This is a genomic window from Leucobacter sp. NPDC015123, from assembly GCF_043080205.1.
Taxonomy (GTDB): Bacteria; Actinomycetota; Actinomycetes; order Actinomycetales; family Microbacteriaceae; genus Leucobacter; species Leucobacter aridicollis_A.
In genome coordinates this window covers 1-56,775 of sequence record NZ_JBIBVH010000001.1, presented here as the reverse complement: position 1 = coordinate 56,775, position 56,775 = coordinate 1, and the positions used below count along the sequence as shown (strand labels likewise).

Annotated in this window: 51 protein-coding genes and 1 tRNA gene (1 of these 52 only partly in view); 37 read left to right on the top strand and 15 right to left on the bottom strand. The window is 64.8% G+C overall.

Annotated elements, in window-relative coordinates:
- Window positions 1-447 carry the 3' portion of an SRPBCC domain-containing protein gene (locus ACF07D_RS00260; RefSeq protein WP_391503468.1) on the top strand. Its footprint begins 15 nt before the window's first position, so only the last 447 of its 462 coding nucleotides appear in the window; its start codon lies off the left edge, out of view; it ends in the stop codon at window positions 445-447.
- 10 nt (window positions 448-457) lie between these two features.
- Here ACF07D_RS00260 and ACF07D_RS00255 read toward each other — a convergent pair whose 3' ends face one another.
- Both ACF07D_RS00255 and ACF07D_RS00250 read right to left on the bottom strand, forming a co-directional pair.
- Window positions 458-1,270 (bottom strand): ABC transporter permease subunit, encoded by an 813-nt coding sequence (locus ACF07D_RS00255; RefSeq protein WP_391503467.1) that lies wholly within the window; start codon window positions 1,268-1,270, stop codon window positions 458-460.
- The gene (locus ACF07D_RS00250; protein WP_391503466.1) at window positions 1,267-2,238 is read right to left on the bottom strand and encodes an ABC transporter ATP-binding protein; all 972 of its coding nucleotides are present in this window, start codon (window positions 2,236-2,238) and stop codon (window positions 1,267-1,269) included. The genes ACF07D_RS00255 and ACF07D_RS00250 overlap by 4 nt, the downstream gene beginning before the upstream one ends.
- A 394-nt stretch (window positions 2,239-2,632) precedes the next feature.
- On the opposite strand from ACF07D_RS00250, the gene ACF07D_RS00245 reads away from it, so the two are divergent.
- The 5 genes from ACF07D_RS00245 (at window position 2,633) to ACF07D_RS00225 (ending at window position 10,216) form a co-directional block, all read left to right on the top strand.
- On the top strand, window positions 2,633-2,767 hold the full coding sequence (locus ACF07D_RS00245) for a hypothetical protein (RefSeq protein WP_391503465.1): 135 nt from the start codon (window positions 2,633-2,635) through the stop codon (window positions 2,765-2,767).
- 24 nt (window positions 2,768-2,791) lie between these two features.
- A complete protein-coding gene (locus tag ACF07D_RS00240; RefSeq protein WP_391503464.1) occupies window positions 2,792-3,691 on the top strand; it encodes a hypothetical protein in 900 nt (299 codons plus the stop codon).
- A gap of 284 nt (window positions 3,692-3,975) precedes the next feature.
- Window positions 3,976-5,943 carry an N-6 DNA methylase gene (locus ACF07D_RS00235; protein WP_391503463.1) on the top strand — a complete coding sequence of 656 codons (1,968 nt, stop codon included), beginning with the start codon at window positions 3,976-3,978 and terminating at the stop codon, window positions 5,941-5,943.
- The gene (locus tag ACF07D_RS00230; protein ID WP_391503462.1) at window positions 5,940-7,148 is read left to right on the top strand and encodes a restriction endonuclease subunit S; all 1,209 of its coding nucleotides are present in this window, start codon (window positions 5,940-5,942) and stop codon (window positions 7,146-7,148) included. Before ACF07D_RS00235 ends, ACF07D_RS00230 begins: the two co-directional genes overlap by 4 nt.
- Window positions 7,149-7,150: 2 nt before the next feature.
- The gene (locus ACF07D_RS00225; protein WP_391503461.1) at window positions 7,151-10,216 is read left to right on the top strand and encodes a type I restriction endonuclease subunit R; all 3,066 of its coding nucleotides are present in this window, start codon (window positions 7,151-7,153) and stop codon (window positions 10,214-10,216) included.
- Between the two features lie 162 nt (window positions 10,217-10,378).
- Here ACF07D_RS00225 and ACF07D_RS00220 read toward each other — a convergent pair whose 3' ends face one another.
- Window positions 10,379-10,957 (bottom strand): MarR family winged helix-turn-helix transcriptional regulator, encoded by a 579-nt coding sequence (locus ACF07D_RS00220; RefSeq protein ID WP_391503460.1) that lies wholly within the window; start codon window positions 10,955-10,957, stop codon window positions 10,379-10,381.
- Between the two features lie 162 nt (window positions 10,958-11,119).
- On the opposite strand from ACF07D_RS00220, the gene ACF07D_RS00215 reads away from it, so the two are divergent.
- The 8 genes from ACF07D_RS00215 (at window position 11,120) to ACF07D_RS00180 (ending at window position 19,328) form a co-directional block, all read left to right on the top strand.
- On the top strand, window positions 11,120-12,055 hold the full coding sequence (locus tag ACF07D_RS00215; RefSeq protein WP_391503459.1) for a transporter substrate-binding domain-containing protein: 936 nt from the start codon (window positions 11,120-11,122) through the stop codon (window positions 12,053-12,055).
- Entirely contained in the window at window positions 12,055-12,963 is a 909-nt protein-coding gene (locus tag ACF07D_RS00210) for an amino acid ABC transporter permease (protein WP_391503458.1), read from the top strand. The genes ACF07D_RS00215 and ACF07D_RS00210 overlap by 1 nt, the downstream gene beginning before the upstream one ends.
- The gene (locus ACF07D_RS00205) at window positions 12,960-13,757 is read left to right on the top strand and encodes an amino acid ABC transporter ATP-binding protein (RefSeq protein ID WP_391503457.1); all 798 of its coding nucleotides are present in this window, start codon (window positions 12,960-12,962) and stop codon (window positions 13,755-13,757) included. Before ACF07D_RS00210 ends, ACF07D_RS00205 begins: the two co-directional genes overlap by 4 nt.
- Window positions 13,754-14,716 carry an aldo/keto reductase gene (locus ACF07D_RS00200; RefSeq protein ID WP_391503456.1) on the top strand — a complete coding sequence of 321 codons (963 nt, stop codon included), beginning with the start codon at window positions 13,754-13,756 and terminating at the stop codon, window positions 14,714-14,716. Before ACF07D_RS00205 ends, ACF07D_RS00200 begins: the two co-directional genes overlap by 4 nt.
- 219 nt (window positions 14,717-14,935) lie before the next feature.
- Entirely contained in the window at window positions 14,936-16,489 is a 1,554-nt protein-coding gene (locus ACF07D_RS00195; RefSeq protein ID WP_391503455.1) for an AMP-binding protein, read from the top strand.
- A gap of 196 nt (window positions 16,490-16,685) precedes the next feature.
- Entirely contained in the window at window positions 16,686-17,516 is an 831-nt protein-coding gene (locus ACF07D_RS00190; protein WP_391503454.1) for a LuxR C-terminal-related transcriptional regulator, read from the top strand.
- Between the two features lie 109 nt (window positions 17,517-17,625).
- Window positions 17,626-18,777 carry an acyl-CoA dehydrogenase family protein gene (locus ACF07D_RS00185; protein WP_255809534.1) on the top strand — a complete coding sequence of 384 codons (1,152 nt, stop codon included), beginning with the start codon at window positions 17,626-17,628 and terminating at the stop codon, window positions 18,775-18,777.
- 116 nt (window positions 18,778-18,893) lie between these two features.
- Window positions 18,894-19,328 (top strand): hypothetical protein, encoded by a 435-nt coding sequence (locus ACF07D_RS00180; RefSeq protein WP_391503453.1) that lies wholly within the window; start codon window positions 18,894-18,896, stop codon window positions 19,326-19,328.
- On the opposite strand, the gene ACF07D_RS00175 is transcribed toward ACF07D_RS00180, so the two are convergent.
- A complete protein-coding gene (locus ACF07D_RS00175; RefSeq protein ID WP_391503452.1) occupies window positions 19,325-19,957 on the bottom strand; it encodes an AMP-binding protein in 633 nt (210 codons plus the stop codon). The genes ACF07D_RS00180 and ACF07D_RS00175 overlap by 4 nt on opposite strands.
- Before the next feature lie 40 nt (window positions 19,958-19,997).
- On the opposite strand from ACF07D_RS00175, the gene ACF07D_RS00170 reads away from it, so the two are divergent.
- From ACF07D_RS00170 to ACF07D_RS00160, 3 genes are all read left to right on the top strand, one after another.
- Window positions 19,998-21,071 carry a DsbA family protein gene (locus ACF07D_RS00170; RefSeq protein WP_391503451.1) on the top strand — a complete coding sequence of 358 codons (1,074 nt, stop codon included), beginning with the start codon at window positions 19,998-20,000 and terminating at the stop codon, window positions 21,069-21,071.
- Window positions 21,072-21,225: 154 nt separating this feature from the next.
- On the top strand, window positions 21,226-21,927 hold the full coding sequence (locus ACF07D_RS00165; protein WP_391503450.1) for a TetR/AcrR family transcriptional regulator: 702 nt from the start codon (window positions 21,226-21,228) through the stop codon (window positions 21,925-21,927).
- Window positions 21,924-23,015, top strand: coding sequence for a zinc-binding dehydrogenase (locus ACF07D_RS00160; protein ID WP_391503449.1), 1,092 nt, complete (start codon window positions 21,924-21,926; stop codon window positions 23,013-23,015). The genes ACF07D_RS00165 and ACF07D_RS00160 overlap by 4 nt, the downstream gene beginning before the upstream one ends.
- A 107-nt stretch (window positions 23,016-23,122) precedes the next feature.
- On the opposite strand, the gene ACF07D_RS00155 is transcribed toward ACF07D_RS00160, so the two are convergent.
- The 5 genes from ACF07D_RS00155 to phnD are packed head-to-tail and all read right to left on the bottom strand — an operon-like array spanning window position 23,123 to window position 27,179.
- On the bottom strand, window positions 23,123-23,746 hold the full coding sequence (locus ACF07D_RS00155; protein WP_391503448.1) for a TetR/AcrR family transcriptional regulator: 624 nt from the start codon (window positions 23,744-23,746) through the stop codon (window positions 23,123-23,125).
- Window positions 23,743-24,501, bottom strand: coding sequence for a tyrosine-protein phosphatase (locus tag ACF07D_RS00150; RefSeq protein WP_391503447.1), 759 nt, complete (start codon window positions 24,499-24,501; stop codon window positions 23,743-23,745). The genes ACF07D_RS00155 and ACF07D_RS00150 overlap by 4 nt, the downstream gene beginning before the upstream one ends.
- Entirely contained in the window at window positions 24,498-25,337 is an 840-nt protein-coding gene (gene phnE, locus ACF07D_RS00145) for a phosphonate ABC transporter, permease protein PhnE (RefSeq protein WP_119283047.1), read from the bottom strand. The genes ACF07D_RS00150 and phnE overlap by 4 nt, the downstream gene beginning before the upstream one ends.
- On the bottom strand, window positions 25,318-26,172 hold the full coding sequence (gene phnC, locus ACF07D_RS00140) for a phosphonate ABC transporter ATP-binding protein (protein WP_119283048.1): 855 nt from the start codon (window positions 26,170-26,172) through the stop codon (window positions 25,318-25,320). The genes phnE and phnC overlap by 20 nt, the downstream gene beginning before the upstream one ends.
- Before the next feature lie 56 nt (window positions 26,173-26,228).
- Entirely contained in the window at window positions 26,229-27,179 is a 951-nt protein-coding gene (gene phnD / locus ACF07D_RS00135) for a phosphate/phosphite/phosphonate ABC transporter substrate-binding protein (protein ID WP_391503446.1), read from the bottom strand.
- 199 nt (window positions 27,180-27,378) lie between these two features.
- Between phnD and ACF07D_RS00130 the strand changes: the two genes are divergently transcribed.
- Together ACF07D_RS00130 and ACF07D_RS00125 are read left to right on the top strand one after the other, a co-directional pair.
- Window positions 27,379-27,618 (top strand): multiprotein-bridging factor 1 family protein, encoded by a 240-nt coding sequence (locus ACF07D_RS00130; protein WP_391503445.1) that lies wholly within the window; start codon window positions 27,379-27,381, stop codon window positions 27,616-27,618.
- On the top strand, window positions 27,618-28,841 hold the full coding sequence (locus ACF07D_RS00125; protein ID WP_391503444.1) for a type II toxin-antitoxin system HipA family toxin: 1,224 nt from the start codon (window positions 27,618-27,620) through the stop codon (window positions 28,839-28,841). Before ACF07D_RS00130 ends, ACF07D_RS00125 begins: the two co-directional genes overlap by 1 nt.
- Here ACF07D_RS00125 and ACF07D_RS00120 read toward each other — a convergent pair.
- From ACF07D_RS00120 to ACF07D_RS00110, 3 genes are read right to left on the bottom strand one after another with little or no spacing between them, the layout of a single operon-like run.
- A complete protein-coding gene (locus ACF07D_RS00120) occupies window positions 28,838-29,815 on the bottom strand; it encodes an acyl-CoA thioesterase (protein WP_391503443.1) in 978 nt (325 codons plus the stop codon). The two genes, ACF07D_RS00125 and ACF07D_RS00120, sit on opposite strands and share 4 nt — an antisense overlap.
- 34 nt (window positions 29,816-29,849) lie before the next feature.
- Window positions 29,850-31,649, bottom strand: coding sequence for an FAD-dependent oxidoreductase (locus ACF07D_RS00115; protein ID WP_391503442.1), 1,800 nt, complete (start codon window positions 31,647-31,649; stop codon window positions 29,850-29,852).
- A 38-nt stretch (window positions 31,650-31,687) separates the two neighbouring features.
- Window positions 31,688-32,332, bottom strand: coding sequence for a TetR/AcrR family transcriptional regulator (locus ACF07D_RS00110; protein ID WP_391503441.1), 645 nt, complete (start codon window positions 32,330-32,332; stop codon window positions 31,688-31,690).
- Between the two features lie 17 nt (window positions 32,333-32,349).
- On the opposite strand from ACF07D_RS00110, the gene ACF07D_RS00105 reads away from it, so the two are divergent.
- The 5 genes from ACF07D_RS00105 (at window position 32,350) to ACF07D_RS00085 (ending at window position 37,896) form a co-directional block, all read left to right on the top strand.
- Window positions 32,350-34,038 (top strand): FAD-binding oxidoreductase, encoded by a 1,689-nt coding sequence (locus ACF07D_RS00105; RefSeq protein WP_391503440.1) that lies wholly within the window; start codon window positions 32,350-32,352, stop codon window positions 34,036-34,038.
- A 31-nt stretch (window positions 34,039-34,069) separates the two neighbouring features.
- A complete protein-coding gene (locus ACF07D_RS00100) occupies window positions 34,070-34,933 on the top strand; it encodes an SDR family NAD(P)-dependent oxidoreductase (RefSeq protein ID WP_391503439.1) in 864 nt (287 codons plus the stop codon).
- A 105-nt stretch (window positions 34,934-35,038) separates the two neighbouring features.
- Entirely contained in the window at window positions 35,039-35,305 is a 267-nt protein-coding gene (locus ACF07D_RS00095; RefSeq protein ID WP_119283053.1) for a hypothetical protein, read from the top strand.
- A 50-nt stretch (window positions 35,306-35,355) separates the two neighbouring features.
- Window positions 35,356-36,138: a glycerophosphodiester phosphodiesterase family protein gene (locus tag ACF07D_RS00090; RefSeq protein WP_391503438.1), complete on the top strand. Its 783-nt coding sequence runs from the start codon at window positions 35,356-35,358 to the stop codon at window positions 36,136-36,138.
- Between the two features lie 357 nt (window positions 36,139-36,495).
- Window positions 36,496-37,896, top strand: a complete 1,401-nt coding sequence (locus ACF07D_RS00085) for a dipeptidase (RefSeq protein WP_391503437.1) — start codon at window positions 36,496-36,498, stop codon at window positions 37,894-37,896.
- 84 nt (window positions 37,897-37,980) lie between these two features.
- On the opposite strand, the gene mscL is transcribed toward ACF07D_RS00085, so the two are convergent.
- The gene (gene mscL, locus ACF07D_RS00080; RefSeq protein ID WP_391503436.1) at window positions 37,981-38,439 is read right to left on the bottom strand and encodes a large conductance mechanosensitive channel protein MscL; all 459 of its coding nucleotides are present in this window, start codon (window positions 38,437-38,439) and stop codon (window positions 37,981-37,983) included.
- Between the two features lie 142 nt (window positions 38,440-38,581).
- Here mscL and ACF07D_RS00075 point away from each other — a divergent pair, with 142 nt between their 5' ends.
- From ACF07D_RS00075 to rlmN, 8 genes are all read left to right on the top strand, one after another.
- Window positions 38,582-40,102: a GuaB1 family IMP dehydrogenase-related protein gene (locus ACF07D_RS00075; protein WP_391503435.1), complete on the top strand. Its 1,521-nt coding sequence runs from the start codon at window positions 38,582-38,584 to the stop codon at window positions 40,100-40,102.
- Window positions 40,103-40,162: 60 nt separating this feature from the next.
- Entirely contained in the window at window positions 40,163-41,590 is a 1,428-nt protein-coding gene (gene thrC, locus ACF07D_RS00070; protein ID WP_391503434.1) for a threonine synthase, read from the top strand.
- Window positions 41,591-41,628: 38 nt separating this feature from the next.
- The gene (locus ACF07D_RS00065; protein WP_119283066.1) at window positions 41,629-42,831 is read left to right on the top strand and encodes an AI-2E family transporter; all 1,203 of its coding nucleotides are present in this window, start codon (window positions 41,629-41,631) and stop codon (window positions 42,829-42,831) included.
- Between the two features lie 153 nt (window positions 42,832-42,984).
- Window positions 42,985-43,057, top strand: a tRNA-Glu gene (locus ACF07D_RS00060).
- Window positions 43,058-43,179: 122 nt separating this feature from the next.
- Entirely contained in the window at window positions 43,180-44,241 is a 1,062-nt protein-coding gene (locus ACF07D_RS00055) for a 3-isopropylmalate dehydrogenase (RefSeq protein WP_119283067.1), read from the top strand.
- 61 nt (window positions 44,242-44,302) lie between these two features.
- Complete coding sequence (locus ACF07D_RS00050; RefSeq protein ID WP_391503433.1) at window positions 44,303-45,406, top strand: branched-chain amino acid aminotransferase; 1,104 nt, start codon at window positions 44,303-44,305, stop codon at window positions 45,404-45,406.
- Window positions 45,407-45,416: 10 nt separating this feature from the next.
- On the top strand, window positions 45,417-46,205 hold the full coding sequence (locus ACF07D_RS00045; protein WP_119283069.1) for a fumarylacetoacetate hydrolase family protein: 789 nt from the start codon (window positions 45,417-45,419) through the stop codon (window positions 46,203-46,205).
- Window positions 46,206-46,410: 205 nt separating this feature from the next.
- Window positions 46,411-47,715, top strand: a complete 1,305-nt coding sequence (gene rlmN, locus ACF07D_RS00040) for a 23S rRNA (adenine(2503)-C(2))-methyltransferase RlmN (protein WP_119283070.1) — start codon at window positions 46,411-46,413, stop codon at window positions 47,713-47,715.
- 57 nt (window positions 47,716-47,772) lie between these two features.
- Here the strand turns inward: rlmN and ACF07D_RS00035 are convergent, their stop codons facing one another.
- The gene (locus ACF07D_RS00035) at window positions 47,773-48,840 is read right to left on the bottom strand and encodes an aminotransferase class V-fold PLP-dependent enzyme (protein WP_391503432.1); all 1,068 of its coding nucleotides are present in this window, start codon (window positions 48,838-48,840) and stop codon (window positions 47,773-47,775) included.
- A gap of 82 nt (window positions 48,841-48,922) precedes the next feature.
- Here ACF07D_RS00035 and ACF07D_RS00030 point away from each other — a divergent pair, with 82 nt between their 5' ends.
- The 5 genes from ACF07D_RS00030 (at window position 48,923) to ACF07D_RS00010 (ending at window position 54,698) form a co-directional block, all read left to right on the top strand.
- Window positions 48,923-49,897, top strand: a complete 975-nt coding sequence (locus tag ACF07D_RS00030; protein ID WP_391503431.1) for a LysR family transcriptional regulator — start codon at window positions 48,923-48,925, stop codon at window positions 49,895-49,897.
- 70 nt (window positions 49,898-49,967) lie between these two features.
- Window positions 49,968-51,269, top strand: a complete 1,302-nt coding sequence (locus ACF07D_RS00025; RefSeq protein ID WP_391503430.1) for an MFS transporter — start codon at window positions 49,968-49,970, stop codon at window positions 51,267-51,269.
- A 35-nt stretch (window positions 51,270-51,304) separates the two neighbouring features.
- Window positions 51,305-52,828: a glutamate--tRNA ligase gene (gene gltX, locus ACF07D_RS00020; protein WP_119283074.1), complete on the top strand. Its 1,524-nt coding sequence runs from the start codon at window positions 51,305-51,307 to the stop codon at window positions 52,826-52,828.
- A 66-nt stretch (window positions 52,829-52,894) separates the two neighbouring features.
- Window positions 52,895-53,899 (top strand): NAD(P)/FAD-dependent oxidoreductase, encoded by a 1,005-nt coding sequence (locus ACF07D_RS00015; RefSeq protein ID WP_391503429.1) that lies wholly within the window; start codon window positions 52,895-52,897, stop codon window positions 53,897-53,899.
- An 85-nt stretch (window positions 53,900-53,984) separates the two neighbouring features.
- Window positions 53,985-54,698: a queuosine precursor transporter gene (locus ACF07D_RS00010; protein WP_255809573.1), complete on the top strand. Its 714-nt coding sequence runs from the start codon at window positions 53,985-53,987 to the stop codon at window positions 54,696-54,698.
- A 355-nt stretch (window positions 54,699-55,053) separates the two neighbouring features.
- On the opposite strand, the gene tgt is transcribed toward ACF07D_RS00010, so the two are convergent.
- Entirely contained in the window at window positions 55,054-56,382 is a 1,329-nt protein-coding gene (gene tgt, locus ACF07D_RS00005) for a tRNA guanosine(34) transglycosylase Tgt (RefSeq protein WP_391503428.1), read from the bottom strand.
- Window positions 56,383-56,775 lie beyond the last annotated feature (393 nt).

The following is a 56,775-nucleotide window of genomic DNA, read 5'->3' as shown; positions in this document are numbered from 1 at the left end:
CGCGCAAACCTCCTCATTCACACTGGCAAAGATGCAGTGTTCTCGGCGCTCACCAGCAGCGACGCGCTAGCAGCCTGGCTTCCTCCCAGCGGAATGCGTGGCCGCCTTGAGCGGTTTGATATGCGTGAAGGGGGCTCCTTCAGGCTCGTTCTTACGTACGAGAATGCTGCCGATGCCCCAGGAAAATCGTCAGCCGACTCGGACGTGACGGAAGTGCGAATCACTCAACTCGATCCAGGGGAGCGGGTCGTCCAGGAAGTGGACTTCGAGTCAGAGGACCCTGCTTTTCAGGGCACGATGCAGATGGAATGGAAGGTCCTCCCGGTTGCGGAGGGGACCATCGTTGAAGTCATTGCACGCAACGTTCCCGCCGGAATTCGTGCGCGCGACCACGCTGCAGGGCTCACCTCCTCCCTGGCAAACCTCGCGGCTCTTCTCGAGCCGTAGCGCACCTGTGCTAGGTCAGCTTCGTGATAAGGCGTTCACGCTCGAAGGTCTTTGCCACCGCGAGGAACACTGCGACGTCGATCGCGGCGATCACGACCACGGCGATGAGCGCGATGGGTGCGTCGAACAGCATGAGGCCCGTCGCCTGTCCGATGACGAGTGCGAGCACGGGCAGCAGCACGAGCACCGAGATCCCTTGCGCCCCCTGCACCGTTGTCGATCGCCCCGACACCGCGACAATCAGAGTGATCGCAAGAAACGCGATGACTGGCACGAGCAAGAACACGACGATCAGCCACGTCGTGTTCGGGAAGAATGCGCGCCCGACGACGGGGTTGCCGAGCACGTTCGCGATGACAGTGTAGATGGCGAACGATCCCCAGGTGATGACCACAGCGGGAACGAGCGACGCGAGTACTTTGCCGAGCACGAGCTCGCGGTTCGTAATGGGCGTGTAGAGCAGGCCCTCGAGCGTGCGTCGTTCTTTCTCGCCGACGAAGCTCGAGCTTGCGACGACCGAAGCAACCATCACGGGAATCAAGAGAAACAGTGGCGCCATGAAGTAGGTGAGCGCGGCGTAGACGACAACCCCGCCGGTGTCGAGGTCGGGTGGGAGCACGCCCTCCGGGATGTTGTCGAGGAACGCGTCGAGGCCGTTGACGGACGCTGTCAGGATCGGGCTCCTGCCGAGCAGTGCAATCGCCGCGGGGAAGACTGCGGCGAACAGGATCGGCACCACAAGCAGCGGTGCGAGAGTCTGCTTGTTGCGGAGCACCTCGCTGAGGTCTTTGCGGGCGATCGTGAGGATCCTTTGGCGGTTCATCGTGCATCCTCCCGCTGTGTCTTGATGACGTCGAAGTACAGGTCGCCGAGCGTTGGGGTTTCGGGCACAACGGCGCGGATCGCAGCGCCACCTGCCGCGAGGGCTGCAACGGCGGCCTCGACGGCGTGATCGTCTGCGACGGTGAGTGCCAGCGAGCCGTCGGGCTCCGGGATCGCCGTGCCCGCGCGAACCGCGTCGCTCACGAGCGCCGCAGCGGCTGCCCCGCGGGGGCCCGAGTCCCCGAGCTGTACCGTGACTCTCTTGCCCGGCCAGCGGTCGTCGATCAGGTCGCCGATCGCGCCCTGCGCGACCATCTCACCGTGCATGAGGAAGCCCGCATCCTCGCACAGCTCCTCGAGCCCGTGGAGCTGGTGGGTGCAGATGACGAGGGTCGTCTTGAGTGACGCGATCATCTGCTTGAGGTAGTCGATAAGCTCGAGCGACGCCTCGGGGTCGAGGCCGGCGGTCGGCTCGTCGAGAAACAAGAGCTCGGGCTCGTGGATGATCGCGCGGCCGACAGCCACTTTTTGCCGCATGCCTTTGCTCAGGGTGCCGGCAAGCGAGTTCGCCCTGTCTGCGAGGCCCAACACTTCGAGGAGCTCGGTGATGCGGCCAGGCAGCTTCGCCTTCGGTACGCCGTACAGCTCGCCCCAGATCTTCAGGTTCTCGTGCACTGACAGCGTCTCGTAGAGGTTCGTGTCGGTCTGCACGCCAACGCGCTCTCGCAGTCTGTCGCCAGACGCCTGAGTGAGCGGCTCGCCGAACAGTTCGACGCTGCCCGCCGTCGGAGCGAGCACCCCATTGAGGAGGCGCACGATTGTCGTCTTGCCCGAGCCGTTCGGTCCGAGCAGCCCGAACGCGCGCCCCCGCCGAACCTCAAACGTCACGCCAGAGACTGCTTGGAAGTCGCCAAATCGCTTCGAGAGTCCTGTCGCGCTAAGCGCGGCTTGGGGCTCATTGGGGTGCATGCGTTGATCCTTCCACCGTGGGCTCGTGCCCGTCATGTACCACTGTATTATGACAGTGGTACAGAATGCAATGGGTGGGGTGGCGTGCTCTCGTGCTGCGTTGTATTCGCACCGTACGCGTGGGGTCGCGGCGGCAGCCGACGTCACCTCAACGAGGCAGACGAGTCGACCTCCGCAATCAGCGGGTGACCGGGTCGAGAGATTACCACCCGAAGGATTGATCCCGACGAGCAACCTACGCCGGGTTGCCTGCTGGCCAGCCTGAAAGTCTCGTCCGGGGTCAGCGATTCGGGGGGCAGTAGTCCGTGATGTGGCTTCGGTATGCCTTGCTCAACTGGGAATAGAGCGAAATTGGCGCACGCAGCATTTGACCTGAGTCCTTGACACTTCCGCTTTGGTTTTCGACATTGCTGTTCCCGCGTCCGCCGCCAATATTGGCGCGCTGGATATTGTTGAATGGAGTGTCATGTTAGTGGGTGTAAACCTCGAGCTCCTTGATCGAGCCGCTGCTGACTTTGAACTGAAGTAACTTAAAGCGCCTCGAATGGAAACGATGACTGAGCTTCTCTACCACTACACGACCGCGGCTGGTTTCCTGGGAATCGTCAGTTCCCGTTCGCTGTGGGCTACGAGTTCTAACTACCTTAACGATCCGTCGGAGATGACCTACGCAGTGGAGCTAGTCTTGCGCCGGGCGAAGCTGAGCGCTGACCAGGAGGCTGACTTGGAGGCGGCAGCAAATCTTAAAGAGGTCATTGCCTCGTTAGAACGTGACTATTCAACTCCGAGCTCCTATGCGCGCGTGCGCGAGTCCAATGCCTACATGACTAGTTTCTCGAAGAGCGATCAGCATTTGATGCTTTGGCGCAACTACTCTCTAAAGTTTGGTATGTGTCTCGGCTTCGACCGAGCGCTACTGACAGATTGGATTGAGGAGGGGAGGGTGGCACGACCAGATGCGTTGTGCACGGAGGAATCTCCGGAGGATCCAGAGGTTCTGGTTGGGCTCGAAAAGAATATTGGGCTTGAGGCCGCTGTCATAGACGTTACTTACGGGGATCGCGGGAAAATGCCCGATCTCGAGCGCGTTCTTGCTGGCTTGTCGGGCACCGGAGCCCTCGCGGAAGGAGGAAAGGCGCCTGTGGTCTACTCGCCGTTCGCCTTTGCATCTGTAAAACACCCAAGCTTCTCCGATGAGCATGAGGTTCGAATGATCGTTCGTGAGACTGGCGACTTTGCGCCCAAGCCCAAGCTTCGCGTCTCACCTTCTCACGGATTGGTTCCCTACCAAGAGATTTCCTTTCCCCGGGAAGCGCTGCGCACCGTTACTACTTGCCCGGGTGTGTCCCATGAGCAGCAGGCCGCAGCGATTCGCGCTGCGCTGGATGATGGAGGCAGAGGTGCTTGGAGTCATGTTTCAATTACGGAGACCGGGATACCGTTTACCTGGTAGAAAGAGGTCTTTGGCTTGTTCCTAGCGAGGGTCAAGGGCTGAAGAAGGACGGTGGAGCCGGGTGCGTGGGCGGCTGCACGCTGATCTGGTCGCGGTCAATTTTGAGGCCGTGAGAACTGGGCCGGTGACTGGGAGGGGTGGCAGACAGACCCGAGCGCCGCGGACGCAGCGTCAGAAAGTCGACGCTCCTAGAGACGCGCCGCGCGAGGAGTCTCCTAAAGGGGAAATGTCTGAGGTTCCCAAATATGCTGAGGTGAGTTTGAACACTAGGAGACTGGCACCGCATGGCTGAGAACAACAACGGCGCGTTCATCTGGAGTATCGCGAATCTGCTTCGTGGCACCTACAAGCAGGCGGATTACGGCAAGGTGGTGCTGCCATTCACGATCCTTCGTCGCCTGGACGCCGTGCTGGAGCCTACGAAGGATGCGGTGCTGGCTGAGGCGCAGAAGCTCGGCGACAGCCCGGTCGCGCCGATCGCGCTGCCAAAGGTCTCCGGTCAGAACTTCTACAACCGGAGCCGCTACACCCTGAAGAGGATTGCTGGCGACCCGGCGAACGTGCGCGCCAACCTTGAGAACTATGTGGCTGGGTTCTCTGCAAACGTGCGCGACATCTTCGAGCGTTACGACTTCGACGTTCAGCTTGCAAAGCTCGACGAGAACGATCTGCTCTACCTGGTGCTGCAACGCTTCGCCGAGGTGGATCTCCACCCGGACCGCGTGAGCAACACCGAGATGGGGGCGATCTTTGAGGAGCTCATCCGCAAGTTCGCTGAATCCTCGAACGAGACCGCCGGTGAGCACTTCACGCCGCGCGAGGTCGTGAAGCTCATCGTGAGCCTGCTGTTCACCGAGCACCCCGGTGACGACCCTGCCAGAAGTCTCACGGTGCCGGGCATGGTGCGCTCGGTATACGACCCCACTGCCGGCACCGGTGGCATGCTCTCGACTGCGGACGACTATGTGCGCGAGCATTTCCCGCAAACAGAGCTCACGCTCTTTGGCCAGGAACTGAACGCGGAGTCCTTCGCGATCGCGAAGGCAGACATGGTGATCAAGGGGCAAGGAGTCGAGAACATTGTTTGGGGCGACACACTCACTGCAGACGGCCACGTCGGAAAGACATTCGACTATGGGCTTTCGAACCCGCCCTTTGGTGTGGAATGGAAGAAGCAGCAGGACTTCGTGACGAAGGAGCACGAGCAGCGGGGCTACGACGGTCGTTTCGGGCCTGGCCTGCCGCGAGTCTCGGACGGCTCGCTGCTGTTCCTTATGCACCTCGTCAAGAAGATGCGACCGGCTGAGCAGGGCGGTGGTCGGGTCGGGATCGTGCTCAACGGCAGCCCTCTGTTCACCGGCGGCGCGGGCTCCGGCGAGTCGAACATTCGCAGGTACCTACTTGAATCCGACCTCGTTGACGCGATCGTTGGCCTGCCAACGGATCTGTTCTACAACACCGGCATCGCCACCTACGTGTGGATCCTCGACAACAACAAGCCCGCCGAGCGCAAGGGCAACGTGCAACTCATCGACGCGACGGCGCAGTGGGTGAAGATGCGCAAGTCTCTCGGCGCGAAGCGGCGGGAGATCAGCCCCGAGCAGATCGCCGAGATCGTGAAGCTCTACGGCGAGGGAGTACCGAACGAGAAGACCTCAAAGGTGTTCCGCACGGAGGAATTTGGCTACACGACGATCACGGTGGAGCGCCCGCAGCAGTTCACCTGGCAACTCACAGCGGAGCGGATCGAGGCCGCGCTCGCACATCGCGCCCTCGCGAAGTTCGCCGATGCGGATCGGGAAGCGCTGCGGGCAGCCCTGCTGGCCCACTCTCCCAGCGAGCCCTCCACCGACGGCAAGGCATTCGCGAAGTCGGTGAAGGAGATCGTCGATGCGTCGGCGGTCGAGCTCAAAGCACCGCAGCTCAAGGGTCTCGTGGCGGGCCTCGCAGAGCGCGACGAGACTGCGCCCGTCGTGACCGACGCGAAGGGTAACCCGGTTCCCGATACCGACCTGCGCGACACAGAGAACGTGCCGCTCACCGAAGACATCGACGACTACATCGCCCGCGAGATCGAACCGCACCTCGACCACTTCTGGGTCGATCGCGCCAAAGACAAGCTCGGCTACGAGATCCCCTTCACCAGGCACTTCTACGAGTACGTGCCCCCGCGCCCGCTCGCCGAGATTGATGCGGATCTGCATCGCCTGATGGACGAGATCACTGTGCTGCTCGCGGAGGTCGAGCGGTGAGCGCACGAGTAAAAGTGAGACACGTCGCGGAGGTTATCGCCGGTCAATCCCCGGACTCCGAAGCAGTGACGTTGATAGATGGAAACGGGACCCCGTTCCTGCAAGGAAATGCTGAATTTGGCTCCACCTACCCCACCCCGGTGTATCAATGCGCGGAATCTCGAAAGTTTGCAGAAGTCAATGACGTGCTGGTTTCAGTTCGTGCTCCGGTGGGAGCTGTAAACGTCGCTGATCGTCGATATGGCATTGGGCGCGGGCTGAACGCGGTTCGTGCGCACTCGGTCGATAGCCGTTTTCTGCGTTGGTTTCTGTTTGCGCAGAGTGAGTACCTCCAGAGTTTGGCGGTGGGGAGTACCTTTCAAGCCATCTCGGCCGATCAGCTCAAGGAGCTATCGATCGAGATTAATGACGTTGCAACTCAGAGAGAAATTGCTGGTTTCCTCGACCGTGAAACCGCTCAGATCGATGAACTCATCGCGAAGCAGGAATTGCTGCTCGACCTTCTTGCGGAACGGCGGCAGAGCTTCATTTCCCAGGCTCTCACAAGTGAGACCGGACAGGGCACTCGAGAGTCTGGGGTGCACTGGTTAGGTGAGATTCCGGCTTCATGGGACCTTCGAAGGTTCGGGCAGGTAGTGCAGATTCAAGAAGGGCAGGTCGACCCCCAAGACGAGCAATACGCAGATTGGTTGTTGCTTGCCCCGAACCACATCCAGAAGGCAACTGGGAGAATCCTGTCGCTAGAAACCGCATCCGAACAGGGGGCCTCGAGCGGGAAATATCTCGCGAACAAGGGAGCAGTGGTTTACTCAAAAATTCGACCGCGACTTCGGAAGGCAGCGCTGGCTCCGAAGACTTGTTTGATCAGCGCTGATATGTACGCCTTGAACGCAGACCCGAAGCTACTACGTAACGAGTTCCTCCTGCTTCTGGTTCTGAGCAATCAGTTCAGCCTGTTCACTGCTTCTTCTTCGGAACGAGTCGCAATGCCCAAGATTAACCGAGAGACTCTCGCTCAAGGATGGGTTTGGTACCCGTCACTGCAGCGTCAAGAAGAAATCCTCCTGGATGTTGCGGAGAATAACTCCCGCGTGGATGCTCTGGCAGAAAGAGCAGCCGAGATGATCGCCCTCCTCAAGGAACGGCGTCAGGCATTGATTAGCGCTGCTGTGACGGGCAAGATCGATGTGACAGGGAAGGCGTGACCTTGGCGATACACAATGAGAAGCCGTTTGAGGGCGAAATCGTGGCGGCACTCAAACAGCAGGGTTGGCTCGTCTCTGAGGGCAGCAAGGAACTGTACGACAAGCGGCTCGCGCTGATCCCGAACGATGTCATCGGCTGGCTCGAAGACACTCAACCTGAGCAGCTCGCCAAGGTCATTAAGCCGGGCGACCCGGCCGCAACCCAGGAGAAAGCGAAGCAGGGGCTACTTGCCCGGCTCGCAAAGAGCCTCGACCGGCCGCTATCCTCCGGCGGCGGTACGCTCGCCGCGCTGCGCCGCGGCTTCAAAGATGCCGGCACGTCATTTCGAATGGCGCAGTTCCAGCCCGCCGACCTGCTGAACCCGACAACGCTCGCGGACTACGGCAAGATGCGGCTGCGCGTCATGCGGCAGGTGTTCTACTCCACGAAGAATACGAACAGCATCGACCTCGTGCTGTTCGTGAACGGCCTGCCTGTCGCCACGCTCGAGCTGAAAACTGACTTCACGCAGAACGTTGAAGACGCCAAGGAACAGTACCGAAGCGACCGCGCGCAGCAGGGGGAACCTCTGCTCTCCTTCGGGCACCGCGCTCTCGTGCACTTCGCGGTCTCCAACTCTGAGGTGTGGATGACAACCCGGCTCGCCGGGCAGGACACCTTCTTCCTGCCGTTCAATCGCGGCAACGACGGTGCCGCCGGCAATCCACCGAACCCAGACGGTGCGGCAACCGCATACCTCTGGGAAGAGGTGCTGCGCAAAGACAACTGGCTCGGCATCCTGCAAAAGTTCATGCACCTGCAAGTTGAGCAGCAGATTGACGCGGTCACCGGTGAGGTCACTCGCAAGGAGACCATGCTGTTCCCGCGCTACCACCAGTGGCAGGCCGTCACGAGTCTTGTCAGCACCGCCCGTTCCGAGGGTCCGGGGCACCGCTACCTCGTGCAACACTCCGCCGGCTCAGGCAAGACGAACTCGATCGCATGGACCGCTCATCAGCTTTCCACCCTGCACAATGACGCGGGGGAGAAGGTCTTCGACTCAGTGTTCGTCATTAGTGATCGCACCGTGCTCGACAGCCAGCTGCAGGAGGCGATCCGGCAGATCGACGCTAAGGACGGCGTTGTCACCGCGATCACGAGCAAGAGCGGTTCAAAGTCTGAACAGCTGCGTGCCGCGCTCGCGGCTGGCACCCCGATCATCGTCGTGACGATCCAGACATTCCCGTTCGTACTCAACGAGATGCAGACCTCAGCGAAACTCGCTGGCAGCAACTTTGCGGTGATCGCTGACGAGGCGCACTCATCGCAGACTGGCACCACGGCAAACAAGGTCAAAGAGGTGCTGAACCCTGAGGAGCTCGCCGAGCTCGCGGACGGCGGGGAAATATCGACAGAAACGCTGCTTGCCGCCGAGATGGAGAACCGCGCCGAAGCGAAGAACCTTTCCTTCTTCGCGTTCACCGCGACGCCCAAAGGCAAGACGCTTGAGCTGTTCGGGCGCGAGAACGCCGACGGCATTCCGCAACCGTTCCACCTGTACTCGATGCAGCAAGCGATCGAAGAGGGCTTCATCCTCGACGTACTCAAGAACTACACGCCGTACAAGGTGGCGTTCAAGCTCGCTCACGACGGCCAAGAGTATGACTCCGAGGGTCCGCTCGTCGAGAAGCCGCAAGCGGTCAAAGAGATGATGCACTGGGTGCGGCTGCACGACTTCAACATCTCCCAGAAGGTCGGCATTATTGTCGAGCATTTCCTCGAAAACGTTGCCTGGCGACTTGGGGGCAAGGCGAAGGCGATGGTTGTCACGGGCACCCGGCAGGAGGCAGTGCGCTACAAGCTCGCGTTCGACGACTACATTAGCCGCAACGGCAAACGCGGTGTGCAGGTCATGGTCGCCTTCTCCGGCGAAGTCATCGACCCCGAGATCAGCCCGGACCCATTCACCGAGACCACGATGAACCGCGGGCTGAAAGGGCGCACCCTCCCCGAGGCATTCGCCACCGACGAGTTCCAGATCATGCTCGTCGCCAACAAGTTCCAGACGGGATTTGACCAGCCGTTGCTCGTCGCAATGTACGTCGACAAGGTGCTGTCGGGCGTATCAGCGGTGCAGACTCTCTCGCGCCTGAACCGGCAAGCCCGCGGCAAAGACGTCACCTTCGTGCTCGACTTTGTGAACGAGCCTGAGCGGATCCTCGAAGCCTTCCAGCCCTACTATCGCGACGCAACGCTGACCGCGACCTCCGACCCGAACGTGGTGCACGATCTTCGGGACAAGCTCGACGCGGTCGGAATCTACCAGCTCAGCGAGGTCGACCAGGCCGCCGAAGCCCAAATGCGTGCGCTCGGCAATCACCGGCTGTCCGCGGCCATCGAACCGGGTCGCAGCCGATTCAATGCCCGCTACGAGGCCGCCCTTCTCGCAGAAGACGCGCTAGAGATCGAGCGGCTCGATCTCTTCCGCAGTGATCTCACGAGCTTCGTCAATGCCTACGACTTCCTCTCCCAGGTGCTCAACTTCGGAGACACTGGTATCGAGAAACTCGCCCTCTACGCGAGGGCGCTCGCGAAGACGATCAAAGACTCGAACCGAAAACAGCCGATCGATCTCAGCGAAGTAAAGTTGCTGAGCTATTCAATCCGCCAGCAGCAGTCACACGCGATCCCATTGAGCGGGGATGCTGAGCTGGAGCCCGCGTTCACAGAGGCAGGTTCCAAGGTTCCGAAGGACCCCGAACTGACGACCTTGCTTGCGGTGGTGGAACAGCTTAACGCCATGCTCGACCTCGACGGGCTGACAGCGACCGACACGCGAAACGTCCTCACACACGTCGTGGAACGCACTCTTGAGAATGAAACTGTCGAGCAGCAGCGACGAGTGAACTCCGAGCAGCAATTCTTGGAAAGCCCCGCTCTGCGCACCCAGGGCATCTCTGCGCTCATCGATGCGACAAACAATGTTGAGCGGATTCGCGACGCATTACTCTCCGACGATCAGAAATTTGACGCGTTCATGCGTGCCGTGGGGCAACTCGCCTACGGGTGGGGCCGCGACGCGGCATAGCCAAGGCCGTTGTTGCGCCCGCCCTCACCCGGGCGGCGATTGCGCCTGCTTGAAGTGGGCGCTGGGCGCGGTGCAAGGCGGTTTCAGGCAGCTTTGTCTGCGGAAGCCCCCAGGGCATCGTCCTGTAGGTCTGCGCGCCAGCTCGCTAGGAGGCCTGGTGGTCTACCGCGAGGGCTCCGTCGGGGCCCTGGTGATGCCTTGGCCAGTCTCTTCGGCCGCGACGCGCATGAGTTTCTCGAGTATGTCCATGAGGTGCCGCTGGTCATCTGGGGTGAGGGCTTGTAGGAGTTGTGACTCGCGTCGATTTCGCTCAAGAAACACCCGCTGATAGGTGCTTTTTCCGTGTTCGGTTGCGGTGTGCACGACTGCCCGTCCGTCATGCGGTGAGGTCTCTCGGCTGACCATGCCGTCGGCTAACAGGGTACGCACGGCGGAAGAGACAGCTGCGCGGCTCATTCCCGTAAGGTCCGCGATCTCTGACTGGGTGAGTGGGCCGCAAAGTGTCAGGGTGAGCATGATGCGCTGGCCAGCGGTCGATAGTTCAGTGCTGCGTGAGCCGTGCTCGGCCCGGGCGAACTCGCCCATTGTTCCTGTTGCGCGACGCATGCGCATGACGAGGCGCGATGCGTCGGCGTCGACTCCGGGGAAATGTTCGGGGAGGTGGGAGTATGCAAAGTGCGTGAACCACCAGTCGGGCAGTACCGCATCGTCGCGTTGAGTGCCCGCATCGTCAATCCACATCGCGTCACCTTTCTGGGTTTCACTGATCGTATAAGAGGTGAGGTGTGTTGCGGTTGTGCCGCGAGGAACTCACTGCATAAATATAACAAACAAAGTCTTGACTAATTAGTCAAAGGGTTGAATACTTTGAGGTGCCTGACTTGGGCTGCAAAGGAGGAACCCATGACTATCAAACGATCACTGAAGATCTCATCGCTCGCGGCAGCTGCCGCACTCATGCTTGCGGGCTGCACCGCAACTGACAGCGGGAAACTGGCGGACGGTGGCGAAGGAGAGGAAACGAGCGCCTTCGCTCTGCCAACTGAGCTACGCGAACCCACGGGCGAGTTCGGCTCGCTCAAAGACCTCGTCCCTGCTGATGAGGACGGTGTCTGGATCGCAGCCGGGTCGGGGCAGGTTGCCCCGCTGCAGTACGTGCCCGAGGGGAACAGTGAGATCATCGGCATTGTCGCCGATCTCACCGCGGAGTACGCGCACCGCCTTGGTCTCGAGCTCAAGATCGAGCAGGTCTCCGGCGGTGGCGTAATGCCTGGAGTTGAATCAGGTCGTTATGACGCTGCGCTCGCCTCGGGCGACTTCATCGAGCGGCGCGGGACGGCATCGTTCGTTGACATCCTCAAAGGTGGAACGGCGCTTATCGGGAATGCGGCCGCGCCGACAGACATCACTGGGGTTGACACGCTGTGTGGCCACTCGCTTGCGGTCACGATTAGCTCGATCCAGCAGACCCGCGCTGAAGAAGAGAACAAGACCTGCGTCGATGCGGGCAAGGACCCCATCGACGTGCAACCCTACGACACGGTGCAGGCGGCAGTGCTCGCTGTCCAGTCGCAGCAGGCCGAGGTTGCATGGTCCGACATCTCGCCGATCAACGTCATTCTCGCCGAGACGCCTGGTGTATTCGAGCTCGTGGGCGAGCTCATGTGGTACGCGCCGTATGGGGTGGCAATCTCCGTTGACCGGCCAGAGATGGTCGAAGCGGTGCGTGCGTCGCTGCAGAGCATGCACGAAGACGGAACCTACCACGAAATTCTCGAGCGGTGGGGGAGCGAGTCTCTCGAGCTCGACGAGATCGTGGTTAACGGTTCAGAGTTCTAATGACTACCTCCGTGCAACCGGCCCTCACCGGGCCGATTGAGGTTGACCTGACAACCCCCGACATCGGCCGACGGCGCCTGTCGTGGTGGATCTGGGGCGGTGTCGGCGCCGTAGTACTTTTCGGCATCGCCAGGTTCATGATCGTGACCCCGGGGTGGCAATGGAACGTGGTCGCCGAGTACCTTTTCAAGCCCGAGATTCTGCGTGGGGTGATGAACACCATCTGGTTGACCGTGCTGTCAGCGATCACGGGGCTTGTCGCCGGCGGGCTTGTTGCGTTCCTGCGCATGTCAGAGAACCCCGCGTTCCGCCTGGCTGGCACAGCCTTCATCTGGTTGATGCGTGCGATCCCTGCGCTTGTCGTGTTGCTCTTCATCTTCTTCATGGGGGCGCTGGTGCCTGAATTTACAGTCGGCATTCCTTTCACCGACGTGACGTTCTTCTCCGTGAAGACGAACGACGTGATCAACAAGTTCACGGCCGCACTCATTGGTCTGACACTCATCCAGGCAGCGTACGTCGGCGAAATCTACCGTGCGGGCATTCTCTCGGTCTCAAAAGGTCAGTACGAGGCCGCCGGTGCGATCGGCATGACTCGTGCGCAGGCGATGAGACGAATCATCATGCCGCAGGCCATCCGGGTGATCATCCCGCCGCTCAGCAATGAGCTCATTACGCTGTTCAAGAGCACGTCGTTGGTTTCCGTTATTGGCTTCACTGAGCTTCTCACCTCCGTGCAGCTTGTCTATGGACGCACGTACCAGACGATCCCGATGTTGCTCGTCGCATGCCTCTGGTACCTGCTCCTCACAAGCATTGCGATGGTCGGACAGAGCGCCCTTGAGAAGCACTACTCAAAGGGCTTCGTTCGTCGCAGCAAGCTCAAGACGCTGGAGGTTCCCGCATGAGCGACTCAGTTGTGACAGTCCGCGGACTCATCAAGAAGTACCACGACGTCGCCGTGCTGCAGGGCGTTGATCTCACCCTGCATCGGGGCGACGTGCTGAGCATCATCGGCCCATCTGGGTCAGGGAAATCCACGTTGCTTCGCTGTCTGAACCAGCTGGAGGAAATCGATGGCGGCGAGATCCGTCATGGCGGCGAGGTGCTGGGAATCGAGACTGTACGGGGCAAACTCATGCGTGTGCGTGAGAGAGACGTCGTCAGGCAGCGACGCTCGTTCGGGATGGTGTTTCAGCACTTCAACCTCTTGCCACACATGACTGCCCTCCAAAACGTGATGGAGGGCCCGACCCAGGTTCGCCGCATTCCCCAGGCGGAGGCACGCGCACTCGCCCAACATGAACTGAGTCGAGTCGGCCTTGCCGGGCACGCGAATCATTATCCTGCCGAGCTATCTGGCGGCCAGCAGCAGCGCGTGGCGATCGCCAGGGCGCTCGCCATGCGGCCCGAGATCATGCTGTTCGATGAACCGACGAGTGCGCTGGACCCCGAACTTGTCGATGAAGTCCTCGATGTGATTCGCAGCCTCGCTGCCGAGGGGATGACCATGGTCATCGTCACTCACGAGATGAGTCTCGCTCAAGAGATCTCCGACGGGGTGGTGGTGATGGACCGCGGCCAGGTCGTCGAATCCGGTCCACCAGAGCAGATCTTTCGGGCCCCAAAGTCAGAACGAACGCGCCGGTTCGTTGCCAAGCTCATCGCAGCTCAACAGAAAACAGAGAAGGAGAATCTATGAACACCGCACGACTCGGAACCACTGATGTCGAGGTTTCACGCCTATCGCTTGGGTCTTGGTACACGTACTCTCGTCTGAGCTTCGAGGCCGGGGTCGAGCTGGTTCGCACAGCGCTTGACAATGGACTCACCTTCTTCGACGTGGCCTACTACCGGAACTCGCCGCATACCGAGCTCATTTTTAGCCGGCTGATTCGAGAGGCCGGTGCGAAGCGCGATGACTACCAGATCGCTGAGAAACTCTGGTACTTCTCATACCCCGAGGAGACGCTCAGTGACCAAGCCAATCGCATGTTGCGTCGTATCGACGAGGAGTTTGTCGACACACTGATCATCGAACACCCTCGCCCGGGTATGAGCGTCGAGAAGCTTGTCGATGAAATCACCGAGATCGTCGCTGATGGGCGAGCACGCAGTTGGGGTGCGCTGAACTGGATCCCTGAAGACCTGATGCGCGCTCACGAGCATGCAACCGCGAACGGCGTGGAGGGGCCCGCCCTCGCACAGCTCAAGTACTCCATCGTTCGGCGGAACGTCGTCGAAGAGCAGTACCGCCAGGTTGTCGAGCAGACCGGAATGAGCATCCACGCATCCGACACCATGGAGGGCGGCATTCTCGCGGGCGTGCTCAACCCAGAACGCCATATCGGGATCGACGTCGGGGATATCCGCGAACAGATCAAGAACACTGTGCCCAAGATTCTCGAGGCAGCAAAGAGCCTCGATATTACGCCCGCGCAGTTCTCGCTCGCATGGTGCCTGACGAATCCGCAGGTTGCGTCGCTGCTGTTCGGCGCGACTCGTCCCGAGCGTCTGCTCGAGAACATCGAAGCTGTTCGGATTGCGACGAAACACGGCGCCGAGATCCGCGCCGCCGCTGAGGGGCTCGGTATCGATGCGCACGCCCTCGATGCGCCGTACACCCACGACCGCCCCCTTATCGGCGACTACGTCGCGTAGCCTTCGCCCAGACAGGCGACGCGTCGACCGGCTGTAGGTGTTTCCGCTGAAGTCGGTGAGCGGGCCAGGACCAATGTGGTGGTCCTGGCCCGCTCAAACGTATGGCGCCGAGAATCTCACCCGCGAAAGGGGGTATCGACCTAGCGGAGCCCCGAGGATCATGAGGTCATGGGCAATGGAGCACAGATTTCTTACGCATCGGGACCGAGCATGACGCCGATGAAGGGGCAGACCATTAGCGAGATGCTCGACGAGATCACGGACAAGTTTCCCGGCAATGAGGCACTTGTCGAGACATTCACGGGGCGGCGGTGGAGCTTCTCAGAGTTGAGAAGCGAAAGCGCGAGGCTCGCAGCGGCGCTCACAAAGCGCGGCGTCACGAAGGGTGACAGGGTCGGCATCTGGTCGCCGAACTGCGCGGAGTGGGTGTTTACACAGTACGCGACAGCGATGATTGGCGCGATCCTCGTGAACGTGAATCCGGCGTACCGCACGCACGAGCTGAAGTACGCGGTTGAGCAGTCGGGTATCACGCTTATGGTGAGCGCGGTCGAGTACCGCACGAGCGACTACGCAGGCATGCTCGCTGAGATTGGTTTCACGAACGTGCTGTTCATCGGCACGAAGGAGTGGGACGTCGCGCTTGCCGACGCCGAGCAGCACCCGCCGGCGCTGGAGCCGATCCCGCTTACGTTCGACGAGGCAATCAACATTCAGTACACGTCGGGCACCACGGGCTTCCCGAAGGGCGCGACGCTCACGCACCACAACATCCTGAACAACGGCTTCTTCGTCGGTGAGGGAGTCGGCTACACCGAGACCGACAGAGTGTGCCTCCCGGTGCCGCTGTATCACTGCTTCGGCATGGTGATGGGTATCCTCGGCGCACACAGTCACGGCGCCTGCATCGTGCTTCCGGCGCCGACGTTTGACGCGGCGACGACGCTCGCCGCCGTCGAACAGGAGCGCTGCACGTCGCTCTACGGGGTCCCGACGATGTTCATCGCGGAGCTTGGGCTCGAGAACTTCAGCGATTATGACCTCTCGAGCCTGCGCACCGGAATCATGGCGGGCTCGTCGTGTCCGGCCGAGGTGATGGAGCAGGTTATTGCCGAGATGCACATGAGCGAGGTCGCGATTTGTTACGGCATGACCGAGACGTCGCCGGTATCGACGATGACGTCGGTGACCGACGACCTCGTCGCCCGCACCCAGACGATCGGCAAAGTCATGCCGCACCTCGAGGTGAAGATCATCGATGAAGACGGCCAGGTCGCCCCTGTCGGCGAGCCGGGGGAGCTGTGCACTCGCGGCTACTCGGTGATGCTCGGCTACTGGGGGCAGGCCGACGAGACTGCCGAGGCGATCGACGCTGGCGGCTGGATGCACACTGGCGACATCGCGACGATGGACAAGAATGGCAGGCTGCAGATCGTCGGGCGGCTCAAGGACATGGTGATCCGCGGCGGCGAGAACATCTACCCGCGGGAGATCGAGGAGTTCTTCTACAGGCACCCGGACATCGCCGACGTGCAGGTGATCGGCGTGCCAGATCAGCGCCTCGGGGAGGAACTCATGGCGTGGATCGTGCTGCGCCCCGGGGCCGGGATCCTCACCGCCGAAAGCCTTCGGGAGTTCGCTGCGGGAAAGCTCACGCACTTCAAGATTCCGAAGTATGTGCACGTCGTCGATGCGTTCCCTATGACAGTTACGGGCAAGGTGCGCAAGGTCGAGATGCGCGAACTTGCAACAACAATGTTGGCCAGCGTTTGAGCGTGTGTACAGTGCGCCGGGGGTACGGTGGACATGACTGCGCGATAGCCCTAGGCTGGCTCGCACGGCGCCGAAGCCGTGCGGATCACCGGGGCTGGCGCGGGCGACAAGGAGGTCCGATGTTCAAGCTTGACGGCGGGCGCACGCGGTGCGCGGCCAGGCGGCAGGTTCACGGCGTCACGGCTGCGGGCGCGTCATGATGCGCTCGGCTGTCGCGGGGGCGCTCGCGGGTGCGCGCGAGGCGACCGGCCTTGACGTGCTGTTCGGCGGCTACGCCGCACCCGATTCGGATCGGTTCACCATCACCCACACCGTCGGTGCTCTCACGCCAGCGCTCACTGGGCTCGTGATTCGCGCGGGCAAGGGGCTCGGCGGGCTCGCGTTCGCACAAAAGGCCCCGACTGCTGCCCAGGACTATCTGCATGACTCGTCGATCTCCAGGCACTACGACCCGGCTGTCGAAGCGGAGTCGCTGCGGTCGGTCGTCGCGTTCCCGATCGTCGTCGACGGCGACGCCCGCGGCATCGTGTACGGCGCGAGGCGCGAGACTGGCTCGTTCGCGGTGCAGGAGGTGCGGAGCGTCCGTGCCGCCGCCGAGGCTGTCGCCTTTCGTGTTGCCGTAGACGAGGCAGTGCAGAAGCAGGTCGAGTCCGTGGAGACCGCCGAGTACCTGCGCGCGGTTCGCTCCGCGCCCGCCGACCGCGAGTGGGAGCAGGTGCGTGTCGCGTTCGCCGAGCTCCGCGAGCTCGCGCGCACGGTTGAGGACGCCGACACCCAGATCGGGATCCAGGCGATCCTCGACAAGCTCACCCCGGAGACCGCTCCCGAGGGGCCTGCACTGTCGGTCCGAGAGATCGACGTGCTTGCGCTTGTCGCGCTCGGGCTGAGTAACCGCGAGATCGGGGAGCGGCTGCACCTCGAACTCGAAACCGTGAAGAGCTATCTGCGCAGCGCGATGCGCAAGCTCGGGGCCCACAATCGCGTCGAATCGGTCGCGCTCGCGCGTGGCCTCGGCCACTTGCCGTAACCCGGCACCACCACCCTGGTGTCGCCCACAGGCGGCACTTCCCACCCGGGGTCACGCACAGCACCCGCGTGCGCGGTTGCCCCACTCGACACAACGAAGGAACAGTTTGATGGAGAACTACAGTCTCAACGAGGAGGAGCTGCAGCTCGCCCAGATGGTGCGCGAGTTCGCAGACGAGGTCGTCGCACCCATCTCGTACGAGGCGGATCGCACCCACACCCTCCCGCTCGACATCGTCGCGCAGATGGGTGACATGGGCCTGTTCGGGCTCCCGTTCCCCGAGGAAGTTGGCGGTCAGGGCGGCGACTACTTCGCGCTCTGCCTCGCGATTGAGGCGCTCGCCCGCGTCGACCAGTCCATCGCGATCACGCTCGAGGCAGGGGTGAGCCTCGGCGCGATGCCAATCTTTAGGTTTGGCACTGACGCGCAGAAAGCGGAGCTGCTGCCCGACCTGCTCGCGGGCCGCGCACTCGCTGGCTTCGGCCTCACTGAGCCGGAGGCCGGATCGGACGCCGGCGCCACACGCACAACCGCTCGGCTCGAGAACGGTGAGTGGGTCATCAACGGCTCGAAGCAGTTCATCACGAACTCCGGCACTGACATCACCAAGTTCGTGACGGTAACTGCCGTCACGGGGGAGAACAACGGCCGCAAGGAACTCTCGACGATCATCGTGCCGAGCGGCACACCTGGCTTTACCGTCGAGCCCGCCTACGACAAGGTTGGCTGGAACGCGTCTGACACCCACGCGCTCACGTTCAATGATGTGCGCGTGCCCGAGGCGAACCTCCTCGGTGAGCGGGGCCGTGGCTTCGCAAACTTCCTGCACACGCTCGACGAGGGGCGGATCGCCGTCGCTGCGCTCGCGACCGGCGCGGCCGAAGGGTGCCTCGAGCAGGCGATCGACTATGCGGGGAAGCGTCACGTGTTCGGCGAACCGTTGAAGACCCGTCAGCACATCCAGTTCATGATCGCGCGGATGCAACTGCGCGTGCACAACGCGAAGCTCTCCTGGCATCACGCCGCGCGACTGTGCGCCGAGGGCAAGCCGTTCAAGACCGAGGCTGCTATCGCGAAGCTCACCGCTTCCGACGCCGCGATGGACAACGCGCGCGACGCGACTCAGATCTTCGGCGGCAACGGCTTCATGAACGAGTTCCCGGTGGCGCGCCACTACCGCGACTCGAAGATCCTTGAGATCGGCGAGGGCACCAACGAGGTGCAGCTGCTCGTCATCGCTCGTTCGCTCGGCCTCGCGTAATCGCGTCGTGTGGGGCCCGCCGAGAGGGCCCCACGCGATGGCACCCGCGCCCACGCGTGACCTAGGCTGTGAGTGAACGTCCTGGAATCGGGCGTCAGGTCAGAAACGGATTCGCAATGCGCATCGCCAAGACGACAGATACCGGCGCGGTCGGAGACGTCGCGCTGCTCTCGGAGGAGCTGCTGACGGCGGCCTCGCAGTTTGAACGCGCAACGGAGGCTGTAGCCGGGGAGCTCTTCATCGCATTCCGGTCGCTCCCGCGGGAGTACGAGCGGCGCTCAACGGTGCGGTACTCGTCGGCAGAAGGCGTGCTCTTCGTCGATCTCGCAGTCGCTGAGGAAGACATTGCGGGCTTGGAGTTGAGCGAACAACGGGAAATCCTCCGGGAGGGTCTCAGCGAGCTTGTTCGCCGCGGCGTGCGGTCGCGCACGGCGGGTTGGAGCCGGGAGGAGCAGGGCACAATCGTCGCCGCGTTCGACGCGATGCTTGCCGGTGCGGACAGCACAGCCGATCGAGCCCGCTCGGACGATCGGCGAGTGGCGCGGGACTAGTCGAGCAACTTCTTGTAGGCGCCCTGCTGCAGTGCGTCGCGCAGCCTGTGCTTCTGCAGCTTTCCCATTGCGTTGGCGGGCAGGTCCGTGCCCTGAAACCAACTGGCCGGGATCTTCTGTGGGGAGAGCCGTGGGCGCAGATAGTCCTTGAGTTCGTTCGCGGTGAGCGCCGCCGCGTTATCGTGGAAGCTGATCGTTGCCGCGACGGTCTCACCCCAGCGGCGATCCGGCACGCCGACGACGGCCGCGAGCGCAACGTCTGGGTGGGTTTGAATCGCTGCCTCCACCTCGCGCGGGTAGATGTTCTCGCCGCCACGGATGATGAGGTCTTTCACTCGCCCCGTGATCGTGAGCGCGCCGGTATCGCTCATGAACCCGAGATCACCTGTGTGGAGCCATCCCGCTGCGTCGATGAGTTCGGCCGTCGCCTCGGGCATGCCGTAGTAGCCCGCAACCACCTGGTAGCCGCGGGCGCAGATCTCCCCGCTCTCACCGACCTTGACGATGTCGCCGGTCTGCGGATCGACAATTTTGACCTCCGCCTGCGGGAGGGGAGTACCCGCCGTGCCCCACCGGAGGGCCCGAGGCCATGCGCTGCGATGCGGGCGCGAGTGGGCCCCGCTCCACAAAACTCCGACAGCTCTCGCAAGAGTCTGGGATGATGGGGCTATGGCTGCTCCGAATGGATCGAACCAGCGCCAGGCCCCGAGCGCGGGCGTCTCTGGTGGACGACTCTTGCCAATTGCTGGCCTCGTTGTGGGCGCGGCTGGGGCGGTGGCTGCGGTCATCGGCGCCTTCGCTGGCTCTGTTCCCGCCTATATTGCCGTCGGGCTTGGCGTCGTCGCTGTCGCGCTTGGGGTGGTGTCGCTCGCGCGGCGCCGTCGCGGGCCCGCGGCCATTGGCGGGCTTGTGCTTGGTGCCGCAGCTCTCGTTTTTGGAATTGCGACATTGGTGTCAGCGGCGCCCGGCCAAGACGCAGACCTGCCCCCGCAAGGGGAACAGGGCGAGCAGGCGGAACAGGGCCAGGAGGAGCAGGGTGAGGCGGACGCCCCGGCGGGGGAAGCACTCGTCTGGCCAAAGAACATGTCGACGGGTGGAGTTATTGTCGCGGGCCCCGACGCAAAACTTCTCACGTCCGAGGCGCTCCCCGATAGCGCGACGCCGACACCGCGCACCGCTGACGAGCTTGGGCAGCCGGCGCTCATTCAGATTTATCTCGACTACCGCTGCCCCTACTGCTCGGTGTTTGAAGACGCGAGCGGCGAGGTGCTGAACGAGGTCCTCGAGATGGAGGCCGCCGCCATCGAGATCCATCCCCTCACGTTTCTGGACCGGGCCTCGGCTGGGAGCTACTACTCGTCGCGCACGGCAGGCGCCATCGCGTGCCTCGCCGACGCGCAGCCCGACGCGGCGTGGGCGACCCACAATGCGTTTCTCGCCCCAGAGTTCCAACCCACTGAGGGGCAAGCCGGCCACACGAACGACGAGCTTATCGCCGAGATCGAGCGCGTTGCCGGCTCCGTGTCTCCTGAAGCGAGATCGTGCATCAGTGAGGAGCGCTTTGTTCCTGTGTCACAGGCGCTCAACGATTGGGTGTTCGCGAACCCGGTCCCGTTCGCCGGCGACCCTGGACTGAAGGTCACCAGTGTCCCGCTTGTCGTCGTGAAGGGAACGCCCTATGAGGGTGACCCGAGTGACCCGGCTGAGTTCCGAAAGTTCCTCTCTGCCCAAGGCGTGCTCTGAGGGCGCCGACCGGGCGTAACTGTGAGCAGCGAATGAGCTGTATCTGAGCCAGCAGAGGCGCGAATCTCCGGGGCATCCGGGGTTCGGCCGAAGCTCCCTGTGCGTCGGCCTCAGTTTCGTGGACACCTGTCCACGAAACTGATACGGTGGCGCTATGGCCGTCATTGGAGTGGGTTCGGGGTTTCCCAAGGGTGCTGAGCGTGCGACGGTTGCACCAGAACCTGAGGGCGGCAGCGTTTCCGCTGCCACCAAGATTGATCCACGAAGCGAGCGCGTCCGAGCCCGACTGCTCGCCGCCGCGACCGAGCTTGGCGCGCATGGCGAATCCTTCTCGGTGAGCGCGCTGGCCCGGCGCGCCGGCGTGAGTCGATCCGTCTTCTACGTGCATTTTGACGACCTTGCTGACTTCGCGCTGCACCTCCAGCAGGTGCACATCGGCGAGATCGCGCACGCCGCCGCGCTCGAACGCGACGCCGACCCGCACGACGCGATGCTCCGATCACAGCGTGCACTTGTCGCACACTTCGGCGCGAACCGCAGCCTGTATCGCGCGGCCTTCTCGCTCGCGGGCGGCGGCGCGGCAGGGGAGGGCACGGTCGCGGCGCTCTCCACGGCGATCATGATCCACATTTCAGAAGTCGGCACTATGCCTGCCGGGATGCGAGCCGACATCGCTGCCCGCTACATCGCCGAGGCCGTCACCGGCGTCCTCGCCAGCTGGCTCGCTGGCGAGCTCGAGGCGAGCGAGGAAGAGCTCGCGCAGCACCTGTACGCACTCTTGCCGTCGTGGATGCACGACGCACCACCGTCTGCCGCCGGAACCACCGGCGGCCAGCGAAGAAAGGGAACACCATGAAAGCATCACTCGTACGCGAATTCGGCAAAGGCTTCGAACTCGCGGACGTGCAGATCGCCGCACCCATCGGCCGGGAGGTGCTCGTCGAGGTGAAGGCGTCTGGCCTCTGCCACTCCGACGAGCTCGCGGCCAATCACGACCTCGGCTACGCACCCCCGATGCTGCTCGGCCACGAGGTCGCGGGCGTCGTCTCCGAGATCGGCCCCGACGTCACCCAGTTCAAGGTCGGCGACCACGTCGTCGCCTGCCTTGTGCAGTACTGCGGAGCATGCGTGAAGTGTCTCGCAGGCGAGGTGAGCCTGTGCCGCAACCCCGACGCAACGGTGCGTGGGGAAGGCGAGGCGCCGCGACTCACCGAGAACGGCTCGCCGGTTGCGCAGGGCATGGCGCTCGGCGGCTTCGCGCAGCAGGCGCTCATCCACGAGAACCAGCTCGCCGGGGTCCCCGACGAGATGCCGTGGGCGCAGGCAGCGCTGCTTGGCTGCGGCGTCGTGACCGGCGCCGGCGCGGTGCTGAACACCGCGAACGTGCAGCCGTCAGATGCGGTCGTCGTGATCGGGCTCGGCGGGGTCGGCCTGAACGCGATCAACGGCGCGATCACCGCAGGTGCGGCGACGATCATCGCAATCGACATCGCAGACGACAAGCTCGAGCGAGCCAAGGAGTTCGGAGCGACACACGTCATCAACTCGAAGACGCACGATCCGGTTGCCGAGGTGCTCGCCATCACGGGCGTCGGCGCCGACGCTGTGTTCGACTTCGTGGGTGTCGGGCCTGTCACCGAGCAGGGCCTGCAGATGGTCGCCCCTGGTGGCGGCCTGTACCTCATCGGTGTGCTCGACCCGACGGCTTCGCTGAACATTTCGTCCATTGACATGCTCACGCACCGACGCCGGGTGGAAGGCGTCTACATGGGCTCAACGAATGCGAAGCGTGACGTCCCGTTGTACGCGAAGCTCTACCTCGAGGGGCGATTCGAGCTCGACTCGCTCGTGTCCAAGGAGATCTCGCTCGCGGAGATCAACGAGGGGTACGCCTCGCTCAAGGACCCGAAGATGGCCCGCGTCGTCATCACCGATCTGTCGTAGTGGCGGGTGCGGCGCGGGGAATCGCCCCGCACCGCACTGATGTGAGCGCCGTGCGCACGCTCCCGAGCAGCACGGCGCTCACATCGCAAGGCCCGACAAGTCGGTGCCTACGCGACCATTCCTCGCCAAGTGATCTCGAACGCCGCGGCGAGCCGGCTCCGGGCGTCCGGCGATTCGAGCGGTTCGCCGCGCACGATCGATTGGTAGTACGCGGCCCCAGCGATCGCGTCGAACGCGGCCTCGACGTCGAGGTCCTGCCGCAGGATCCCGCGCTCGATGCCAGCGCGGAGCGCCCGCTCAACCGGGCCGCGTCGGCGGCTCACGTGCGACTCCCAGTAGGCGCGCTGGAGGGCCCGGTCAGCCATGACGAGGCGGATCCGCTGCCGAAACCGTGCCTCAGAGTATCCCGAGGCGTCGACCGACGCTGGCGAACCGAGAAGCGAGCTAAAGAGCGTCTCCCGGAGGTCTCCCTCGAGCGGGAGCTCCGGTGGCACCGTCCGCCCGACGTCGAGCGCGGCGGCGATGAGCGTCGTGAGTGACGGCCACCGGCGATACAGCGCCGCCCGACTGACACCCGAGCGCTCGACGACACGAGAGACGGTGACGTCTTCCTCGGCGTCGATGAGGCCGAGCACCGCGGAAATGATCTGCGGATCCATGTCGGAGTCGCGCGGCCTGCCGGGGCCACGGCGAACCGTGGCCCCGGCAGGGGCTGGCGCGGTGAGCGTCACGCGCCGAGCGCCCGTGCGCGGAGCTTCGCGATCGTGTCGCCCGTGAGGCCCGCGGCGTGCAGCGGCGCGAGGGCGTCGCCGTGGCGTTCGCGGAGGGAGCCGAGCAGGATCCGCATCGACACGTCCATCCCATCATCCGTGAGCGCCGCGCCGTCGAACGCGGTGGGGTCGATGCCGAGCTTTTCGAACACCGCGCTCATCGCGGTACGTGTGCGCGCCATGATTGCGGGCATGTTCGGTCCCGTCCTCGCGTAGTCGGCGACGATCACGTCATCGTCCGCCCCAAGTACGAGCAGCAGGCAGGCGGCGAGCACACCCGTGCGGTCGCGTCCGGCCGCGCAGTGAAACGCTGTCGCACCGGTGGCGTTCGCGATGATGTCGAGCGCAGTGACGATGAGCGGAGCCGCGCGGTCGATCATGCCGACGTACATCTCGCCCATCAGCTCGTGCGTCAGCTCGGGGGCGTCGCCAGCTGGAGCCTCGATCGAACCCATGAACGGCAGATGATGGTAGGCAACTGGATAGTCGGCGAGGGGGCCGCGGCCTGTCACCTGCACCTCGTGTGGCGAGCGGAGGTCGATGATCGCGGCGAGGCCGTCGGTCACGAGCGTGGCCGCGAACTCGGGGGTAACTGTCGCGAGATCGTCGGTCCGGATCGCGACGCCGTCGCGGAGCGTGCCCCCAGCGATTGGCGTCCCACCGAGGTCGCGCAGGTTGACGGGCGTGCTGAGTTCGATTTCGAGTGTGGCGGTCATGTGATCTTCTTTCTGATGAGGGCGCTGCCCTGGTCGATTGCCGTGACGAGCACGATGATGCAGATGATGATTGCGCTGAGGTGGCCGTAGTCGTACATGCGCATGGCGGTGGTGAGTTCGAGGCCGATGCCACCAGCGCCGACAAGGCCGAGGATCGTCGCCCCGCGCACGTTGCCTTCGAAGAGCAGCAGCGTGTACGAGACGAGCAGCGGGGCTGCCTGCGGCAGTACTCCGTACTGGATCACCTGGCGCTTGGAGGCGCCGACCGCCTGCATGGCAACCATGGGCCCGCGATCGACGGACTCCATCGCTTCGGCGAAGACTTTGCCGATGGAGCCAATGGACCCGAGCGTCATCGCGAGAATCCCCGCGAACGGGCCGAGGCCGACGGCCGAGACGAACATGAGCGCGAAGACGAGGTCGGGCACCGAACGGATCACGTTCATGATCCACCGTGCCGGGTAGTACAGCCACCTGGGGGAGATGTTCGATGAGGCCGCGAACGCGACGATGAGCGAGAGCACCGCACCGAGCACGGTGCCGACAACTGCCATCTGGAACGTCTCGATGAGCAACTCGACTATCTTGCCGAACTTCGAGAAGTCGGGCGGGAACAGCCGCGAGAGGAACTCTCCCATGTTCACCGCGCCCTCGCCGAGTTTCGCGAAGTTGAACTGGGCGCCGTTGAACGACCAGATGAGCACGATGACGGCGACGGGAAGGCCCATGAGGAATCGGGCGCGGGGGAGCGAGACCGCCTGTTCGAGGCGCGCTCGATCAGCTGCTGGCAGCTCGGGCTGCTGTGCTTTCGGGCGCTCAGGCGCCTGCGTGGACACTCGGAATCACCTCCTGGCTGGCGACGATGCCGGTGGCGCCTATACCGGCTGGCCCGTCGGAGCTTGCGGTCCCGTCGGCATACAGGGGCGCGAGTCGCTCCGCGTCGAGGTCGACGGTGCGGCCGCTCACGATCATCTCGCCGTGGCGTAGTCCGACGACGCGGTCGGTGTGGGCGAGCGCCAACGGGAGCACGTGGAGGCTCACGAGCACCGGGATCCCGTCCTGTACCGCGATCTCTCGCAGCAGCTCGAGTACCGAGTCGGCGAGCTTCGGGTCGAGGGACGCGACCGGCTCGTCCGCGAGGATGAGTTTCGGCTGCTGCATGAGCGCTCGCGCAATCGCAACGCGCTGCTGCTGGCCGCCGCTCAGCGAGCGGGCCTGGTCCTTGGCCTTGTGCGCGATGCCTACCCGGTCGAGCAGTTCGAGTGCACGTTTGCGATGCGCCGAGGTGAACCCATAGGCGAGATTGATGGGCCCAGCGCTGTGCAGGGCGCCGGTCAGCACGTTCGTGAGCACGCTCATGCGCGGGATAAGGTTGAACTGTTGGAACACCTGCCCGACCTCGGAACGGAGGGTGCGAAGCTCGCCGCGTCGCAGGTTCGTGACGTCGTGCCCGGCGACGCGCACCTGCCCACCCGATATCGGCGCGAACCCGGTGAGGGAGCGCATGAGCGTGGACTTGCCCGAGCCAGATGAACCGAGCAGTGCGACGATCTCTCCAGGGAAGAGGTCGAGCTCAACCCCGTCGAGCACGTTCGGGCCCTCGTCGTAGGCGACGCGTAGGTCGCGGACGGTGACGAGCGGGAGCGCCTGGCGCAATTCGGCTGTGGTCATGGTGGCAGGATCGGTGGGTGTAGGCGCTGAGCTGGTGGGCGAGTGTCGCAGGGCGCTCACTTGAGATCCTCGAGTTCGACGCCAGCGATCGCTGCGATGTCGGCGAAGGATGAGAAGAAGTCGGGCTTCGGGGCGATCACCGGCTCGAGCCCGGCGAAGCCGCCGTAGCCTGCGAGGCGCTCCTTGTTCTCTGCGGAAAACACCTTGGGTAGCGCTTCTTCGAGCTGGGTGCGTGTCTCTGCGTCGAGCGACTGGCGCGCGAGTACCGACCCCATGACTGCCATCGGCGCGCTCTCGCCGACCGCGCGCCACTCGCCGTCCTCGAACGGGAACATGGGTGCGCCCATCTCGGTGAGCATGAACGCGGTGCACGCCGCGTCGACCTGGCCCTGCTCGAGGGCAGCGAAGCTGCCTTCGTGGCCGCCCGCGAAGATCGCCTCGTAGTCGGTGCCCTGCTCGAGGCCAGCCTCGTGAAGCATCGACACGGGCATGAAGTAGCCGGAGCTCGACGCCTGGTCGGCGAACGCGATCGTCTTGCCCTTGAGATCGGCGGGCGTCTTGACTGGCGAGTCGTTCAGCACGACGCATGTCGAGACGGGCTTGTCGTCGCCTGGCCACGCGAGCAGTGCATCCACCTCGCCGGTGTTCACCGCGAGGGCGGAGGGGAACCCGCTCATGATGCCGATGTCGACGTGGTCCGCACGAATTGCCTCGACGACTGAGAGGTAGTCGGGCACGTCGGTGACCTCAACTTCGCGGCCAGTCTCAGCCTCGAGCAGCTCGACAAGCACGTCGACTGGGTTTTCGGCGGTCGGGTCGTCTGACATGGGAATGGTTGCGATCGTGATCGGCGCATCTGCGGCGGCTGAATCGCTGCCTGTGGGGTCCGCGGCCTGGCAGCCGGTGAGGGCGAGTGCGGCGATGCCGACGATGCCAAGCGAGGTGATGACGTTGCGACGCATGGTGACCTTTCGGGGAGTGAGGCGCTCGGAGAATTCCGAGAACACCTGTATTCAAACTTCCGAAGGTGACGAGCAATTACGAGACTGGGGGTTCGCTTCCCAAAGCTTTGGTGAACGGGTCGTGAATTCCGGCGGCGTACGTATCCGGATTTTCGGATATGCTTTAAGTATCTGGATTTTCGCATAGGCGTCGGTTATCCTGAAAATCGGATATTCCCGCGTTTGAGTCCCCGAAGGAGGGCTGATGGCCAGGTACACGGTGAAGTTGCGCACTCCGGTCGACATCGGCCTGGCCCTGCAGCAAGCTCGGCTCAGCCGTGACCTCTCGCAGACTGAGCTCGCTGACAACGTCGCATTAAGGCAAAGCGTCGTGAGCGAAATCGAGGGCGGTAAGTCGACAATCTACCTGCGGCAGCTCCTTGCGCTCGCCGCGGCCGCCGGGCTCGAGCTTCAGGCGACATGGGTCGACGAGGAGGCTGAGTAATGAGACTCGCCGTTGAACTGCAGGGAACGATCGTCGGGCACCTGGACGGGAATTCGCGCACCTTCGATTTCGAACCGACGCCGCAGGGACTCGCACGTTTCGGTGTGAACAGCCGGGCGCTGTCCGTGAGCATCCCCCTCATTCCCCGCCAACGCCGTGACCGGGCAGGGCGTCGGCGAAACTGGTTCGCAGAACTGCTGCCAGAAGGTGACCAATACGAGTATCTGCTCCTCCAAGGGGGCATCAAGCGCGGCGACACACTGTCCTTCCTGGCGCGATACGGGCGTGACGTCGCGGGCGCGCTGCAAATCTGGGATGTGGACGACCCGACCGAACCGCTCACCCCGGAGCTCCGCCCTGTCTCCCGGGCAGAAGTACGAAGGTTGCTAGAGGACCCGATCGGGGCGCCGCTTGCGAACGACAGCGTCGGTGGGAAATCATCGCTCGGAGGCGTGCAGCCGAAGGTCGTGCTCGTGAACACCGGGGCCGGGTGGGCGCAAGCGCTTGGCGGATACCCAAGCACACATATCTTGAAGCCGCAGCTGCCCGGAACGCGTTCCAGTGTCATCTTCGACGAAGAGTACGGGGCGAGAATTGCCACGCGCCTTGGTCTCGCAGCCTTTTCAACGACCATCGAGGTGTTCGACGGGCTACCAGCGCTCGTCATGGAGCGATTCGACAGGTCTGACGTTGGTCGCGTGCATCAGGAAGACATGAGTCAGGCGCTAGGCGCACGCGGAAACGAAAAGTATCAGGCGCTTGGCGGTGTCGTGAGCCTGCAGCGCATTGCTGACCTGCTGGAGCGCCACGGCTTATACGCGGACACTCACGTCCTTGCGCGAATGGTGGTGCTTGCCGTGGGTATCGGGAACCTTGATATGCACACGAAGAACCTCGGTTTACTTCACGGCCGAGGCGGGGAGGTGTCGCTCGCTCCGGCCTATGACGTCGTTCCCCAGGCGCATCACTCCAACGACGGCGAACTCGCGCTCGCGGTGAACAAGAAGTATCGCCATGTCGACATCACGGCGCAGGATCTTGTCGCCGAGTTTGACTCGTGGGGTATGCGGGACAGCGAGCGATTCGTGAACGCCGCGCTTGGGGAGCTGCGTGAGGCGGTGCGGGCGGAGGAGCCGCACGCCAGCGCGTTTCCGGAGCTCCGCACTCAGATTCTTGGGTTCGTTAGTAACCTGCGCGCCGGAACCAGTGTGGGCGGGGTCTAGGAGGGGCGCGGCTCGGCGGGCGCTACGAGGCTGAGCGTGACTCGCTGGAAGCTGGGCGCACTCGCACGATCCCCTCCTGTATGACTGTGGCGACGAGAGCACCGGCGCGCGACGATCTCGCCCTGACACACGACGTGGTCGCCGGTTGCGCTCACGAGGCGCTGTGAGAACAGTAGCCAGTCGGACGGGGAGAAGTCGGAGTGGAACCAGATGTTCTGCTGCACTGTCGTCGAGAACATGCCTGGCGCGAGCCAGCCGTGCCCGAGCGCTGCGGCGGCTGGTTCGAGGATCGTGTCGTCGGCGATGTAGGCGACGAGAGCGATGCGGCCCTCCGGCGTCGCGAGCAGCTCCCGCTGCGCTGGTTCGTTGCCCGTGAACCGCACCCACACCCGATTCGTGGTGCGCGGCTGCACGGTTTCGCCATACAGGGGCGGGTCAATATGCCTGGTGTCGAGCGCGCGTGCCTCGGCCCAGTAGGCGTCGAGCGGTGCGGGGTCGCCGGCCGCCGCCGAGAGCGGCCCGCGCGCCGCGATTGCCTCGGCGGCGGTGGGGAGCGACTCGGGGCCGGGGATGCCCTCGACACCCGGCACGTTCGCGGCCGGTGCCTCGCCCGGGCACGGCGCACGAAGCAGCACGGTTGCGGCGGCGATCTCTCTGTTGCTCTGAACCAGTCGAACCGATCGGTTCGCATACCTGAACCCGTCGCGCACCCGCTCGACGACGTAGCTGAGTGTGCGGTCGCGGTCACCTGGGAGGAGGAACGCGATCTGCATGCTGTGTGGCAGCTGCCCCGCTGCGGCTGAGCGTACCGCTGCTGCGAGTGCCCCAACGGAGAGGTCGCCGCCGTAGGCCGCTGGCCACGGGGTCGCGACCGTGCGGCCGGTCCACGCCTCGAACGAGTCGCCACCTGCGCCCGGAGCTGTGGTCTGCGTGAGCCCCCACGGGGTCGAAAGCTTCGGGTGGCGGTCGGTCATCGCTGGGCGGCCCTTTCGTGAGTTGCGCTCAACCCTACGCGAAACGGTCGAGGAGTTGCTCGGCCGTCGCTTCTGCGTCGGCAGCGAGCCGCGGGTCGAGTGCGAGCCGCGTTCTGCGGGCGAGCAGGTCTGCGGAAGTGGCCGCGCCCTCCGCGAGGATCCCGAACGCGAATTCGGCACGCGTGATCCCGGCACCCGGCGCGACCTCGGCCGCGAGCTCGGGATGCACGGCCGCCAGCGCTGCGACGCGTTCAGCTTCCCAGCCGTACACCCTGGCGAGGCGGGAGACAGTCGCGCCGTCGGAGACTGGCCAGACCGCTGAGGCGGCCCGCGCGCTCTCGCGCAGCGCCGCGGCTGGCGACGGGCGCCTCCGTGCCGCGGCGGCGCCGCGAGGGCCGTGCTCGGACCCAGGCGACCCGATGAGCGGCACGCGCTTGGTCACCGCGGGCAGTTCGGCAGGGCTTCTCCCGAGCCTGCGCACCGCGGCGTCGACCGCATCCTCTGCCATCTTTCGGTACACGGTGAGCTTGCCGCCGGTGACGGTGATTGGCCTACCGGGGGCGTCGAGTACGAGGTGCTGTCTCGATGCGGAGGCCGATGGGCGCTCGGATACCCCGCCAGTGCGACTGACGGAGCGGACGAGGGGGCGCAGCCCCGAGTAGGCGCTGAGCATGTCTGCGCGCGTGAGCGGGACTGCGAGCGACTCGCTTGCGACCTCGAGCAGAAAGTCGATGTCGGCCTCTGGCACGCCGGGGGCGTAGCCGTCGGCGCCCAGCGCGGGCTCGTCGGTGAGCCCGAGGTAGGAGAGCCCGTTTGCCTGCGGCAGCACAAACACGTACCGCCCGAAGTGGCCCGGGACTGGGGCGGTGATGACCGCTCTGGGGTTGCCGAAGACCTCTGACCTGAACACGAGGTGTGTTCCGCGGCTCGGGGCGAGGTCGACGGCCGGCGTGAGCTCAGCTGCCCAGACGCCTGTCGCGTTGATGACGGCGCGCGCACGGACGTGGAACTCGGTGCCCTCGCCCGATGGGTTCCCCGCGCCGTCGTCGGCCACGACCAACGCCTCCCTGTCTGTCGCCTGGGCGACGCGGCAGCCTGTCACGATGTGCGCGCCGTGCCGTGCCGCGGTGCGGGCGAGCGCGACGACGAGCCGCGTGTCGTCCTCAACTGCGCCGTCCCAGTACACGAGCCCGCCACGGAGCCCGTCCTCCTTGAGCGTTGGCGCAAGGAGCAGCGCTTCCCGCGCGCTCACGCGCTTCGGCTTCGGGAGTACCCGATCGGGGAGGCCGCTTGCTGCGCGGAACGCGTCAGCGATCCTGATTCCAGTCTCCGAGAGGGCGTCGCCGAGCCTGCCGTCGAGCGGGCTGCGGCCCGCGGCGCCGGGGCTGGCGTCAGTCCCGGTCTCAGTCCCGGGGTCAGCGCCCGAGCCAGGGGGCTGGGCGGCGCGACCGTCTCTTACCGCGGCGTCTTCACCTCCACGGTGGTGCGCGAACCTCGGCACGAGGAACGCCGTGGGGGTGACGAGGTGGGGCGCGATGCGCCGCATGAGCGCCTCTCGCTCGACGGCCGACTCCCAGGCGAGCGCGACGTCGCCCTGCGCGAGGTATCGCAGTCCGCCGTGAACGAGCTTCGAGCTGAAGCCGCTCGTGCCGCTCGCGGGATCCTTCGCCTCGACGAGGGCTGTCGAGAGTCCGCGGGTCGCGGCGTCGAGCGCGATGCCAGCGCCGGTCACGCCGCCACCGATTACCAGCACGTCGACCTCGTGCTCAGCGAGGTGGGCAAGCGCGCGGGCGCGACTTGCTCGGTTCACATCTCCGGGGAGTGGTTCGAACATGTCGCCTCGTTTCTGGCCGGCAGGTCCCGGCCGTTCGGCTATGCGATGGTGACGGGAGTGGTGGGGGGAGCCTCGGCCGCCGGCAGGCCGACGCTGAGTGCGGCGAGCGCGATCCCTGAGAGTTCTTTCGCAGCGCGGGCGAACGCGTCGCCCTGCAGCAGTGGAGCGCCAAGGGCGACGCCGCGAACGAGCAGCAGGAGCGTGAGGCTCGTGGGCGCGGCGGCGGCGATCGAACCGTCGCCGAGCCCCTCCTGCCTCAGCTCCTCGATCGCCTCGAGCACGAGTTCCTGGCTGCGTCCGAGCCTGCCGCTGAGATAGGGCTCGATGAGCTCGGGTTGCTCGGCGAGAACGCACGTGATGAGATCTGAGGCGACGAATGCTTCAGCGCCAGTCCCGAGGAACGCAGCGAGTCGTGCTGCTCCCGAACTCGTCTCAATTGGGGGCAGCGCCGCGCGCAGGCCGGCGACCGCGCGCGTGAACTCGCGGGTGAGGGTGAGCAGGATCGCGTTGTCCATGCTTCCCATGGCGCGATACAGCGTCATTCGTGAGATCCCGGCGGTGTCGGCCACATCCTGAGCGGTGAGCTTGCGCGGGCCATAGCGGCGGAGCCCCGCGGAAACCGCGTCGAGGATCGCCTCGTCGCGCGCGATGACCGAAGAGCTCCTGTGACTATGTGCGTCCATGTGTCACACTGTAACGTATGGCTGCTGATATTACCGAGAGCGTCCCCGTATCCCCGTGGTGGGGCTGGGCGCCGCCGACCCCCGGCGGCGCGCTGAGCGAGGGCACCCTTGCCGTGCTCGCCGAGCGCCTCGGAATCGACGCCGAGGCTGCACGCAGGCCCGGCGTGCTCGATGCTGCGCCTGCCACGATCCCGAGCGACGCTGACCTCGCCGCGTCAGCGCTCACGGAGGCAGCGGTCGCCGCCCTCGTGGCCGCAGCCCCGACCGGAGCCGTTGCGCAGGATGCAGCGAGCCGGGTCGCACACGCCGCCGGCAAGAACACAGTCGACCTCCTCCATCAGCGCGCAGGCACCCCACTCGCGCTGCCCGACGCGGTTGTGCGCCCGGGCGAACGCGCCGAGGTCGCGGCGGTACTCGCGGAGTGCGTCGCGCACGGCGTCGCCGTCGTCCCCTTCGGCGGCGGTTCAAGCGTCGTCGGGGGAGTCGCTCCGCTCGCTGGCGAGCACCACGCAGTGATCGCGCTCGATCTCACTGGGCTCTCCCGGCTTCTCGACCTGAACGAGCGCGACCGCACCGCGACGTTCGAGGCAGGCGTGCGGGGCCCCGACCTCGAGCGGCAGCTCGCCGACCGCGGCTACACGCTCGGGCACATCCCGCAGTCGCACCAGCAGGCGACCCTCGGGGGCTACGCCGCGACCCGATCGGCCGGGCAAGCATCGACAGGGTACGGTGCGATCGCGGAACTCATCACCGCGATCCGCATCGAGACGCCAACCGGCCCGCTCGTGCTCGGTGGGCGCGCGCCAGCATCGGCCGCCGGCCCAGACCTCAGGCACCTCGTCATCGGCAGCGAGGGCACGATCGGCGTCATCACCGAGGTCACAGTCGCGGTGAAGCGGAAGCCGACGACGAAGGCCTACGGCGCATGGGCGTTTCCATCGTTCGAGGCAGGAGCGGAGGCGATCCGTGCGCTCGCGCAAGACGGCGCGGCGGGAGACCTCCCCGACGTGTGCCGCCTGAGCGACGAGGAAGAGACCGAACTCACCCTCGCCCAGAGCGGCGGCACGCAGACAGAGATGCTGCGCCGCTGGCTGCGCTCCCGAGGGATCGATACGCCGGCGCTGCTTCTCGGCGTGTGGGAGGGCTCAGGCTCAGAGCCGAAGGCGAGGCTCCGGCGTGCGCGCAAGATCCTCCGCGCCCACGGCGCCGTCTCCGCGACGAGCGCACCCGCCGCCGCGTGGGACCGGGGCCGGTTCAGTTCACCCCGTCTCCGCGACGAACTACTCACCATTGGCGTGCTCGTCGATACGCTCGAGACCGCGGCGACATGGACGAACCTTGCGGCGACCCACACGGCCGTCGCCGCAGCGATCCGGGGAGCGCTCGCCGCAGGCCCGGCAGGCGGCGGCATCGCGAGTGCAGTGCAGGGGCACGTCTCGCACGTCTACAGGAACGGTGCGTCGCTGTACTACACATTCATCGCGAAGGCCGAGCACGATCCCGTCGCGCAGTATGAGCGGGTGAAGCGCGCGGCAAACGAAGCCATCGTCGCCTCGGGCGCGACGATCACCCACCACCATGCCGTCGGAACCGAACATGCGGCGCACCTTCCCACCGAGATCGGTGAGCAGGGCGTGCGGATCCTCCGCGCGGTCAAGCGCGAGCTCGACCCGACGGGCATCATGAACCCAGGAAAGCTCATCTAGCTCGCGACGAAGCGAGAGAAAGCGGGACGCAATGGCCCAACAGACTGACGTGCGCCGCGTAATTCCGGGCGCGACCGTGCTCATCACCGGAGCCGCCCGCGGAATGGGCGAGCTGTACGCCCGCCGCGCCGCCAGAGAGGGCGCGGCAAAGATCGCCCTCTGGGACCTCGACGAGGATCGCGCGACGGCGCTCGCCTCCGAACTTGCAAGCCCCCGCGGGCGCGTAGGAGGCCCCGACGTGCGCGTCTACACTGTCGACGTCTCGGACAGGGAAGCTGTCGCCACGGCTGCCGCACGTGTGCGCGACGAGCTCGGCGATCCTGACGTTGTCGTGAACAACGCCGGCATCGTGCGCGGTGCGCTCTTTTGGGAGCACGACGCTGAGCGTGACATTGAACTGACGATGCGAGTGAACGCGCTCGCCCCGATGTGGATCACGCGAGAGTTCCTGCCAGCGATGATCGCCGATAGGACTCGGCCGAAGCGGATCCTCAACATCGCCTCCGCCGCCGGCACGCTCGCGAACCCGCGCATGAGCGTCTACGCCTCCTCGAAATGGGCGATGATCGGGTGGAGCGAGTCGCTCAGGCTCGAGCTCACCCGCACAGACAACGCGCACGTCGCGGTCACCACGTTCTGCCCGAGCTACATCTCGACGGGCATGTTCGCGGGCGCGCGAGGGCCGCTCTTCACCCCCATCATGCGGCCGCAGCAAGCGGTGCAGGCCGCATGGAGCGGGATGCTGAAGGGGACGCCGATGGTACTCCGGCCGTGGACTGTGAAACTCGCGATGGCGATGCGGGGTATCTTGCCGACGCGAGCCTGGGACGTGCTGGGCGACCGCGTGTTCAAGGTGTACTCGTCGATGGACAGGTTCACGGGGCGCGCCGACTAAGGGTGCCACCCCGAGGGCGCCTCGGGGAAACCGTGGCACCTGGGTATCACGCGGTTCATACTTCGGGGTGACGCGCAGCGGCCCGGTGAACGGGAGTATGGAAGCATGAAGTTCCCCGAGGTGTTGAAGCAGCCATCAACGTTCGTCGCCGCCGCGCTCGTGACCGCGTGCCTCGTCGCGCTGCTCGCCGCAATTGGTGGGTTCCTGCTCATCGACGGCGCAACGCGCACCGCGCTTTCGATGAAGCCTGTCGGCTCAGGGATCGTAGCAAGCTCGTCGGGCGAGAACTCAGGCTCAGAGACGTCGCAGCCCGCACCTGAGCGGGACAGCGCGGCTGCTGCCGGTGGTTCGATCGTCGCGGCCCGCGGGTAAACACACCGGCCGCCTCCGAAGCGAGCGCACACGGGGAATATGCTTGAAACATGTTGCACCCATTCTTCTCGGAAGGGCAGAAGCCTCGCATCTTCGGGCACCGCGGGTACGTGTCAGCCGCGGAGGCTGAACGCGGCATCGTCGAGAACTCGAGAGCAGCGATCGCGGCGGCGCTTGCTGCGGGCGCAGACTACGTAGAATCCGATTGTCAGCTGACAGCCGACGGCGTGGTCGTGCTCTTCCACGACAACACGCTCGAACGAACCCTCGGCGACACGCGGCGTATCTCGCAGGTCTCGAGCGCCGAACTCGCCGACGCCATGGCCGAGCGTGGAGAGCTTCTCACTCTCGAAGCGGCGCTCAGCGACTTCCCGTCGGCGAGGCTCAACCTCGATATGAAGACCCCAGAGGTCGCCACCCCCGCCGGGACGCTCATCGGAGAGCTCGCCCCAGCGCGTGTGCTTATCAGCAGCTTCTCCGACACGCTCAGACGTGAGGCGCTCGCCGCGGCTGAGGTCGGTGGCATGCGGCCAGCGACAGGTGCGGGTCAAAGCGCAATCGTCAAGATACTTGGAGCGGTGGCGATGCGTTCGGCTTCCCTGCTCGACAGGGCATTTGCCGGGATCGATGCGTTGCAAATCCCAGTCAAGCAGGGCCCGGTGAAGGTCTTGAGCCCGGGTCTACTGCGCGCAGCCCACGCGCGTGGGGTCGAGGTGCACATCTGGACAGTCAACGAGGCGGCCCAGATTCGAGAGCTCGTAGAGCTCGGAGTCGACGGGATCATCACTGACCGGACGGACGTCGCGGTCGCGGCGCTGCGCGGTTCACGCTGATCTGGGCCAGCACATGCTGGCCCAGGTCGTGGCGTTACCGGGCGCAGCTGCAGCGGTCAGCGACCGCGACGCCCTGCAGCGCATCTTCAATGTGTTCGCCGCAGCCGGCCCAGGTCGGCTTCGAGCAGGTCTCGCAGGTTACGCGTGCGCACATGATGTGTCCTTCGTGTGGTGGGAGCCGACCGCAACGGTCGGGCGGGCAATGATCGGTGGCACTGTGTTTCTGGGCGCCCCAATATGGGGCGCCCAACACTGTCCATCCACACCATCAAACCAGACCATCGCATAGATAGGCTTAAGGATTGAAGAGGGCGAGCCGCGAAGACGCGCGCCGCCACCGGCTACGAAGGAGACCCGATGAGCGAACAGCTCGAAACAGTCATCAAGCAGCACATTGATACCGCGTTCGAAACCACGATCGAGGAGCTGTGCGAACTCGTGCGGATCCCGTCGGTGTCATGGCCCGCGTTCGATCCAGCGCACGTGCAGGAGAGCGCCGAGAAGGTTGCCGAGCTGATGCGCTCCACTGGCGTCTTCGAGTTTGTCGACATCAGGCGCGCACCAGTGGCGGGGCAGGAGAACGAAGCTGATCCTGAGCTCGGCCAGCCTGCCGTGATCGCGCGCCGGCCCGCGAAGAACGGTGCCCCGACAGTTCTCCTCTACGCACACCACGACGTGCAGCCTCCCGGCAAGGAGGAGGAGTGGGATACCCCGCCGTTCGAACCGACTGAGCGAAACGGTCGGCTCTACGCTCGCGGTGCCGCCGACGACAAAGCTGGAGTGATGGTTCACGTCGCAGCCATCCGTGCGCTCATCGAAGCGAAGGGCGAGGACTTCGACCTCGGTCTCGCCGTCTTCATCGAGGGGGAAGAGGAGTGGGCGTCACAGTCGTTCGCGAACTTCCTCCACGAGAATCGTGCGGAGCTCGAGGCCGACGCGATTATCGTCGCCGACTCGGGGAACTGGGACGTGGACACCCCGGCGCTCACTGTCGCGCTCCGTGGGGCCGTCGCATTCAACGTGCGCATCGAAACGATGGCTCACGCGACCCACTCGGGCATGTTCGGCGGCGCGGTTCCCGACGCGATGCTCGCGGCAGTGAAGCTGCTCGACACGCTCTGGGATGAGGACGGCTCGGTCGCTGTCGAGGGGCTCACGAGCGCCGACCTCACAACCCCCGAGTACGACGAGGCGCGTCTGCGCGAGGAGTCGGGCCTGCTCGACGGTGTCTCCCCGATCGGTCGCGGCGAGATCCTGTCACGCATGTGGGCCCAGCCGGCAATCACTGTCACCGGCATCGACGCGCCCAACATCGCGAACGCCTCAAACACGCTCATCCCGAGCGTGCTCGTGCGCATCTCGGCCCGAGTTGCTCCGGGCCAAGACCCGCAGGAGTTCTACGACGCGCTCACCGGCCACCTCACGAAGCACGCGCCGTTCGGCGCGAAGCTCACGTTTGAGGATCCGGGTCTCGGCCAGGCGTTCAGCGTCGATACCTCGGGCCCCGCGGTCGCGCACATGCGTGCGGCGATGACCGGCGGCTTCGACCGTGAGCCCATCGACATGGGCATTGGCGGTTCAATCCCGTTCATCGCCGACCTCGTCGACGAGTTCCCGCAAGCGGAGATTCTGGTGACTGGCGTCGAGGATCCTGACGGGCGCCCGCACTCGCCGAACGAGTCGCTGCACCTTGCGTCGTACAAGAAGGCGCTTGCGACCGAGGCGATTTTCCTCGCTCGCATGAACGACGGCCTGTAGCCGCGTCACTTCCCAAACACAGGAGGGGCTGGTGGATCAGATCCACCAGCCCCTCCTGCGTTGGGCGCGAGGCCCAAAAGAGCGCTACTCGGCGTGTGCCGGACCGTCGGTCGCTTTCGGTACGGCCGGTGCTGCCAGGGGAGCGGCGGCCGATGCGCCGCCGTTCTGTGCCTTGAGGAGGTCGCGGATCTCGCTGAGCAGCTCCTGCTCGGTCTCGACGACGGGCTCTTCGGCTGCGGGAGCGGTGCGCTTGCGGAGCTCGTTCATGGGCATGACGAAGACGAAGTATACGACCGCCGCGACGATGATGAAGTTGATGAGAGCGCCGAGTAGAGCGCCGAAGGCGATCGTTCCTCCGTTGGGCAGATCCACCATGAGGGCCGTGTCGAGTGAGTCTGCCTTGAAGAACATGCCGATCACTGGCGTGATGAGTGACGACACGACCTTCTCGACGACGGCGTTGAATGCCGCACCAATGACAACAGCTACCGCCAGATCGACAACGTTGCCGCGGAGTAGGAACTCCTTGAAACCTTTGAACATGTGCTTCCCCTTATTGCGTGAACCGTGAACCAGAGCAGGTGTTTCGCACCTAATGTATTGCGAATCAGGGCCGGGCGCGAGCACATCTGATTCATGTTGCGATCTCAGGTGAGCAGGCGCCGTCCCGGGGTACGCTGAAGCCATGGACTTCATCGGTGCCCAGCCCACGCTCGATCTCACCTACTCCGACGTCTTTCTCGTACCGCGCCGCTCGGCGGTCGGTAGCCGCCTTGCGGTGGACCTCGCGCCGACTGACGGGACGCCCGCGACGATCCCGCTGGTCTCCGCGAACATGAACTCGGTGACAGGCCCCAGGCTCGCGGCCGTGCTCGCCCGCCGAGGCGGTCTCGGCGTCCTGCCCCAGGACATGTCCGAGAGCGGGCTCACCGACGCCATCGCCTGGGTGAAGGCGCAGCCGGTCGGATTCGACACCCCGATTGTGCTCGGCCCAGAGCAGACCGCGGCCGACGCGCTCCGCCAGGTGCCTGCGGCTGAGGGGCAGGTCGTTGTTGTCGTCGAAGGCGGCGCGGCGTATGCGGGCGCCCTGCCTGGCGGCTCCGAACCTGGCCAGACGTTCCCAGCAGGCCGCGTACTCGGTGTCCTCGCCGCAACCCGGCTCGCCGAGCTGCCGGGGGATGCGAAGCTCGGCGATCTCGCCTCCGGCCGCGTCCCAGTCCTGGATCTTGGGGAGCTCGGCGACGCTGCGCGTGACCCGCGCGCCATGTTCGACGCTGTCGACGACGCGCTCAGCGACAGCGGAGCCGAAGCCGTGATAATCGCTGACGGCGGTATGGTGCGCGGCACGCTTTCGCGCCGGTCGGCGCTGCGCGCATCGATTTACAGGCCCGCACTCGATGCGAGCGGACGCCTCGCGGTCGCTGTCGCCGTCGGAATCAACGGCGACCCGGCAGCGCGCGCACAAACTCTGGCCGCCGCAGGTGCCGACGTGCTCGTCGTCGATACCGCGCACGGCCACCAGGAGGGCATGATCCGGGCGCTCAGGGCAATCTCCGCCCTCCGGCTCGGCCTCCCGATTGTCGCTGGCAACATCGTGACGGCAGACGGCGTCACCGATCTTGTGCGGGCGGGCGCCACGATCCTGAAAGTGGGCGTCGGGCCAGGCGCGATGTGCACGACCCGCATGATGACCGCAGTGGGTCGCCCGCAGTTCTCGGCCGTGCTCGAAACGGCGCAGGCCGCGCGCGAACTCGGAGCCCACGTGTGGGCCGATGGCGGGGTTCGCTACCCGCGCGACGTCGCGCTCGCGCTCGCGGCAGGCGCAGGATCGGTGATGATCGGCTCGTGGTTTGCCGGGACTGCTGAGTCGCCCGGGGAGCTCCTCGCCGACGCGAACGGCAGGCAGTACAAGGAATCGTGGGGCATGGCCTCCACGAAGGCAGTGCAGGGCAGGTTTTCGAAGCTGGACGCGTTCGAGCGCGCGCGAAAGGAGCTCTTCGCGGAAGGCATTTCCTCGTCAAAGATCTATCTCGACCCGCAGCGCCCGAGTGTCGAGGATCTCGTTGACATGATCACGTCAGGCGTGCGTTCGTCGTTCACCTACGCGGGTGCAGCGTCGCTCACCGACTTCCACGTGAACTCACGCGTCGGGCTGCAGTCGGCCGCCGGTTACGAAGAGGGAAAGGCGCTGCCAGTCTCCTGGTAACGTTCCCGCGGGCGCATGCCTGTTCACTAGACTGTGAAGCTGCAACGGTTAGGAGCTTTGGTGGAATACATCTCGACCCGCGGCGGGATGGCCCCCGCACCCTTTAGCGCGACGCTGCTCGAAGGGCTTGCGACCGACGGCGGCCTCGCCGTTCCCGAAACGATGCCCGAGATTACGCTCGAGCGCATTGAGACCTGGCGCTCGTTGAACTACGCAGAGCTCGCAACCGAGATCCTCAGCTTCTTCGCGACAGATATTCCGGGGCCGGACCTTGCAGCGATGTGCGAGCGCGCATACCGCGAGGAGAGTTTCTCTGCAGGGATCGTGCCGCTCACACCCATCAGCGACTCGATCACGCTGCTTGGCCTCTCTGAGGGGCCCACGCTTGCGTTCAAAGACATGGCGATGCAGTTCCTTGGGCAGTCGCTCGAGTACGTGCTACGCAAGACGGGTCGCACGCTGAACATCGTCGGCGCGACCTCGGGTGATACAGGGTCGGCGGCTGAGTACGCGCTCCGTGGCAAGGAAGGCGTATCGGTGTTTATGCTGTCGCCGCAGGGGCGCATGAGCGACTTCCAGCGCGCGCAGATGTACTCGCTCGACGACGCGAACATTCACAATATCGCCGTCGAGGGCGTCTTCGACGACTGCCAGAACCTGGTGAAGGCAATCGCCGGCGATCTCGACTTCAAACGCGAGTACAGCGTCGGCGCTGTGAACTCGATCAACCTCGGACGAATCTCGGCTCAGGTCGTGTATTACTTCTGGGCGTGGCTCCGCGCGAGCGACTCGCTCAGCGCAGACGAGCGCGAGACGTTCAAGATTTCGGTCACTGTGCCATCTGGTAACTTCGGCAACATCCTCGCCGGGCACTACGCTCGCGAGATGGGTGCCCCGATCCGTCGCCTGGTGCTCGCGGCGAACGAGAACAATGTGCTCGATGATTTCTTCAAGACTGGAATCTACGCGCCGCGGACCTCGGCTGAGACGCATCTCACGTCGAGCCCCTCGATGGACATCTCGAAGGCGTCAAACCTTGAGCGATTCATCTTCGACCTGCTCGGGCGCGATCCCGAGCGCCTGAACGCCGCGTGGCGCGAGCTTGACGAGACCGGCAAGATCGACCTGAGTGCCGAGCTGCCCCGCTTCGTCGGGGAGTTTGGTATTCAGAGCGGCACGAGCACCCACGCCGACCGAGTCGCCACGATTCGCTCGGTGCGCGAGGAGAGCGGTGTGACGATCGACCCGCACACTGCCGATGGTGTGAAGGTCGCCCGCGAGCGGCTCGAGCCCGGCGTTCCGATGATCGTGCTTGAGACCGCGAAACCCGAGAAGTTCCCCGAGATCGTTCGCGAGGCAACGGGGGAATCGCCCGGCCTGCCCGCCGGTCTCGAGGGGCTCCTTGACCTGCCGCAGCACGTCGTGAAGATGGCTGACGATGAGGCGACGCTGCGCGCGTTCATCGCGGAGAGGGCACTCCGCGCGTAGACTCCTCACACATGGTCGATGACTAGGAGGGGTATCCAGTGTTCGGACGCCGCACAGAGCAAGTACTCACACGACGCATTGTCGAGTTGGAGCGACGGAGTGGGATTCGCGTGCCCTCCGAGGGCTCAAGCGAGACATCGGGCCCTGATGCTGACTCGCGCGAGGCGAGGTCTCGCGCGGGCGGCGCCTGGGGTGACAGCTTCGGGCTGATCGCCACGCGGTCGCTGCAGATCATCATCGTGCTCGTGCTGACCGCGGCCGTCATCGTGGGGCTGCGGACGCTGAGCACAGTCTTCATTCCGATCCTGCTCGCGCTCATCCTGGCGAGCACGTTCGCCCCAGTGATGCGATGGCTGAGGGCGCACAAGCTGCCGTCGGCGCTCGCGACGGTTGCCGTGCTTCTCGGCATCCTGCTCATGCTCACCGGAGTGGGCTGGCTCATTGTGTGGGCGGTCCAAGACGAGTGGGACGAACTCGCTGAGCAGGCGCAAAGCGGGTTTGAGCAGGTCGTTGCGTGGGTACAGACGCTTCCGTTCGCGCCGAGCTCCGAACAGATCTCTGAGTGGCAGGACACTGTCATCGACTTCGTCACGAGCTCTCAATTCGGCTCGGGTGCGCTCGCGGGCGTCGGGGCGATCACGGGCTTCGTCACCGGGCTCGTGCTCATGATTGTCGTGCTGTTCTTCTTCCTGAAAGACGGCCCGCAGATCTGGCAGTTCCTGCTCAGGCCGTTCCGCGGTGAGGCGCTCGCGCGGGCCGAGCGGGCCGGCGACAAGACAGTCTCGACGCTGGGATCCTACGTTCGTGGCACCGCCGCAGTCGCGGCCGTCGACGCGATCGGGATCGGGATCGGACTCGTCATCCTTGGCGTCCCGCTTGCGCTTCCACTTGCAGCCCTCGTGTTCATCCTCGCCTTCATCCCGATCGTCGGTGCGACTGTTGCGGGCATCCTCGCAGCTCTCGTCGCTCTCGTCGCGAACGGACCCATCAGTGCAGTGCTCGTGGTCGGCGTCGTCGTTCTTGTCAACCAGCTCGAGGGCAACTTCCTGCAGCCCGTGCTCATGGGGCGAGCGCTGAAGCTGCATTCGCTCGTCATCCTGCTTGCCCTGACAATCGGCACCGTACTCAGCGGAGTGCTCGGTGCGGTTCTCGCTGTGCCGATCGCCGCAGTCGCCTGGGGCATCATTCAGGTGTGGGATGGCCCGAACCTGCCCGCGCGGCCGTTCCGCCCGAGGGAGTAGCGCAGCCGCGCTGCACGCGTATCTGCGGGCAGCGACGGCGCAACACGCGCGGGTGCACCGGTTTTGGGGGCTCGATTTGCGCAGTCGGTAGTGACGTGGGAATATATATGAGTTGTCAGCGACGGCCTAGGCCAGAAAGCGACAACAGCGTCCGGCCCCATCGTATAGCGGCCTAGTACGCCGCCCTCTCACGGCGGTAACGCGGGTTCGAATCCCGCTGGGGTCACCGGATAAGAAAGCCTCACCTTCGGGTGAGGCTTTCTTCGTTTGTGCGCAGCGCCTGCTTGGGGGAGAACCCCTCGGGAGTATGCTTGAACCACCATTTCAACGCACAACGAGGAGCACGTAGTGACCCGCACGATCAAGCTTGCAGTGATTCCAGGCGACGGTATTGGTCCGGAGGTGATCGAGCAGGCGAACCGCGTGATTGACGCGGTCGTGGCTGGTGGCGACATTACGATCGAGCGTACCGAGTTTCAGCTCGGGGCCGAGCGTTTCCTTGAGACTGGCGATACGCTTCCCGAGATCGAACAGGCGGCGATTGCGAGCCATGACGCGATCCTTTTCGGTGCAGTTGGCGGCGTGCCAGGCGATGAGCGGCTCCGCTCCGCGAACATCGAGCGCGGCCTGCTGCTGAAGCTGCGCTTCGATTTCGAGCACTACGCGAACGTGCGGCCCTGCGTGCTGTTCCCTGGGGTCGAGTCGACGCTCGCGAACCCCGGCACCGTCGACTTCGTCGTCGTGCGCGAGGGCACGGAGGGGCCGTACGTTGGCAATGGCGGGCGTCTGCGCCCAGGTACGCCGGCTGAGGTCGCGACCGAGGTGTCAGTGAACACGGCGTTCGGCGTCGAACGTGTCGTGCGCTACGCCTTCGAGACTGCAATGGCGCGCCCGCGCAAGAAGCTGACCTGGGTGCACAAGACCAACGTGCTCGTGCACGCAGGCGCAACCTGGCAGGGCGTCGTTGAGGCCGTGCGCGCGGAGTACCCCGAAATCGCCGTAGACTACATGCACGTCGATGCGGCAACGATCCACATGGTGCAAAACCCAGCACAGTTCGACGTAATTGTCACTGACAACCTCTTCGGTGACATCCTCACAGACCTTGCAGGCGCCATCGGTGGCGGCATCGGTCTCGCGGCGTCTGGCAACATCAACCCGGACGGAACCTTCCCGAGCATGTTCGAGCCTGTGCACGGCTCAGCGCCAGACATCGCCGGGCAGCAGAAGGCCGACCCGACGGCGGCGATCCTCTCGGCGGGGCTCATGCTCGATCACCTCGGGCTTGACGCAGAGGCAGAACGCCTGCGCGCGGCCGTCCGCGCGGATCGCGCGGCTGCCGGCGGCGCAACCCGCTCAACGACCGAGGTTGGCGACGCGATCATTTCGCAGATCCCGGCCCGCGCCTGACCCGCTCTCTCGGCTCGCGCCGAACCACTCACACGTTCCACACCGACCCGAAAGGCGTGTCATGACTGACTCAACCTTCACCCTCACCGAGGCCGAGCGCCTCCCCGCAGCCGAACGCGACGCGATCCTCGCAAACCCTGGCTTCGGCGACCATTTCACCGACCACATGATCTCGATCATCTGGACGAAGGACGCGGGCTGGCACGACGCACAGGTGCTGCCGTATGGACCGATCGCCATGGATCCGGCCTCGTCCGTGCTGCACTACGGGCAGGAGATCTTCGAGGGTATGAAGGCGTACCGTCGCGCCGACGACTCGATCGTGATCTTCCGCCCCGAAGAGAACGCCCGCCGACTCAACGAGTCTGCAGTGCGCCTCGCACTCCCGGAGCTTCCCGTCGAGCTGTTCGTTGAGGCAACGAAGCGCCTCGTTGAGATCGACTCGGAGTGGGTGCCGCGCGGCGCCGACCAGTCGCTCTACCTGCGCCCGTTCATGATCGCCGACGAGAGCTTCCTCGGCGTTCGCGCGGCGCAGCGAGCCCGCTTCATGGTCATCGCGAGCCCAGCTGGGCCGTACTTCACAGGCGGCGTGAAGCCTGTCTCGATCTGGCTGTCGCAGGACTTCGCACGCGCAGGCAATGGTGGCACCGGCGCCGCGAAGTGCGGCGGCAACTACGCTGCGTCGTTGCTCCCGCAGAACGTGGCAGCCGAGAACGGGTGCCAGCAGGTGCTCTTCACCGACGCAGGCAACCCCGACGTCATCGACGAGCTCGGCGGCATGAACCTCTTCCTCGTGCGTAACGACAAGACGCTGCTCACGCCCGCGCTGAACGGGAACATCTTGCCGGGTATCACCCGCAAGAGCCTCATTCAGCTCGCGAAGGATCGCGGCTACTCGGTCGAGGAGCGCGCCGTGACCGTGACCGAGTGGCGCGATGGCGTCGCCGACGGTTCGATCGTCGAGGCGTTCGCTTGCGGAACCGCGGCGGTCATCACCCCGATCGGGCAGCTCAAGTCGCCCGACTTCACAATCGACTTCGGCGATGCCGCGCCGGGCGAGTTCACGCTGTCGCTGCGCGAGGAGCTCACCGGGATCCAGTACGGCACCCACGAGGATCGCCACGGCTGGCTCACCGAGATCCCGACAGCCAGCGTCGCCGCCTAAAGGAGTAGCAGTGAAGATCGCTCGATTTGAGGCTGACGGCGAGATCTCGTTCGGCATTCTCGACCCCGCGGAGGACGGTAACGGCGTCGAGCTCGTGGAGCTCGTCGGTGACCCCATCGTCGCGGGCTACGATACGACAGGCAAGCGGTTCCGATTCGAGGACGTGCGACTGCTCGCCCCCGTCATCCCGCGCTCGAAGATCGTGTGCGTTGGCAAGAACTATGCCGACCACATCGAAGAGATGAAGGACGTCACCGGTGGCGGGGCGCCCGCAGAGCCGCTCCTGTTCTTGAAGCCGAACACCTCGGTGATTGGCCCGGGCGGAACTATCGTGCGCCCCGCGATCTCGGATCGCGTCGAACACGAGGGCGAACTCGCCATGGTGATCGGTGCGGTCGCGAAAGACGTCCCTGAGGATCGTGCGCTTGAGTACGTCTTCGGGTTCACCTGCGCGAACGACGTCTCGGCCCGCGACATTCAGATCGCCGACGGCCAGTGGACCCGTGGCAAGGGGTTCGACACGTTCTGTCCGCTCGGGCCTGTCATCGAGACGGATCCCGACCTCGCCGACGCGCGGGTGACGACGCGCGTGAACGGAGAGACGCGGCAGGACGGCAAGACGTCACAGCTGATCTTCTCGCTCGCCCGCATCGTGGCGCACGCGTCGCAAGCCTTCACCCTGCTGCCGGGCGACGTGATTCTCACTGGCACTCCCGCCGGCGTCGGGCCGCTCGAGGCAGGCGACGTCGTTGAGGTTGAGGTCGAGGGGATCGGTATTCTGCGCAACACCGTCGCGTAGTACACGGGCTGCCTAGGCTTCCTGCGTGCTGAGTCCCTCGCCGAAAGCGGGGGACTCAGCCATATGCGCCACGTCGACATCGTTCGCGATGCCAGCAGGAATGCTCGTCACTCGATCATCCTGGCAGCACGGGAGCGTCCCCGTGCGGGCCCAATCGCGGTCACTCAGCGCGGCATCGGCTCAGAGGTGAGACAATAGGAGCACGATGGATCCGAACAAGCTCAACCACACACCGCCCACCGGCGAGTCCAAGCTCATCAAGACTCGCCCGAATACGGGTGGTCTCGCGCGGCGCCCCCAGGTGCGGCCGAAGACTGAGGGTTGGACGCAGCTCACGAATCCCGACGGGCGCCCGACGCTGCAGTTCGCGTCCCCGCGCGTCAAGCAGCCCGCAACGCACCTCGCCGACATGACGCTCGCGGAGCGCGAAGCGAAGGTCGTCGAGATGGGGCTGCCGAAGTTCCGCGCCAAGCAGCTGTCGGTGCACTACTTCGAGCACAGGACCACGTCGCCCGAAGAAATGACTGACCTCCCGAAGGACCGCCGCGAGGAGCTCGCTGAAGCATTCTTCCCGCCGCTGCTCAGCGAAGTCAAGAAGCTCGTGACCGACGACGGCAACACTGTTAAGTTCCTCTGGCGCCTGTTCGACGGTGCGCTTGTAGAGTCGGTGCTGATGAGATACCCGGGCCGGATTACGCTGTGCGTTTCGAGCCAGTGTGGCTGCGGCATGAATTGCCCCTTCTGCGCGACAGGTCAGGCCGGCCTTACTCGCAACATGTCGACTGCTGAGATCCTCGACCAGGTCGTTCAGGCGAACCGTTTCATTGCCGAGGGCGGGCTTGGTCACAAGCGCCGCGCTGGAAACGGTGCGGAGCCCGAACGCGTGAACAACATCGTGTTCATGGGCATGGGGGAGCCGCTTGCCAACTACAAGCGCGTTATGAATGCGGTGCGCCGCATGGTCGCGCCATCACCGGAGGGCCTCGGTATGAGCGCCCGCGGCATTACGGTCTCGACGGTCGGGCTCGCTCCGGCGATCCGAAAGCTCGCGGATGAGGATATCCCGGTGACGTTCGCCCTCTCGCTGCATGCGCCCGACGACAAGCTTCGCGATGAGCTCATCCCGGTCAACAGTCGGTGGAAGGTCGACGAGGTGCTCGACGCTGCCTACGCCTACTACGAGAAGACCGGGCGCAGGGTGTCCATCGAGTACGCACTCATCAAGGACATGAACGACCACGCGTGGCGAGCCGACCTGCTCGCTGACCGCCTGAACCAGCGAGGCCGCGGCTGGGTGCACGTGAACCCGATCCCGCTCAACCCGACCCCGGGCTCCATCTGGACCTCCTCCACGAAAGAGGTCACCCGTGAGTTCGTCGACAGGCTCAACGCGGCAGGGGTCGTCACGACGCTGCGCGACACCCGCGGCAAGGAAATCGACGGGGCATGCGGTCAGCTTGTTGCGACGGAGCAGGACCGCGAGGACGCTGAGGCCTTCGCAAACGCGTAGCCCGTTTCTGGCTCGCGCGGTTCACCCAGCTCGGCCGAATCGGCGGCCAGCTGGGCCCTACCGACCGAGCGCCCGCGCGAGCAGTTCCACGTCGTCGGGCGTGTTCCAGAGGTGAAACGATACGCGAGCGTTCCCGGCCCGCCCGGAGGCGACGAGCCCGGCTGCCTGCATTGTGGCGAGGTCCGCGCCCTCGGGGTCCGGCCACGTGACGATCGCTGAGTTTCCTGCCGGGAGCCCGAGTACCTGTCGAGCTGAGTTCGCGAGGGCAACTGCGTGGTCGTGCACCGCTCTGGCGTCGAGCGATGCGAACAGCTTCAGCGCTTCCTCGGTGCCTGCGATGAGCGGCCACAAGGGCGAGAGGTCGAACCTGCCTGTGCCCGCGGAGAGTGGGGTGTTGCCTGCGTAGCAGGAGCTCCACACGTCGTCGGCCGAGCACCAGCCTGCCGCGAGCGGGGTGAGCGTGTCGTCGAGGCCCTCTCGAACCGTGAGAAACGCGGTGCCACGCGGTGAGCACAGCCACTTGTATGCGTGGCAGACGGTGTAGTCGAAGTCTGCAGCGCCAACTGGGAGCCAGCCGAGCGACTGGGTGAGGTCGACGCATGTCTGCGCTCCAACGGCAGCGGCCCCCTCGACGATCGCGGCGTGGTCAGCGACCTCGCCCGTGGCCGACTGGACGAGTGAGAACGCAACGAGCGACGTCGCGGGTGTGATCGCTTCAGCGAGCGAGGCAGCGGGAGCGTATCGAACGGTGACCCCTCGCGCCGCGAGCTGTTCGAATGGATGCGTGAGAGATGCGAAGTCGCCTGTCGGGCAGAGCACTTCGCCGCCATCAGGGACTCCCGTCGCGACGACGGACACGAGTTGCGAGACCTGCGATCCAAGTGCCACCCGTGAAGCGGGGACTCCGGCGAGCCCCGCGTACAGCCCTCGCACTCGCTCGGCCGCGGCCCCGATCGCGCGGGCGTCGAGCGCTCCCTTCGACCAGTCATCGTAGAACGCGTGGCCAGCACGCACCGTTTCGAGCGGGGGGAGCCCGCCTGTGCACGCCGAGAGGTAGCCGCTCGTTGGCGGGAAGTAGCTCGCAAAGTCGCGCGGCTGGGTCTGCGGTGCCGGTGAGGGGATCATACGGATCAGGCTATGACGCGACAAAACATAAGAATAGAGAATGATTCTTATGAAAGACTTGCGTCTGGGTTATAGTGGTGCTGTGAACGCCACCCGTCCCATAGATCCGCTCGGCTCAATCGATTCGACCGAGCTGCGCATCCTGCACACCCTGTCGGTGACTGGATCGCTCACGGCGACCGCAGCGGCGCTCGGCCTGAGCCAGCCAGCGGTAAGCCAGCGCATCAAGCGCGTCGAGACGCGCCTCGCGGTTCCACTCATCGAGCGGTTCGGCCGTGGGATTCGGCTGACGACCGCAGGCAACATCCTCGCCGATCATGGCCGCACCGTGGTGAGCGAGATCGATGCTGCCCTCGCGGCGATCGACGATCTGCGTGGCGAACGGGCAGGCACCCTCCGGCTCGTCGGGTTCCCGTCAGCATCGGCGACAATTGTCCCCGCCATCATGCGAAAGCTCGCAGTCGAGGCGCCTGAGGTGGCCCTCCAGTACCGCGAGGCTGAGCCGCCCGAGGCGACCGAGATGCTCCGCGACGGCGAAGTCGACTGCGCGCTGATCTTCGACTACGAGGGGGCTGCAGAGCTTCCAGCGGGTTCGGCTTTCTTCCCGCTCTGGGAGGAGGAAGTGCAACTCGTCGTGTCTGAGAGCCGCGCCGCCGAGCTCGGGGGGCTCGGCGCGGCCGGGGCGCCAGCCAAGCTCGGCGAGTTCGCCTCCGACCACTGGATCGCGGGCTGCGAGAAGTGCCGTGGCCACCTGCTCGCGGCTTCCCGCGACGCTGGCTTCGATCCAGAGATTATTCAGGAGACGGACAACGTGCCGGCAATGCTCGCGATGGCTGCGGCTGGCGGTGCGGTTGCGCTCGTGCCAGGTCTCGCCCTCGCCGCAGCACGCACGCTTCCCGACGAGGCGGTGCTCGTCGAGCTCGACCCGCAGCGTCACCGAACGATCGGGCTGATCGCTATGGCGACAGCGAACGAGAGCCCGCAGGTGCGCCTCGCTCGGCGCCTGCTCGCCAGCGTCGACGGCACCTGTTGGGGTCTCACTCCAGTGGGGAAGTAGCCACACATCAGATAGCCACCCATCCACTGAGCCGCAGCCAAACACACATCGCCATCAAAGGAGACGTCGCGTGACGACGAACACGGCAGCACAACCGAACCGGGCACACGAGTCGCACGGGTATCGGAATCGGCTCCCGCTCGAGCTTGGCGGCAAGCTGCAGCGTCGCACGCTGATCGTGCTCTCGACCGCGACGATTCTCGGCGGTCTTGGCTTTGGCGCCTCCGCCTCTGTCGGGGCGCTGTTGCTCGCAGAGGTGAGTGGCAACGACGCGATCTCTGGACTTGCAGCTGCGATGTCGAACGCGGGTGCAGCGGCCGCGGGAATCCCGCTCGCGCGGATAGCGGCACGACGCGGGCGCCGCACGGCCGTCGTGCTGGGTAGCTCAGTCGCAATGCTCGGCGCGCTCCTCGCGATCTCAGGAGCGGGGATCTCGCAGTGGTGGGTGCTCGCTCTCGGGATCGGGATCCTCGGCGTCGCCTCCGCCGTGCAGCTCCTGTCGCGCTTCGCAGCGACCGATCTCGCGCTGCCAGAGAACCGCGCACGCGACCTGTCGCTCGTGGTCTGGTCGATCACCGTCGGAGCGGTGATCGGGCCGAACCTCATGGGCCCGGGAGCTGTCGTCGGTGGGTGGATAGGCGTGACTCCGCTCGCCGGAGTCTTCGTGTTCACGTTCTTTGCGCAGCTTGCGGCCGTGTGCGTGAACTACTTCGGGCTGCGGCCAGACCCGTTGCTCACCGCCCGCGCATTGCAGGCTGAAGCCGCACAGGCTCGGGATGCAGGTCCCGAAACCGCGACCGAGGTCGCGGCCTCGCGCGGCGCAAAGATCCTTGCGATTGTCATCATCGGTATGGCCCAGGCCATCATGGTCGGCCTCATGGCGATGACGCCGCTGCACCTTAAGCACCACGGCGGAAGCGACGCGCTCGTCGGGATCACGCTGAGCCTACACATCGCGGGCATGTACGCGCTGTCGCCGGTGTTCGGCATCCTCGCTGGCAAGATTGGCAGGCTCCCGGTGATCGGCGGCGGCTGGGCGATCCTGCTTGTCGCAATCTACTTCGCCTACCTCTCCGGCGAGAACAGTCTGTATGTGCAGATCGCGATGACCCTCGTTGGCGTCGGCTGGAGCGCTGTGACTGTCGCGGGCGCGGCGCTGCTCACAGACCTGACCGCGCTCGGCGAACGGCCGAAGTGGCAGGGGCGCGCCGATACGTTCATGAGCGCCTCAGGTGCTGCGGCGGGTGTGCTTGCCGGAATCGTGTTCGCAATGAGCGACTTCTCGATCCTCGCGCTCGTCGCGCTCGCTCTGCTGACGCTCGGAGCGATCGCATCGATGTACCCGAAGCTGCGAGTAGCCAGGCAACACTGAAGCCCTGCCGCGCAATAACGGCTAAACTGGTGGGGATGTCTACTACCGTCGAACCCCAGTTCTCAACCGCCACCGGCAGCGACGTTCGCGTTCGCTTCTGCCCCTCACCGACTGGCACGCCGCACGTCGGCATGGTGCGCACGGCCCTGTTCAACTGGGCGTACGCCCGCCACACGGGTGGCACGTTCGTTTTCCGTATCGAAGACACCGACGCTGCGCGCGACAGCGAGGAGAGCTACGGCCAGATCCTCGATTCCCTGCGTTGGCTCGGCCTCACCTGGGACGAGGGCATCGACGTTGGCGGCCCCCACGGGCCTTACCGCCAGTCGCAGCGTGGTGAGATCTACCGCGAGATCGCGCAGCGCCTGATGGACGCCGGCTACCTCTACGAGAGCTTCTCGACCGCCGAGGAAATCGACGCGCGCAACGAGGCGAACGGCCGCGCGAAGCAGCTCGGCTACGACAATTTCGACCGCGACCTTACCGACGAGCAGCGCGCGGCGTTCCGTGCGGAGGGCCGCGAGCCTGCGCTCCGTTTCCGCATCCCCGACATGGATCTCAGCTTCGACGACCTGGTGCGCGGTCCGATTAGCTTCCCCGCGGGGTCGACTATCGACTTCGTTGTCGTTCGCCCGAACGGCGCCCCGCTGTACACGCTCACGAACCCGGTCGACGACGCGCTGATGGGCATCACCCACGTGTTGCGCGGCGAGGATCTCCTGTCGTCGACACCGCGCCAGGTCGCACTGCACCGAGCGCTCGTTGAGCTCGGCATCGAGGCCGCGATCCCGCAGTTTGGTCACCTCCCGTACGTGCTTGGAGAGGGAAACAAGAAGCTTTCAAAGCGCGACCCCGAATCGAACCTGCTGCACCACCGTGAGCGCGGGTTCATCCCCGAGGGGCTCCTCAATTACCTGTCGCTGCTCGGCTGGTCGATCTCGTCGGATCGAGACGTGTTCACGAGCGACGAGATGATCGCCGCGTTCGACGTCACGGACGTGAACCCGAACCCCGCACGCTTCGACCAGAAGAAGGCCGACGCGATCAACGCAGACCACATCAGGCTGCTGAGCGAGGACGAGTTCTACAAGCGGATTCTGCCGTACCTCATTGCGGGCGGAGCGCTGCCGGTTGAGCCGAGCGAGCAGCAGCTCGCGACGGTTCGTGCGGCGGTGCCGCTCGTGCAGAGCCGCGTCACTGTCCTGTCCGAGGTCGTGCCAATGCTCGGATTCCTCTTCACCAACGCGGCCGCGCTCGTCTACGAAGACGACGCGCTCAAGTCGTTGAAGGACGACGCGCCCGAGGCGCTGCGTGCAAGCATCACCGCGCTCGAAGCCCTCCCAGCTGACGGGTGGGCGACGGAACAGATCCAGACGGCGCTGCAGGACGCGCTCATCGAGGGCATGGGCTTGAAGCCGCGCGTCGCCTTCGGGGCGCTGCGGGTTGCCGCCTCGGGTCGCCGCGTGTCTCCGCCGTTGTTCGAGTCGTTCGAGCTGCTCGGCCGCGAGGAGACGCTTGCGCGTCTCCGCCGGCTCGAGGCTCAGCTTTCGGGCGAGTAAACGCCTCAGGCGGGCGTGCCGCCCGCCTGTCAGGAATCGGTTGACTGGATGAAGGAGTGAGACCTGATGGTGATCGAGACGGTTGCGGATAATCCCGCGGCTCCCTACGGCGTCGCAATTATCGGCGGAGGCCCTGCTGGGCTGTCAGCTGGCCTGCAGCTCGTTCGGGCGAACCGACGTATCGCGATCCTCGACTCAAACAGGCCGAGGCACTCTGCCACGCTTCGCTCCCACGGTTTCCTGACCCGCGACGGTGCGCCGCCGCTTGAGCTTCGCAGGCTCGGACGCGAAGAGTTCGAGACCTACCCGACTGCGCGTTTCGCGCAGGCAATGACCCGCGAAATCGCACCGCTGACCGCCGAGGAAGCGCGCGAAGCTGGCTTCCCAGACGGAATCGGGTTCAAGATCAGGGGCACCGGGCTTCGGGGAAGCAGCGACGTCGAGATCCTTGCCAGGCGAGTGCTCATCGCCGCCGGCCTCACGGAGGAGCTTCCGCCGTTTCCGATGATCCGCGCGTACTACGGAACTGCGCTGCACTCGTGCGTTGAGTGCGACGGGTTCGAGAAGACCGACAAGCCGCTCGCGCTGATCGGCGAGACGAGCGACATGTTCGCTCGGGCACTGCTCATCTCACGGTTCAGCTCTGACCTCATCGTCTTCACGAACGGGGCCGACACGATCCGTGCTGAGCAGGAGGCTGAGCTCGCATCGATCGGGATCCGCGTCGAGCGCCGTGCCATCGACGACATCGTGGGCGAGAAAGCCGACATGACTGGCGTCCGTCTCGCAGACGGCGAGGTCATTGGCCGGGTTGGAGGCTTCGTTCGCCCACGCTGGCATGCGTCGGTCGACTACTTTGGTGACCTGGAGATCGAGCGCGACGACTGGGGCCTCGTGAAGGTCGACGAGCGCGGCGAGACCTCGATTCGCGGAGTCTACGCCGCGGGCGACACCGTCCCGCCCGGGCCACAACAGCTCATCATCGCGGCGGGCAACGGCGCAAGCGTTGCCGCGAAGCTCAACATGGACATGATCCGTGGTGCGCTCGGCGTCGGACAAGTCGACGAGTAAACTAAGGTGAGCGCTCACGGATAGTGAGCGAGAAGTTCGTAGTACAGACGTGGGGCAGCGCGTCGTCACTCTCAAGGAGACAGTTGTGTCTGAGCAACAGCGCGCCCACTTGGTGCCTGGTGACCGTGCGGCAGCGGCTGGGGGCCGCTACGCAGTAATTTCAGCGGCGTTCGTCGGGATCCTATTGATCTCAAACGTTGTCGCAGTGAAGCCGATCGCGTTCGGTGCGATCGAGGTGGGCGACCTCTCGCTACCGCTCGTGTTCGACGGGGGAGTCTTCCTTTTCCCCCTCGCCTACATCCTCGGCGACGTACTTGCCGAGGTGTACGGGCTGAAAGCGTCCCGCCGTGCGATCCTCACCGCCTTCGCGCTCGCGCTCGTCGCGTCGCTGACGATTCTCATCGTGCAGGTGTCGCCGCCAGCGGCTGGGTGGGAGAACCAGGATGCCTTCGCGGCTGTGCTCGGGTTTGTTCCGCGCATCGTTGCCGCGAGCCTCGTCGCCTTCCTCGCGGGGCAGCTCGTGAACGCGTGGGTGCTGGATCGGCTAAGGCGCAAGACCTCCGGCCGCTTCCTGCGGACACGACTCATCGGCTCAACGATTGCTGGCCAGCTCATTGACACTCTGCTTTTTTGCACGATCGCGTTCGCCGGGATCATTACCGGCGTCGACTTCGTCATGTACGTCGTGCTCGGCTACGTGGTGAAGGTGCTCGCCGAGGTCGTGCTGCTCCCCGTCACTACCAGGGTCATTGCGTGGACGAGGCGTGCAGAGGAGTCTCGGGTGGGGCTCATCGCGTAGTCGGGCCTGGGGTCTTGGGGTCTTGGGATCTTGGGGTCTTGGGATCTTGGCTTGCCCGCGTCAGCCGTATTCCAGTGGATCGGCGTTGGGTATGGCGATCTGGGCTTTCGCGGTGATTGGGACTGCAGATCTCAGATGAATGGGTTGCTCGGCCCGCTGCCCGGCCCGCTGCCCGGGCCTTCCCGTCAGCCGTATTCCAGTGGATCGGCGTTAGATCTGGCGTCTCGGGCATCTTCGGTGATTGGGACTGCAGATCTCAGATGAATGGGTTGCTCGGCCCGCTGCCCGGCCCGCTGCCCGGTTCGCACCGGGGTGGGCCGCGAGACTCTCGCGACTCATCCCGGAGGGGCTGTGTTTAGGCAGAGTAGCGGGCCGCCGCTTCCCGCGCGAAGTCCGCGCCGTACTGCTTCGTGAGGACCTCCTCGCGCAGTTCGATGAACGTCCCATCAATGATCGATTCGCGGATCCTGTCGACAAGTCGCACGATGAAACGCTCGTTGTGAATTGTCGCAAGCGTCGAGCCGAGCATCTCTTTCGCCTTGAAGAGATGATGCAGGTAGGCGGCGGTGTAGTTCTCGCAGGTGTAGCAGTCGCACTCGGGGTCGAGCGCTTCGAACCGGCGCCGCTGAGTGGCGGCCTTCGCATTGATGCGGCCCGTGCTCGAGTACATCGTGCCGCCCCGAGCCTGGCGCGAAGGGGCGACGCAGTCAAAGGTGTCAGCGCCGGCCGCGATTCCAAAGAAGAGGTCGTCTGGCTCAGAGATCCCGAGCAGGTGCCTCGGCTTGTTCTCGGGTAGCTCATCGCAGACCCAGCCGACGATCTCGCCGAGCTCGGTCTTCTCTATCGCACCACCGATGCCAAAGCCGTCGAATTCCTGTTCGGTAGCTGTTGCGCCCCGCAGCCCAGCGAGTCCACTTGCAGCCCGACGACGAAGATCCTCGTATTGCGCACCTTGCACAACCCCGAAGAGCGCCTGATACGGGCGGTGCTGACGGTCGGCAGTCTGTCGGGCATGCTCGTCAAGGCACCGCACCGCCCAGCGTTCAGTTCGCTCGACTGAGTCCTCTTGGTACGCACGCGAGTCGAGAAGTGTCGTGAGCTCGTCGAACGCGAACATGATGTCGGCGCCGAGCTGGTGCTGAATCTGCATGGAGATCTCGGGCGTGAAACGGTGCTTATCGCCGTTGATGAACGACTTGAATGTCACACCGTCTTCGTCAACGTGCGCGAGCCGCTCTTTGGTCTGTGCAATGACCTCGGCTTCGGCGTGCGCCTTCTCTGACATAGAGATCACCTTCTTAAAGCCGACGCCGAGCGACATCACCTGGAATCCGCCAGAGTCGGTAAAGGTCGGGCCGTGCCAGTTCATGAACTTTCCGAACCCACCCGCGGCGTCGACGATATCGCTGCCGGGCTGCAAAAACAGGTGGTAGGCGTTCGCGAGCACGGCTTGGCCCCCGAGCTGGCTGACGGTCTCGGGCAACAGCGACTTCACGGTCGCCTTCGTCCCGACGGGGATAAACGCCGGAGTTTGAATGTCGCCGTGAGGGGTGTGGATCGTGCCCGCGCGGCCGAGGGGCTGCCCGTCGCTGCCAACGGCGCCGCCCGTCTCGAGTCGGTGGTCGACGTCGAATGAGAAGTCAGCGGGGGAGGGGGACACGTGGGTCGCGGAAGAGTCAGTCACCCACTCAGTGTAGAAGTTGCGCCTTGTGAGCACCCAACACGCGCGGGAACGATCAGGATCGAGGGTGAGAAGACGAGTTTTGCGCTGTTTATTGCGATGGCGAGCGAAAGCCTACGCGGGGTGAACTGGAGGCCAATACTGCATGACTGGCGGAAAGACGCGAAGACACGCCCGAGAATGCGCCACGGCTTGCCCTTCGGCCGGGATCGCCGTAATGTATTCCCTTGTCAGCGCAACGCAGCCGGGCCGCAGAGCGGTTCGGTTTAGACGGATGCGCTGGAATCACCTCGTGTGATACGATAGAAAAGTTGCTCTTCGGAAAGCCTCAGGGTGAGTACGGTGGGTGTCTGGATCTTGAGAACTCAATAGTGTGCACTTAAATTGTCAAATGCC

Coding starts and splice junctions, on each gene's coding strand:
- ACF07D_RS00255 (WP_391503467.1), bottom strand. CDS start 1,270: ATGAACCGCCAAAGGATCCTCACGATCGCCCGCAAAGACCTCAGCGAG.
- ACF07D_RS00250 (WP_391503466.1), bottom strand. CDS start 2,238: ATGCACCCCAATGAGCCCCAAGCCGCGCTTAGCGCGACAGGACTCTCG.
- ACF07D_RS00240 (WP_391503464.1), top strand. CDS start 2,792: ATGACTGAGCTTCTCTACCACTACACGACCGCGGCTGGTTTCCTGGGA.
- ACF07D_RS00235 (WP_391503463.1), top strand. CDS start 3,976: ATGGCTGAGAACAACAACGGCGCGTTCATCTGGAGTATCGCGAATCTG.
- ACF07D_RS00220 (WP_391503460.1), bottom strand. CDS start 10,957: ATGTGGATTGACGATGCGGGCACTCAACGCGACGATGCGGTACTGCCC.
- ACF07D_RS00215 (WP_391503459.1), top strand. CDS start 11,120: ATGACTATCAAACGATCACTGAAGATCTCATCGCTCGCGGCAGCTGCC.
- ACF07D_RS00210 (WP_391503458.1), top strand. CDS start 12,055: ATGACTACCTCCGTGCAACCGGCCCTCACCGGGCCGATTGAGGTTGAC.
- ACF07D_RS00205 (WP_391503457.1), top strand. CDS start 12,960: ATGAGCGACTCAGTTGTGACAGTCCGCGGACTCATCAAGAAGTACCAC.
- ACF07D_RS00200 (WP_391503456.1), top strand. CDS start 13,754: ATGAACACCGCACGACTCGGAACCACTGATGTCGAGGTTTCACGCCTA.
- ACF07D_RS00195 (WP_391503455.1), top strand. CDS start 14,936: ATGAAGGGGCAGACCATTAGCGAGATGCTCGACGAGATCACGGACAAG.
- ACF07D_RS00190 (WP_391503454.1), top strand. CDS start 16,686: ATGATGCGCTCGGCTGTCGCGGGGGCGCTCGCGGGTGCGCGCGAGGCG.
- ACF07D_RS00185 (WP_255809534.1), top strand. CDS start 17,626: ATGGAGAACTACAGTCTCAACGAGGAGGAGCTGCAGCTCGCCCAGATG.
- ACF07D_RS00180 (WP_391503453.1), top strand. CDS start 18,894: ATGCGCATCGCCAAGACGACAGATACCGGCGCGGTCGGAGACGTCGCG.
- ACF07D_RS00170 (WP_391503451.1), top strand. CDS start 19,998: ATGGCTGCTCCGAATGGATCGAACCAGCGCCAGGCCCCGAGCGCGGGC.
- ACF07D_RS00165 (WP_391503450.1), top strand. CDS start 21,226: ATGGCCGTCATTGGAGTGGGTTCGGGGTTTCCCAAGGGTGCTGAGCGT.
- ACF07D_RS00160 (WP_391503449.1), top strand. CDS start 21,924: ATGAAAGCATCACTCGTACGCGAATTCGGCAAAGGCTTCGAACTCGCG.
- ACF07D_RS00150 (WP_391503447.1), bottom strand. CDS start 24,501: ATGACCGCCACACTCGAAATCGAACTCAGCACGCCCGTCAACCTGCGC.
- phnC (WP_119283048.1), bottom strand. CDS start 26,172: ATGACCACAGCCGAATTGCGCCAGGCGCTCCCGCTCGTCACCGTCCGC.
- ACF07D_RS00130 (WP_391503445.1), top strand. CDS start 27,379: ATGGCCAGGTACACGGTGAAGTTGCGCACTCCGGTCGACATCGGCCTG.
- ACF07D_RS00125 (WP_391503444.1), top strand. CDS start 27,618: ATGAGACTCGCCGTTGAACTGCAGGGAACGATCGTCGGGCACCTGGAC.
- ACF07D_RS00120 (WP_391503443.1), bottom strand. CDS start 29,815: ATGACCGACCGCCACCCGAAGCTTTCGACCCCGTGGGGGCTCACGCAG.
- ACF07D_RS00115 (WP_391503442.1), bottom strand. CDS start 31,649: ATGTTCGAACCACTCCCCGGAGATGTGAACCGAGCAAGTCGCGCCCGC.
- ACF07D_RS00110 (WP_391503441.1), bottom strand. CDS start 32,332: ATGGACGCACATAGTCACAGGAGCTCTTCGGTCATCGCGCGCGACGAG.
- ACF07D_RS00105 (WP_391503440.1), top strand. CDS start 32,350: ATGGCTGCTGATATTACCGAGAGCGTCCCCGTATCCCCGTGGTGGGGC.
- ACF07D_RS00100 (WP_391503439.1), top strand. CDS start 34,070: ATGGCCCAACAGACTGACGTGCGCCGCGTAATTCCGGGCGCGACCGTG.
- ACF07D_RS00095 (WP_119283053.1), top strand. CDS start 35,039: ATGAAGTTCCCCGAGGTGTTGAAGCAGCCATCAACGTTCGTCGCCGCC.
- ACF07D_RS00090 (WP_391503438.1), top strand. CDS start 35,356: ATGTTGCACCCATTCTTCTCGGAAGGGCAGAAGCCTCGCATCTTCGGG.
- ACF07D_RS00085 (WP_391503437.1), top strand. CDS start 36,496: ATGAGCGAACAGCTCGAAACAGTCATCAAGCAGCACATTGATACCGCG.
- mscL (WP_391503436.1), bottom strand. CDS start 38,439: ATGTTCAAAGGTTTCAAGGAGTTCCTACTCCGCGGCAACGTTGTCGAT.
- ACF07D_RS00075 (WP_391503435.1), top strand. CDS start 38,582: ATGGACTTCATCGGTGCCCAGCCCACGCTCGATCTCACCTACTCCGAC.
- ACF07D_RS00050 (WP_391503433.1), top strand. CDS start 44,303: ATGACTGACTCAACCTTCACCCTCACCGAGGCCGAGCGCCTCCCCGCA.
- rlmN (WP_119283070.1), top strand. CDS start 46,411: ATGGATCCGAACAAGCTCAACCACACACCGCCCACCGGCGAGTCCAAG.
- ACF07D_RS00035 (WP_391503432.1), bottom strand. CDS start 48,840: ATGATCCCCTCACCGGCACCGCAGACCCAGCCGCGCGACTTTGCGAGC.
- gltX (WP_119283074.1), top strand. CDS start 51,305: ATGTCTACTACCGTCGAACCCCAGTTCTCAACCGCCACCGGCAGCGAC.
- ACF07D_RS00015 (WP_391503429.1), top strand. CDS start 52,895: ATGGTGATCGAGACGGTTGCGGATAATCCCGCGGCTCCCTACGGCGTC.